The sequence below is a fragment of the Mesorhizobium sp. KR9-304 genome, assembly GCF_040049215.1.
Classification (GTDB): domain Bacteria; phylum Pseudomonadota; class Alphaproteobacteria; order Rhizobiales; family Rhizobiaceae; genus Mesorhizobium_K.
In genome coordinates, this window is record NZ_JBDZDN010000001.1 from 2333305 (window position 1) to 2387427 (window position 54123).

Consider the following 54123-nt stretch of genomic DNA (forward strand, 5'->3'; position numbering starts at 1 on the left):
CCGCCTTCGCCGCGTAAAGCGCAAGGTCTGCGTTGCGCAGCAGCGTGTTGACGTCGTCGCCGTCCTCAGGCGCCAGCGCGATGCCGACGCTGCAATCCACGTGCTCCTGCACGCCGTCGAGGTGGAACGGCTTTGCGAAGGCGTGCATCACCCTGTTGGCCAGCGCAGTCGTATCGGCCGCACCTTCCAGCATGAAGATCAGCGCGAACTCGTCGCCGCCCAGCCGCGCGACCATGTCCGACCGCCCGATCAGGAGTGTCAGCCGCTCGGCCACCTCGACCAGCAGCGCGTCGCCGGCCGGATGGCCCATACTGTCGTTGACATGCTTGAAGTGGTCGATGTCGATATACATCAGCGCGAAAGCGTTGGCGGCAGGCGCGTCGGAAAGAAGCGTCATGATGTGGTTGGTGAAGAAGCTGCGGTTCGGCAGGCCGGTCAGCGCATCATGCATCGCGATATGGGCGATGCGCTCCTCGTAGCTGCGCCGCTCGGTGACGTCCTGGGAGATGCCGACGAGGTAGCGAGAGGGGCTGCCGTCCATGGTCGGGATGGCGCGCTTCATCGTCCGGATGGTTCGCGTGCTGTTGTCGGAACGCTGGACGCCCTCCTCGAAGGCAAGAACGCCGGCGGTTTCCATGGCCTGCAGGTCCTGCTCGCGAAACTGCTGCGCCTGATCCGGCGTGAAGATGTGGCTGTCGGTCTTGCCGATGATGTAGGAAGGCTCGAAGCCGACGATCTCGCCGCAGGCGGCATTGTAGAGGATATAGCGGCCACCATCCTCCATGTCCTTGACGAATACGCCGACCGGCAGGCTGCTGACGATGCTGTCGAGCAGGGAACGCGTGTCGCTCGCCTGGCGATAGGCCCGGTTGACTTCGGTGCGGTCGGTGACGATCGCCAGGATCGCGTCGACGCCGTTGAAGCGCACGTTGCGGCCATAGGTCAGCACCTCCATCACCTCGCCATTGGCTTTGAGATGCTGCCAGCGCTCGGCGCGGCCGAGGTCAGACCGCGACTTGACGGCGGCGCGCATGCGGTCGCGTTCGCGTTCCGGCCGGATGTCCAGCACGGTCATGCTGGCGTAGTCCTCGCGGCTGTAGCCGTAGAGCTTCATCGCCGAGTCGTTCACCGTCAGAAAACCCAGCGTCTCGGGATCGTAGACCCACATCGGTGTCGGGTGGGTGACGAAGAGCGTCTTGAAATCTTCGTCCCCGGTAGCCTCGAGGCCCTCGATACCGCTTCCGGCGAGTTCGCTCTTTCCGATGTTCATCTATGCCGCCCGATGTCCCGCAAGGGGCTTTTCGCCCCACTGACCCCGGCGGCATCAGTCGCACAAAGTTCTAAAGAATCTAATACATTGATTTTGCATATAATTTAAGCGTGCTGCTGAGCAATTCGGCAGCCGGCTGTCTGCCTGAATTTTACGCTTAAGAAAGAGTTGCCCTCAAGCTGCGGCCGGCTGTGCCCATCTGGCGGCGATGAGCCGGTAGGGGATCAGCGCGAAGACGGCGATCGCGAGCTTCACCGTCAGATCGCCCGCCGCCCACGACATCCAGCGCGCCGTCTCGACCGGCAGGAGGCCAAGCAGGGGGGCGTTCTCCAGCGCGAACGCATCGTCAGGGCCGATGAAGGCGAAGGCGGCGGAGAAGGCGACGCTGAAGAAGATCGCTGTATCGAGCACCGATCCCGCCAGGGAGCCGAACACGGGCGCGCGCCACCACGAGCGCTGGCGCAGCCAGTTGAACACCGTTACATCGAGTAGTTGCGCCGTCAGGAAGGCGGCGCCCGACGCGATCGCAATGCGCACCAGCCGGTCGGCGGCGGTCTCGAATTCGATAAAACCGTATCTGAACAGCAGCGGCGGCATTAGGATCGAGCAGGCTACCGCCAGCATGAAGCCGACGAAGACGATCCGCCGCGCCACGGCCGGGCCATAGCGTCGGTTGGCGAGATCGGTCACCAGAAAGGCGAAGGGATAGGTGAACGCACCCCAGGTCAGGATGTCGGCGAGCGCAAGGCCGCCGATTTGGCCGTTCACCGGAAACTGGACAAGCACATTCGAGGCCACGACGATGAGCGCCATGGCCGCCACGAAGGGCGCATAGGAAGTCAGGCGAAACATTTTTTTATCCTGGGTGATGGAACCAGCTGGTGTCTTGATTTCGCAGGCGGCCTACCGCCCGCGAAGCGCTATCAGGCGGCCTGTTCGGCGGACTTCTTGGCGACCTGCTTCTTGAGAAGGCGGGCGCGCTGCGACAGTTCCGCAGCGTCAGCCTTGGCAAGGAACGCATCGAGGCCGCCGCGATGCTCGACCGAACGCAGCGCGTTCGCGGAGATACGCAGGCGAACGTTCTGGTTCAGCGCTTCCGAGATCAGCGTCACCTTGACGAGGTTCGGCAGGAACTTGCGCTTCGTCTTGTTGTTGGCGTGGCTGACATTGTTGCCGGACAAAACGGCCTTGCCGGTCAGTTCGCACGTGCGGGACATTTCGGTTTACCTTCAGTCTTCAACAGCCGCGACGTCGGCGCACCGGCACTATGGCGCGCAGTCGCTTCTAGCGGCCTCATGGAAAAGTCGGGGTTCCATAGTGGCATTTGCAGCTTGCGTCAAGCGCAGCGCCGCAGCCCCTGTTTCTCGATCCGACCACGAAATGGCCGGATTCCAGGGCAGTATCGCCCGCAGGAAACCCTTTCGGTCCCTGAACAGCGCCGAAGAACCGGCATTGGCCCCATGATGTTCCGAGCTTTCGCCATTGGCGCTGCCTTGATCCTCGCCACGATCATGCCGGGGTCGGCCGCCTATCGGGCGCCGCTCTATCGCGGCGAATATACGCTTTCCTTCCTCGGACTTCCCGTCGGGCGCGTCGAATTCGACAGTTATGTCGACCGCGAGGGCTATTCGATCCAGGGCGAGGCCTCGGCCTCGGGACTTGGCGTCTTTTTCTACGATACGACCGGCAAGCTCAGCGCCTCTGGGCGCTTCACCGACGGTGTCCAGGCGGATCGTTTTCGCGCCGAATACCGCTATGACGACAAGCCGACCCTGGTCGATATCCGCTTTGCCGACGGCAATGTCGTGGAGGTCGTCAACGAGCCGCCGCTGAAGAAACGGAGAAAGGATTGGGTGCCGATCGGCCCGGACGACCTGAAGTCCGCCGTCGATCCGATCGCCGCGACGCTGGTGAAGGCCGACAGGCTGGAGGATGTGTGCAAGGGCGGCGCCCGCATGTTCGACGGCGAATTGCGCGCCGACCTCGCGCTCTCCTATGTCAGCACGGGGAAGATGTCGGTCGAGGGTTTCGAGGGCCCGATCGTCACCTGCCGGCTGAAGTTCACTCCCGCCGCCGGCTACCGCAAGGGACGCCGCGCACTCGAATTCCTCAGGACCAAGAGCCGGATCATGGTGACATTTGCCCAGCTCGGCGAAACCGGCGTATACGCGCCGATCCATGCCACGATCGGCACGCAGATCGGCACGATCACGATCCGGGCGCGGCGGTTGGAAGCCTTGTAGGCGCCGGGGCAAGGAACTCCCGCGCCGGAGAATTTTGGATGGCGCGCGCAACACTGATCGGCTTCTCGGCTATCGCGATGTGGGCGCTGCTCGCGCTGCTCACCGACGCGTCCGGCAGGACGCCGCCCTTCCTGCTGTCGGCAATCACCTTCGCCGTCGGCACATGCGTCGGGCTCGCTGCGCGACTCTTCACGGCTGCGCCGGACCGGCCTGCAAAAATTCCATTCCAGGTATGGGTGATCGGCATAGGCGGGCTGTTCGGCTACCATTTTTTCTACTTTACGGCGCTGCGCAACGCACCGGCCGTGGAGGCGAGCCTCATCGCCTATCTCTGGCCGCTCCTGATCGTGCTCGGCTCGGCGCTGATGCCGGGCGAACGATTAAGGTGGCATCATATCGCCGGCGCGCTGCTGGGGCTCGCCGGCACGGCGCTGATCGTCACCAAGGGCGGCGGCGTCGCCTTCGAGAGCCGTTACGCCTTCGGTTACGCGATGGCGGGCGTCTGCGCCTTCCTGTGGTCGGCCTATTCGCTGCTGTCGCGGCGGTTCCCGGCCGTTCCGACCAGCGTCGTCACCTGGTTCTGCGCCGCGACTTCGGCGCTCTCGCTTCTCTGTCATCTGGCGCTTGAGGAAACCGTGCTCCCCGCCACCACGGGACAGTGGCTCGCCGTCCTCGGTCTCGGCCTGATGCCCGTGGGCGCTGCCTTCTATGCCTGGGATATCGGGGTCAAGCGCGGCAACATCCAGGTGCTGGGAGCGGCAAGCTACGCCGCGCCGTTGCTTTCGACCCTCATCCTGATCGCGGCAGGCTTTGCCGAACCGACGTGGCGCATCCTCGCCGCCTGCGTTCTGATCACGGCCGGCGCCGTGCTTGCCGCGAGGTCGATGCTGTTCGGCGGCAAGGCTGCGTCCGCTACGGCCGCTGACAACGCGCCGGCATAACCGGCGTCATCCGGAGATGCCCGGCTCCCACCCGGGCTCGGCCAGTTCAAACTGCGCGAAGTCGAAGCCTGGCGCCACGGTGCAGCCGACCAGCGTCCAGTCGCCGAGACTGCGCGCCGTCTGCCAGCAGTCGGCCGGCACCACCGCCTGCGGCCGTTCGCCGGCCGCCAGATCGCTGCCCAGCCGGAAGGAGACGATGCCGGCTTCCCCATCGGAGATGCGCAACTCAAGCGGCGCGCCGGCGTAAAAGTGCCAGACCTCGACGGCGTCCCTGACGCGATGCCAGGCCGACACTTCGCCTCGCTGCAGCAGGAAATAGATCGCGGTCGAATGGCCGCGACCGCCGACACCGTCACCCTCGTTGTCCCTGAACGTCTCGACGTACCATCCGCCTTCCGGATGGCGGACCAGCCCCAGCGCCGCGACAATCCCTGCGGCGTTCATCGGCTCAGAAATTGTCCTTGCGCTTGCGGATCTCGGCAAAGACCTCGGCATCGGTCGCCTTCTCCATGCCGAGGTTCCTGCGGATTGCCGGATCGTGCCAGCGGATGAACGGGTTCGTGGCGAGTTCCTCGGCAAGCGTGGTCGGCAATGTGGGCTTGTCGGTCGCGCGCAGCTTTTCCACCTTGGCCGCACGCTCCTTGAGCGCCGAGTTGGTCGGGTCGATGGTCAGCGCGAAGCGGGCGTTGGCAAGCGTGTATTCGTGGCCGCAGTAGAGCGTGGTGGCCGCCGGCAGTTCCAGCAGCTTCTGCAGCGAATGGAACATCACCGGCGCCGGCTTTTCCAGAAGCCTGCCGCAACCCATGGCGAACAGCGTGTCCGCCACGAAAGCCACGTGCGACTTCGGAAAATAGTAGCAGATGTGGCCGGCCGTATGGCCTGGCGTCTCGATCACCTCGACCGGCTGGCCGCCGAATTCGAACTTCGAGCCTTCCGACAGTTCCACGTCGATGCCGGGTATCTTGGCCGCTTCCGCCTTCGGCCCGACGATCTTCAGCCCGAACCTCTTCTTCAGCGCCAGATTGGCCTCGACATGATCGGCATGGTGGTGGGTGGTCATGATCATCGTCGGCGTCCAGCCGGTGCGCTTGATCGCAGCCAGGATGGCCGCCTCCTCGGGCGCGTCGATCAGCGCGGTTTCGCCGCTCTTCGGGTCGTGCACGAGGATGCCGAAATTGTCTGACCGGCACATGAACTGATCGATCTGCAATGCCATTCCAAATGCTCCGTTCCGCTCCGGTCAAGATAGGGCGGCGATCTTGCCCTGTCACCACAGGCGGCCGTGTTTTCGGCCTATTGAATCGGCTGCGACCTCCCTGCCGAAAACCGATTCCGGTTTTCGGGCCGATGCAGTAGGGTCCGCCGCATGAATTCGGACATAGTCGATCTCAGATCCTTCTATTCGTCGCTGCTCGGGCGGCTCGCCGAGCGCTCGATCACGATGGCGATCTCGTCGGTCTGGGCGAATCTGCCCAACGAACGGCTTGTGGGCCTCGGTTACACGCTGCCCTGGCTCGACCGTTTCGGCGCGGATGCCGACCGCGTCTTCGCCTTCATGCCGGCAACCCAGGGCGCAGTGACCTGGCCTGCCGCAGGTCCCTCGGCCACGGCGCTGGTGTTCGACGAGGAACTGCCGCTGGTCGATTCTTCGATCGACCGCATGCTGCTCGTACACTCGCTCGAACACGCCGAAAGCCCGCGCGAGACGCTGAAGGAAATATGGCGCGTGCTGTCGCCCGCCGGGCGCATCGTCATCGTCGTGCCCAACAGGCGCGGCATATGGGCGCGCTTCGAGCATACACCGTTCGGCACCGGCCGGCCCTTTTCGCGCGGCCAGCTCAACGAACTGCTCAGGGAGGCGAACTTCACGCCCTCCGCCTGGGCCGACGCGCTGTTCTTCCCGCCGTCGAAGCGGCGGTTCATGATGCGCTTCCATGGCGTGCTGGAGCGAACGGGCCGCCGTCTGTGGCCGATCTTCTCCGGTGTCATCGTCGTTGAGGCGCAGAAACGTCTCTACCAGGGCCTGCCGGTCGCCAAGCGCGCCTCGCGCCGCGTCTTCGTGCCGGTGCTGTCGCCGCAAGGGGCGGCCACACGGTCTTTGCCGCAATTGTAGGGCCGAACTGCAGGGCGCGGCCTAGCCGGCCGCCGCTTCTGCAGGACCGATCAGCTCAAGGTCGAAGGACGTCGTCTGGTAGACCTGGTTGATCCAGTTGCCGAACAAGAGATGAGCGTGGGAGCGCCAGCGATTGAGCGGTGGCCGGCTGGGGTCGTCCTCGGGATAGTATCCATGCGGTATCGCGATCGGCGAGCCCGCGGCCACGTCGCGATCGTATTCCTCCTTCAGCGAGGTCGAGTCGTATTCGATGTGGTTGAACATGTAGAGCCGGTTGCCGGTCCTTTCGGCAGCCAGGCCCGGACCGGTCACATCGGACTCCATCAGCAGTTCGAGGTCCGGCGCAGCGCGGACATCGCTGGACCTTACCTCCGTCCATCGCGACACCGGAATGGCGAAATCGTCCGAGAAGCCGGCCAGGTAGGGCGAGGTAGGGGCGTTGTTGCTGTGCCGGAAGACACCGAAGGCCTTCTTGTCCAGCGTGTATTTGGGAATGCGGTGGAAATGCCAGGCGGCCGCCATGGCTCCCCAGCATATGAAAAACGACGAGTGCACGTTGGTCGTCGTCCAGTCGAGTATCTGCTCAAGTTCCTTCCAGTAGGTGACCTCTTCGAAGGGCAGCAGCTCGATAGGAGCTCCCGTGACGATGAAGCCGTCGAACTTGCGCTCCGCGACCTCTTCCCAGGTCCGGTAAAAAGAGATCAGGTGTTCCTCGGACGTGTTCTTGGCCTTGTGGCCGCCAATGCGCACAAGGGTCAGCTCCACCTGGAGAGGAGAGGCGCCGATTAGCCGCGCGAATTGCGTTTCGGTCCTGATCTTGTTGGGCATCAGGTTCAACAGCCCGATCTGCAGCGGACGGATGTCCTGGCGCAACGCGGTGCGCTCATCCATCACCGATATGCCCTCGCGCACGAGGATTTCGTGGGCTGGCAACTGATCGGGTATCTTGATCGGCATCGCAAAACTCCAGACAAAAAAACCGGCCTTTGCTCGCGCAAAGCCGGTTACAGGATGCAAACGGCCCTTTAGCGAGTTTTTTAACGTGGCTGCAAGCCGACCGGCCAAATCACCACGGAACTTGAGCGTATCTATGCCTGCAGGTGCCGGTCGTCAACCGGGCGGAACCCGGGCCGCGCTGCGGTCTCGACATTCCCTGCCATGGCCTGTATTCCGCTGCCGTCCTCATCCCGAGGCCGTTTCCGGACCGTTTACATGACGAAAGCGACCGATCTCTCCCGTCCGCAGCCGCGCGCAGGCGTCATGGACATCGAGGCCTATGTGCCTGGTAAGAGCGGGGCGCATGGCGCCGTGAAGGTGCACAAGCTGTCGTCCAACGAGAATCCGCTCGGCTCATCGCCCAAGGTCATCGAGGCGGTGCGCGAGGTCGCGGGCAAGCTCGAATTCTATCCCGACGGCGCGGCGACTAGGCTGCGCGAGGCAATCGGCGAGGCGCATGGGCTGAACCCGGCCAACATCGTGTGCTCCAACGGCTCGGACGAGATCCTCGGCCTCCTGGCGCAGACCTATCTTTCGCCGGGCGACGAGGCGATCTTCACCGAGCATGGTTTCCTCGTCTACAAGATCTACATCCAGGCGGCCGGCGCCGTGCCGGTTTCGGTGAAGGAGACCGAGGAGCGCGCCGATGTCGACGCCATCCTCGCCGCCGTTTCTCCGCGCACGAAGATCGTCTTCCTGGCCAACCCCAACAACCCGACCGGCACCTATCTTCCGTTCGAGGAAATCCGCCGCCTGCATGCCGGCCTGCCCAGGCACGTTCTGCTCGTGATCGACGCTGCCTATGCGGAATATGTCCGCCGCAACGACTACGAGGCCGGAGTCGAGCTCGTCGGCAACTCGCAGAACGTCGTGATGACGCGCACTTTCTCCAAGATCCATGGCCTCGGCGGGATGCGCATCGGCTGGATGTACGGGCCGGCGCACATCGTCGACGCGATCAACCGCATGCGCGGACCGTTCAATGTCAACGCCGCCGCCATCGAGGCCGGCGTCGCCGCACTGAAGGACCGAGCCCATGTGGACCGCACCGTCGCGCACAATGACCACTGGCTACGCTGGCTGTCGGAAGAGCTGCCGAAGCTCGGCCTGCGCGTCACGCCGAGCGTCGGCAATTTCATCCTGATTCATTTCCCGACCGACGAGAAGCACTCGGCGGAGAAAGCCGACGCGTTCCTGTCGTCGCGCGGCTACATCCTCCGCCGCGTCGCGGCTTATGGTTTTCCCAATGCGCTGCGCATGACCGTCGGCACCGAGGAGGCGAACCGCGGCGTCGCCGCGGCGCTCGCCGAATTCCTGAAAAGCTGACGTCATGCCGGACCCCATTTTTGAGAAGATCACGCTCGTCGGCATCGGCCTGATCGGCTCGTCGCTGGCGCGCGTCGTGCGCCGCGAGAACCTTGCCGGCCATATCGCCATAGCCACGCGCAGCGCAAAGACACTGGCGCGCGCCAGGGAACTCGAACTCGGCGACAGCTACACGACCGATGCCGCGGAGGCGGTCAAGGGCGCCGACCTCGTCATCGTTTCGGTGCCGGTCGGCTCGTCCGGCGCGGTGGCTGCCGAGATCGCGCCGGCGCTGAAGCCGGGTGCCATCGTCACCGACGTGGGATCGACAAAGCGTTCCGTCATCGCGCAGATGTCGCCGCACATGCCTGCCGGCGTTCATTTCATTCCCGGCCATCCGCTTGCCGGCACCGAAAAATCCGGCCCGGACGCCGGTTTCGCCGACCTGTTCGAAAACCGCTGGTGCATCTTCACGCCGCTGCCGGGAACCGATCCCGCCGCGCTGGAGCGCTTGTCCGAATTCTGGCGGCGCTGCGGCTCCAACATCGACACGATGGACCCCGACCACCACGACAAGGTCCTCGCCATCGTCTCGCATTTGCCGCACATCATCGCCTACAACATCGTCGGCACCGCCAACGATCTTGAGGCCGTCACGCAGTCCGAGGTGATCAAATATTCCGCCTCGGGTTTCCGCGACTTCACGCGCCTCGCCGCTTCGGATCCGACCATGTGGCGCGACGTCTGCCTGCACAACAAGGACGCCATCCTCGAAATGCTGGCGCGGTTCTCCGAAGACCTCGCCTCGCTGCAGCGCGCGATCCGCTGGGGCGACGGCGACAAGCTGTTCGACCTCTTTACCCATACCCGCGCTGTGCGCCGCTCGATCATCGAGGCCGGCCAGGAAATCGACGCGCCCGACTTCGGCCGTCAGGCCGTGGAGCACCCGAAGAGCTAGCGGCGGCTCACAGCGGCGGAATGTCGCCCAGCTTGAAGAAGGCGATCTTCGCCGCGCCCCGTTCGATCACCAACGGCAGGGTAGGGTCGTTGCCCATGAAACTCAGTGCCGAGGATACGTTGCGGATCTCCCTGCGCTTCTCCGGGAAGGCTTCCGCAAGGGCCGCGGACAGTCCCTGCGGGTCGCGCACCGTCAGTTTCAGGTCGGCATCGATCAGCCCGTCGTCGCCTATGGAAAATGACCCGTTGACGGTGAAGCCGGAATCCGGCCCGACTGAGAGCGAGGCATTGCGGATCGTGCCGGAGCGGCCGCGCAGGTCTTCGAGGCTGATGCCGCGCAGGTCGACGCCGCCGTCGATGGTCAGGTCGGACTCGCCGGACAAGGCGGGCAGCTTGCGACCATCGGCCAGCGCCGGGTCGAGCGCCAGTCCCTCGAAGCTGCTGGCTAGATCGAGGTCCTGGCCGTTCGGCCGCATATGCGCCTCGAAGGCGCCGATGGTGGCGAGCGGCGCGCCGTTCGCGGTAGTCGCCGCGACACCGCCGCCTTCGACCGAGACACGTTCCGGCAGCGGCCTTGCCCACCGCACGCTTGCGCGCAATTTCTCCCAGTCGATCTTGAACGAGCCGTTGCGCGGCGTCGCGACCATCGCCGGCCCGTCAAGCTCCGCTACGAAGCGCAGCGGGTCGTAGACCTGGCCCGCGGTGCGCAGGTTTCCCGCGGTCAGTCCGACCGCTTCGGCCGCATCGGCGTAGGCGATGCGGTCGCAATAGACGCCGAGGCGGAACGGAAAGCCGCGCGCGATCGTGTTGTCGCATTCCACTGTGATGCCGTCCCGATTCGCCTCGGCGATCGCGGCCTTGGCCCGGGTCGCCAGACGGTCGGCCAAATAGAACCAGCCGGCGCTGTAGCCGCCGAACAGGACCGCCGCGAAGACGGCGAGCCACAGGATGCGCCGGCCGTAGTTCGGCGTCCTGTCTTCCGTCACCGTCATGGCTTCCCCCGTGTCCCGCGTCTGGCCCAATCCGAGAGGCCTCAACTTTCGAGAATCATGCTTTATTCGTCTGCTTGCGCCAGATTGCGGCGAAACGGACAGTGGCTCGGCGATATGGGCGATTTTTGGGTCTTTGGCTACGGTTCGCTGATGTGGCGCCCGGGTTTCGCACATATCGAGACCCGTCGGGCGCGGCTGCACGGCTTCCGTCGGTCACTCTGCGTGACATCGCATATCTATCGCGGCACGCCCGAAAGGCCCGGCCTTGTGCTGGGACTCGACCGCGGCGGGTCCTGCGTCGGCCTCGCCTTCCGCGTACCTTTCGAGCTTCGCGACGAGGTTCTCGCCTATCTGCGCGACCGCGAACTCGTCACCAGGGTCTATCTGGAGCGCGCGCTGCCGATCCGGCTCGAAAACAACGAAAACGCCATCGCCGTCACCTATGTCGTCGACCGGACGCACGAACAATATGCCGGCAGCCTCGATGAGGAGACCGCGGCGAAGATCGTCTCGGGTGCGGTCGGCCAGGCCGGTCCGAACGAGGAGTACGTGCTCAACACCATCGCGCATCTGAAGGCGCTGGGCATCCGCGACCACTGGCTGGAAGCGGTTGGCCGGCTCGTGACGTGACGGTTACGTCACGTTTCGGCGCGCGGTTTGTCAGCGCGTGATTTGAACTCGGCCGCCTTGGGGACTAGGTTGCCGCCGCCGGTCGAGAGCCGGCAGATTGACGGACTACGGAGAAGTGCCTTGCAGAAACGCCGCCTGGGTAGAACCGACCTCGACATCGCGCCGATCGTGCTCGGCGGCAACGTCTTCGGCTGGACCGCCGACGAGAAGACCTCGTTCGATATTCTCGACCGTTTCGCCGATGCGGGCCTCAACGCCGTCGACACCGCCGATTCCTATTCCCGATGGGCGCCGGGCAACAAGGGCGGCGAATCGGAGACCATCATCGGCAAGTGGATGAAGAGCAGGGGAAACCGCGACAAGGTGGTCGTCATCACCAAGGTGGGCTCGGACATGGGGCAGGGCAAGACGGATCTGTCGGCCACCTACATCGCGAAGGCCGTCGAGGATTCGCTGAAGCGCCTGAAGGTGGAGACGATCGACCTCTATCTCTCGCATTGGCCGGACGACACCGTGCCTTATGACGAGACGCTCGGCGCCTATCAGCGGCTGATCGAGCAGGGCAAGATCCGCTGGTGCGGTGCATCCAACCTCGACGCCGGCCAACTCGCGGCGGCGCTCAAGGTGGCGAGCCAGAAGAAGCTGCCACGCTACGAGGTGCTGCAGCCGGAATACAATCTCTACGACCGCTCCAGCTTCGACGGGCCGCTGCGTGATCTCTGCATGAAGGAAGAGATCGGCGTCATCACCTATTTCAGCCTCGCCAGAGGCTTCCTCTCGGGAAAATACCGCAGCGAGGCCGACCTCGGCAAAAGCCCGCGCGGCGGCAGCATCGGAAAATATCTCGACATCAGGGGAAAGCGCATCCTCGCCGCGCTTGACACCGTATCGGCGCGCCACGGTGTGAAGCAGGCCGAAGTGGCGCTTGCGTGGATCATCGCGCGGCCGGGCGTCACCGCGCCGATTTCAAGCGCCACCACGATCGAGCAGGCCGACAGCCTGATCCGCGCCGCGCAGCTTGAGCTCGCAGCCGCAGACATCGAGGAACTGGACCAGGCGAGCGCTTAATTCGCCGGCGGCTACAGCGCCCCCAGCTCCTTCAGCCTTTTCACCGCCGTCGGCGGCAGCGGCGGCGGGTTTTTGCCCCGCGCCGCTTCGACCAGCAGTTCGTCGCAGGCGGCCTCAGTCTCAGCAATCAGCCGGCGCATGAATTCTTCCTTGCCGAGTCCGGCCGGGATCGGCGGCAGGAAGCGCGCGTGAATGGTGCCTGGATAGCGCATGAATTTGCGCCGCGGCCACCACAGGCCCGCCACATGCGCCACCGGCACCACTGGCAGGTCGAGTTGCGCGTAGAGCTCGACAATGCCGTATTTGTAGGCCGGCTCGTCGCCAGGCGCACGCCTTGTGCCTTCAGGATAGATGATCAGTTGCCGGTCATGCGCCATCTCGCGCTTGGTGTCAGCCACCGCCTGCTTCAGCGCGATCGAGCGCTTGCCCCGGTTCACCGGTATCATCCGCATCTTCATGATGTACCAACCGAAGAACGGTATCCACTGCAACTCGCGCTTCAAAATGTAGAGCGGGTCGCGCAGGTATGGGAAGAATGCGATCGCGTCCCAAAAGGACTGGTGTTTGGGCGCCAGGATGAACGAGCCTTCCGGAAGGTTCTCGACCCCGGTGATGTCGCTCCTGGTGCCGGCGATTTTCTCCATCAACCAAAGGCTCGTCCAAGACCAGAATTTCGGCACGAACCAAGCGCGGTGGCGCGGCGACAGGAAGTAGTAGGGCGTCCAGAAGATCATCTGGATGATCAGGCTGACGTAGAAGGCGACGTTGAACGCCAGCGAACGGATGTAAAGCATGCGCGAGAACCTGCGAGGATGCGCATGCTGGTTACACCAGACGCACGCAAAGGAAAACCGTCGGCGAAGGAACGTTCAATCCTGTCGGATGGCTGAAGCGTTCATCACCGCGGCGCGGTCGGCGGTCGTCGGCAGCGCGCCTCGCGCCAGCGCCAGCAGATACTTGTTGTATTCGGTGAACAGCACCCGCAGCGCGTCCGGCCTGACCATCCAGCCGCCATTGTCGAGCTTGCTGTTGACGACAGGGTAGGGGGCAAGTTCCTCCCTGTCGAGGAGCCTTCCCATCTCCAGAAGGCTGCGCGGCATATGATAGTTGTTGGTGACGAGGATCACGCGGCCGTAGTCATGCGTCCGCACCCATTTGGCGCTTTCCTCGGCATTGCCGATCGTGTCGAGCGCGGCGCGGTCGATGTCGATGCAGCAGGAAAACAGCGCCTTGTCGCCGCCGGTCGCCGCCTGCAGGGTCGTACGGCTGGTCGAGTGGTGCACGCCGCTGATCAGCAGACGCTCGCCCTTGCCGGATTTGAGCAGGCCGACCGCCGCGTCGATCCGCGCCTGGCCGCCGGTCAAGACGATGATGGCGTCGGCTGCGGGCGGGTCTTTCGGCGTTGCCATCTGGCCGACATGGGTGGCGAAGAGTGCGAAGCCGCCGAGGAAGAGGATCGCGCAGCCAAGAACCGCCGTGACGACCGCACGCAGAAAAACTGGCAGCCGGCGTTTGCGCACGACAGCGTCAAAGCCGCGCCCAAGTCCCCCATCGGGCGCGTCGTCTAGATGATGTCCCTTCATCGCTGGCATGTGTAGCGCCGAATTGCGGCGATGTGTAGGAGCATCGCCGGGTTTCCTTGGAGCCACGGAACGAAAATAACCCGGTTTTCGGGTTAGTCCGAGGCTCGCCTTGGTCCGCAGTGGATCTGATCCGCCTGGCTAATCCGTCTGGCTAATCCGTCTGGCGGGTTTCGATGTCGGTCAAATAGGCTACGACCGTCATATGCGACGTCGCCGCGGTCAGCACGCCGACCAGAAGGACGATCAGCGCGACGCCGGCATAGCCGCTGGCGCCGATCGCGAAATTGCCGAACAAGGCAGTCGCCTGGTCGGCTTCCGGCGTCGCCAGGTTTCGCGCCGACCAGAAGGACACGACGACGAACACGACGATCGCCGCAATGCCGCCGGCGGCCGCGCCCTTCATGCCGGTGGAAAGGAAATGCCGCCGGAACTCCTTGGCGATGAAGCGCGCCTCGGCGCCGACGAAATGCAGCACCTCGATGATGTGGCCGTTGCCGGCCATAGCGCCGCGTGTGGCGAACACCACCGACAGCACGGTCGCCGTCAGCATCAGCGCCAGTGCGGCGATGCCGATCGTCACGGTCGTGCGCGCCATGGTCACCAGCCGGTCGACCCAGGTGCGGTGATCGTCGAGCGTGGCCTGCGGCACTTCCGCCGCGATCGCCGCGCGCAGCCGGCCGAAATTCGGCGGATAGGCCTCGTTGATGGTGACGATAACCAGGCGCGGCACCGGCAGCTCGTCTATGTTCAGCCCGGCGCCGAGCCAGGGCTCCAGCAGCCGCGCGGTGGCCTCGCGGTCGACGATGCGCGCGCCGGTGATCCCCGGAAAGCCGCTCGCCACTTCGGCCGCCTTCTCCAGTGCCGCCTCCATGTCGAGCCCTTCGGCCGGCTTGATCTGGATCGTCGCCTCGCGCGAGATCTGGCTCTCCCAGACGGCCGCCGTGTCGCGCACCAGCGTCACCGCGCCGAGCGTCAGGCAGGACAGGAAGGTCATGATGGCGATGACCGAGATCAGCGCGCGTCCGGCGACATTCTGCGCCGGAACGATGGGCGCCATGCGCCGCTGTGTACGCGGTAGGGCGGCTTCGCCGTCGGCGATGCCGTCTTCGGTGAAGCTCGCTCCGGGCACGATCTCAGTCATAGATGTCGAGCCTTCCGCCGGACAGGATCATGCGCCTGGCATCGACCTGCTCCATCAGGCCGAGGTCGTGAGTGGCGATCACCACCGCGGTGCCGAGCCGGTTGAGCTCGATGAAGAGCCTGAGCAGCCGGCGCGCTAGCGGCGGGTCGACATTGCCCGTCGGCTCGTCCGCGAGCAGGATCTCGGGTTGCTCGATGAGCGCCCGTGCGATCGCCGCGCGCTGCTTCTCGCCACCCGACAGCACCGGCGGCAGCACATGCATGCGTTCACCGAGCCCCACCCATTTCAGCAGCTCGGTTACGTCGTTCTTGTAGCTCGCCTCGTCGCGCCCGCGCACGCGCAGCGGCAGCGCGACGTTCTCGTAGGTGGTCATGTGGTCGAGCAGGCGAAAGTCCTGGAACACGACGCCGATGCGCCTTCGGATATAGGGCAGCTCACGCCGGCTGATGCGCGAACGGTCCTTGCCGAACACGGAGATCAGGCCGCGCGTCGGCTTCAGCGACAGGAACAGCAACCTGAGCAGCGAAGTCTTGCCGGCGCCCGATGGTCCGCTCAGGAACTGGAACGATCGCGCGGGGATTTCGAACGACAGGTCGCGCAGGATTTCCGCGCCCATCCCGTACCGCAGCCCGACATTTTCAAAGCGGATCAAATGCTGGAGACCTCGAATGCGGCTTCGCCAATTTCGGCACGGGCGAAACCGTTGGAGTTGCCGCCGACCATCGGTCCCGCATGGTTAATCGCCGGTTAATTTTGGCCTCTGGTCGTGAAACGTTAACCATTTCGGTCTACCTGCGGATGACGGGGCGAATGACACGGGTTCGAAAGGATGGTCGGCTCACATGGCTGACGGGTCGAGGCCACGCGCCGTTTCGGGCGAAATCATGACGGACCCGCCGGCCGACGCGCCTGACCGTCCGGCCCGTGAGGGCGCCGGCGCCGGCGATGTCATCGAGGCCGAATACATAAGCCTTCCCCCGGAGCGCCCGCCCTCCGAGCCGCAGCGCGCCGAATCGGACGCTCACGAAGCTCCCGTTTCCATCGGATCGGCTGCGCCGCCGCTCGGCGGCATGGAGATGCTGCGCCGAAAAGCCGCCGCCGCTCCACCGCAAAAGGTCGCGCGCGGCGGCCCGCTATTCTGGACACTGGGCATCGGGCTTGCCGCCGCTGCCTTTTGGGTTTCCGGCGGTCATGTGCTCGTTCGCAACGCTTCCATCATCGGCATCGAGACTCCCCGAAGCGCGCTGCGGATTTCCGGCGTGACGTCGCGTGTCGATGCGTCGGGTGCGCGGCCGGTGCTTTTCATCGACGGCGAGGCAGCCAATGACGGCACTGCAACCGAACACCTGCCGCCGCTCGATATCGCGGTCGCCGGCAATGACGGCCTCGTCACCTACTACAGGTTGGGGACAGCGGGCCGCCCGATGGCGCCTGGCGAAACATTCGCCTTTTCCAGCCGCCTCGATGTGCCTAAGAACGGAGTGAAGACCGTTTCGGTCACCTTCGCGGAATAGGAACGCGGAAAATGCCAGTCGTCAGGGGCAAGGAGATCGAGGTCCTGTTCTCGGCGTCGGCCATCGCCCGGCGCAATCTGGAGCTCGCCAAGGAGATCGCAGGCAAGGACTACACCGACCTCTTGGTCATCTCGATCCTCAAGGGCTCCTTCATCTTCGCTGCCGACCTCATCCGCGCCATGCATGATGTCGGCTTGTCGCCCGAGGTCGAGTTCATCTTCATCTCCAGCTACGGCGCCGGTACGACCAGCGGCGAGGTGAGGGTGCTGCGCGACATCGACAATGAGGTCGCCGGCCGCGACGTGCTGCTCATCGACGACATCCTGGAATCGGGAAAGACGCTGAAGTTCACGCGCGAGCTGATGCTGTCGCGGGGCGCAAAAAGCTGTTCGATCGCCGTGCTTCTCGACAAGCGCATGCGCCGCCAGACGACGCTCAATGCCGACTATGTCGGCTTCGACTGCCCGGACTATTTCGTCGTGGGCTACGGCATGGACGTGGCGCACGCCTTCCGCGAACTGCCTTTCGTCGGCATCGTCAAGGGCGATGCCTGAGCAGGCATCGGGACCAAAAGTAGAAAGCCGGTTTTTGGACTAATCCGATGCTCAGTCAAAAGTTCAGATCGTCCTTTTGTGCGTCCGAACGGACGCACGGCGATCTGATGACGCTCGAACTGCACGGCTATCGCTACAGCGTCTATCTGCGCATCGTCGCCATGACGCTCACCGAGAAGAACCTCGCCTGGACGCATGTCGAGGTTGATCCCTTCGCGGAAACGATCCCGCAGGCCTATCTCGCGCTCAATCCTTTCGGACGCGTGCCGACGCTCGTTCATGACGGTTTCGTGCTCTACGAAACGACGGCGATCACCCGCTATGTCGACGAGGCCTTCGCCGGCCTCGCGCTGCAGCCCGCCGATCCGCAGGACCGCGCGCGCATGAACCAGATGATCGCCGTCGCCGACTCCTACGGCTACTGGCCTATGGTCCGGCAGGTCTTCTCGCATCGCGTTTTCAGGCCCGCTCAAGGAACCGCAAGCGACGAGGCTGTGATCGCCGAAGGGCTGCGGAAGTCGAAGATGGTGTTTGCGGCGTTGGACGGACTGGCGTCGGGAGGCCAATTTCTCGCCGGTCCGTCGCTCTCGCTGGCCGACCTTCATTTCGGCGCGATGGTCGCGTATTTCACCGCGGCGGCAGAGGGCCGCGCGGAGCTATCGTGTCACCCCAAGCTGTCGGATTGGTGGGCGGCATTCTCGGGACGAGCGTCGCTCCTGCGAACGGAGCCGGGCCTGCCGTAGTCTTGCCGGAAGCCTATTTCATCTCCAGCAGCCGTTCCAGGTAGCTGCGCTCGAGTTCCGGGCTCAGCGCGTTGCCGAGCCGCTTGCGGATCGCTTCGAGAATCTGGCGGGCGCGCTGAACGTCGATCTCGTCGGGAACCGTCACCGAATCGCCGAAATCCGGACCGGTGGTGGCGCGCGGGCGGCCGAGCGGGTCGCGGTCGGCGTTCTGCTGGCGGCCGCCTTCCTGGCCGCCGCCATCCTCGCCCTGCATGGCCTGCATCATCTGGTTCATCATGTCCTGCGCGCCCTTTCGCAGGGCTTCCAGGGCGCGGCCCTGCTCGCCGACGGCGCGGTCGCCTTCGCCCTTGCCGAGCGAGCCTTCCGCCTCGCCCATCGCCTCGCCGGCTTCGCCAAACCCTTCGCCGGGCTGCATGCCCATGCCTTCGAGGCTCTTCGTCAGCGCTTCGAGGTCGCCCTGCAGCTGGCCCTGCCCCTCCTGCAGTTGCTTCATCGCCTCTGCAAATTCCTCGGGCGTCATCGGCTGGCCCTGGCCCGGTTGTTGGCCCTCCTGCTCGCCCGGTTGCTGGCCTTGCCCGTTCTCGCCCCGCTGCTCGCTGCGGTCCTGGCCGCGCTGCTGCTGGTCGCGCCGCATCTGGTCCATGCGGAACGTCTCGTTCATCATCTCCTGCTGGCGGCGCATGATTTCGCCGAGCTTGTCCATCTGCTGGCGCATCTCGGAGTTCTGCTGGCCGTTCTGGCCCTGCTGCTGGCGGCCCGCCTGCAGATTGTTCATCATCTGCTGCAACTGCGCCAGAAGGTCCTTGGCCTGGTCGCGGTTGCCCGATTTCGCCAGGTTCTCGATCTGGTCGAGCATCCTCTGCAGGTCGTTCTGGCGCAGCTCCTGCCCGTCTTGCGGCATCTGCTGGGCCATGTTCGGGTTCTGCATCGCGCGCTCGGCGAATTCGCGCAGGAACTCGTCCATGGCCTGGCGCAGCTCGGCCATCAACCGGTCGATTTCCTCGTCGGACGCGTTGTTGTCCAGCGCCTGCTGCAGCGCCTCCTGCGCCTGGCGCAGGCGCTTCTCGGCGGCCGAGAGGTCGCCGTCCTCGATCGAAAGCGCCATCTCCCACATGTAGTCGGCGACCGCGCGCAGTTCCTCGTCGGTGCGGGCCATGACCAGCTTGGTGCGCCCGGTCATGATGCCGAGATAGTGGGAGGGGTTGTCGAACGTGTCCTCTGGCCGCAGCGTGATCGCGTCGATCAGGTCGAGCGCGTCCCGCTTCCGGTTGGCGTCGAGCGAAAAGATCTTGCGGTGCTCCACCACCGCCCTGGCGAGCGGATTGGTGAAGATGCGCTCGGGCATGGCGAACGTCTTCGTTTCCGACGTCGCTTCCTGGCCGGCGGCGTCGGTCGCCTTCAGGGTCAGCTTGATTCGCGATCCCGCCCAGACATGTTCGGTCAGGTCTCGCGAGGTCTTGGCGGCAGGCCCCTTGGCGTCGCGTCGGGGCAGGGAGAGCTTCATCTCCGGCTTGCCATAAAGCGGATGCGCGTCGGCGGCCGGCGCGTCCTCCAGCGCGAAGTCGGCGATCGCCTCCGTCGCGCCATAGTCGTCCTCGACCTCGTAGGCGAGTTCCAGCGCGCCGTTCACCGCGCGCTTGGGATCTTCAGAGAAACGGATCGCCGGCGGGTGGTCGGCCGTCACGGCGAAGACCCATGTCGAAAGCTGGCGGTCGCCGGACTTCAGCGACAGCGTGCCGTCTGTCGTCAGCTTGCCGGCAAACTGCCGCGCACCCGTGGCTAAGGTGGCTGCTGGTGCGGGCACGGCGGCTGCCACTTCCGAACTTGTGGTGACGCCTTGCGGCTCGATGTCGCGCGTGTTGCCGGCAGCGTCCGTGAAGACCAGCGTCTCCTCGCCCGATCCGCCGGTCACGCGCAGCGACAGCTCGCTGTTTTCGGGCACGGTGAAGGAGGACGGCGGCGGCGGGGCCGCGGTCTCATTCGCCGCCTGGCCGCTTATCTCAGTGTTGTTGCTCGAGGTCAGGAAGACCGGCGCCTTGCCGGTATAGGCAGGCGGCGTCACCCAGGCGTCGATGCGCGGCGGGATCGTCTCCATCCAGCCATGCGCCCGGAACCCATCGCCGATCCGGCCGCCCAGCGGCCCGAACGAAAACGCGAACGCCGTCACCAGGAGCAGCATCGCCGTCGCGCGCAGTCCCCAGGGATCGCGCTCGGGAACGCGCGTGCGCGGCAGGTCGCCGCCGACACCTTCCAGGCTCGCGGCCATGCGGCGCTGATGTTCGCGCCACAGCGCCTCCGCAAAGGCGCCGCCCTGGGCGCCATTCTTCCCGGACGGCCGGTCGGTCTGTACCAGCACCGGTGTATGTGCGAGCTTGTTGGCGCGCTCGATGCGGCGGTCGATCTCGCCCGCCGTCGGGCGGCGGTAGAAGCGCAGCGGATAGAGGGCGGCAAGCGCGGCGATGCCGAGCGCGATCATTGCGGCGAGCCGGACCATGTCGGGCAGGGTGCGGAAGACACCGAGCCACGACAGGCTGAGGAACAGGCTGACGATCACCAGAAGGGGGAGGACGAGCGGCCAGCCGCGTTCGACGATGACAGTTGCGCGGACCGCCAGGCGCGCCCGCGCAAGTCTTGTCGTCAGACCTAGGTCAGTTCCTGCCGCATTGGTTTCCGTCATCGGCCCTTCCAGCCGCCGCGCGCATGCGCGGCTTCAGGAATCGAAGAATAGCAGCAAGTGCGGCAAAGGCGAGGCGGTTCGCCAAAACGTGATCGGGCTGTCACCAGACGATGTCGGAGCAGATCAGAGCCAGTCCGGCACCGAATCCAGTGCAATCAGCTCTTCATAGGTTCCGCGCGGACGCACCACGTGGAAGCGGTCGCCGTCAACCAGCACCTCCGGCACCAGAAGTCGGGAATTATAGGTGCCGGCCTGCACCGCGCCATAGGCGCCGGCCGTGCCCACCGCGATCAGGTCGCCGGACTTCAGCTTCGGCAGGTCGCGGTCCAGGCCGAGGAAATCGCCGGTCTCGCAGACCGGGCCGACGACATCGGCCGTCATGCGCGGCGCGTCCGCCGCGGGCTCGACGACAGGGCGGATGTCGTGGAAGGCGTCGTACAGCGTCGGCCGGATCAGGTCGTTCATCGCCGCGTCGACGATGAGGAAGTTCTTGGCGTCGCCTTCCTTTGCGTAGATCACCTGCGCCACCAATATCCCGGCATTGCCGACGATCAGCCGGCCCGGCTCGAACATCACCTTGAGGCCAAGCGGTGCGATCCGCTTCCTCACGATTTCCGCATAGGCGTCGGGCAGCGGCGGCGGGTCATTGTCGGTACGGTAGGGGACGCCGAGCCCGCCGCCGAGGTCGACATGCTCGATCCTATGGCCGTCGGCCTTCAGTGTCCCGACCAGTTCGGCCAGCAGCGCGAAGGCGTCGTCGAAGGGCTGCAGATCGGTGATCTGGCTGCCGATATGCATGTCGATGCCGGCGACCTCGATGCCCGGCAGCTCGGCGGCGCGCGCGTAGACCGCCCGCGCGCGCTGCCATTGTATGCCGAACTTGTTCTCGGCCAGCCCGGTCGAAATCTTCCTGTGCGTCCTGGCGTCGACATCGGGATTGATGCGCAGCGACACGCGCGCCTCCCGCCCGAGCGCGACGGCGCGCGCCGACAGCAGCTCCAGTTCGGGCTCCGACTCGACGTTGAAGCAGAGGATGCCGGCATCGAGCGCAAAGTCCATTTCCCGTGCCGTCTTGCCGACGCCGGAAAACAGGATCTTTTCCGCCGGAAAGCCCGCCGCGAGCGCCCGGCGCATCTCGCCTTCCGACACCACGTCGGCGCCGGCGCCGAGCTTGGCGAGCAGCTTGAGCACCGCCTGGTTGGAATTCGCCTTCAGCGCATAGCAGACCAGGCTGTCCATGCCGGCGAATGCCTTGGCGAACACGCGGTAGTGCCTGGTCAGCGTCGCCGTCGAATAGCAGTAGAAGGGCGTCCCGACGACCGCCGCGATCTCCGGAATGGCAACGTCCTCGGCGTGCAGCACGCCGCCCTGATAATGGAAATGGTTCATCTTGCAGGTTTGGGAACGGTCAGAGAAGCGGATCGAGCAGGAACGGCTTGTCCTTGTCCGGTTTCGCCGGCTCGGGCGGCAGCGGCTCGCCTGCCTTCTCGGCTTCCTTGCGCGCGTCGACCTGTGCCTGGTAGGGGGAATCGAGGCTCGACTTGCGTCCGCAGCCGCTCACCACCAGAGCAGCCAGCAACAGTGCGATCGCCGCGAAAATCCTGCCGCCGTTCATCGAGCCCATCCGTCCGCGTGAGCAATTCCAGGAAAAGTGGAAACCGGTTTTCCGTCCGGAATTGCGATGATCATAGAACCAAAAAAATCAGTCCGCCGCTTGTAGCGAAAATTTTCCGGCTTTGCACCCGGCAAATCAAGCCGGCCCCGAGGTCGCCTCAGGCTTTCGCCAGCCGCTTCTTCCAGGCCCGGATCTGCTTCTTGACTTCAGACGGCGCCGTGCCGCCAAAACTTACGCGGCTCTTCACGGAGTTCTGCACCGACAGCACAGAAAACACGTCCGCCGTGATGCCCGGATGGATCGCCTGCAGATCGGCAAGCGCCAACCTCTCCAGCCCGACCTTCCTGCGCTCGGCAAGCGCCACCGCGCGGCCGGTCACGTGATGCGCCTCGCGAAACGGCAGGCCGAGCGTGCGCACCAGCCAGTCGGCGAGGTCGGTCGCGGTGGAATAGCCGGCGCCCGCCGCCTGGCTCATCGCGGCGGCGTCAACCGTCATGTCGCCGACCATGCCGGTCATCGCCGCCAGCATCAGGTCGAGCGTCTCGGCCGCGTCGAACACCGCTTCCTTGTCCTCCTGCATATCCTTGGAATAGGTCAGCGGCAGGCCCTTCATGACGGTCAGAAGCGCGATCAGATGGCCGTTGACGCGGCCGGTCTTGGCCCGCACCAGCTCCGCCGCGTCGGGGTTCTTCTTCTGCGGCATGATCGAGGAGCCGGTCGAGAAGCTGTCCGACAGCTTCACGAAGCCGAATTGCGGTGTCGACCAGATCACGATCTCCTCGGCCAGCCGCGACAGATGCGTGGCGCAGATCGCTGCAACCGCCAGGAACTCCAGCGCGAAATCGCGATCAGACACCGAATCCAGCGAGTTGCGCGTAGGCTCGCGGAAGCCGAGCGCCTTCGCCGTCATCGCCCGGTCGATCGGGAAACCGGTGCCGGCGAGGGCCGCCGCGCCGAGCGGGCTCTCGTCCATCCGCTCGACCGCGTCCCTGACCCGCGACAGGTCGCGCGAGAACATCTCGACATAGGCCATGCAATGATGGCCGAAGGTCACCGGCTGCGCCGCCTGCATGTGGGTGAAGCCCGGCATCACGGTTGCGGCGTGTTCTTCCGCCCGTTCCAGGAAGGCCGCGATCAGCCCCTTCAGCGCCTCGGCGACGCGCAGGCATTCGTTCTTCACCCAGAGCCGGAAGTCGACCGCCACCTGGTCGTTTCGCGAGCGCGCCGTATGCAGCCGCCCGGCCGCCGGGCCGATTAGTTCGGCAAGCCGCGCCTCGACATTCATGTGGATGTCCTCGAGCTTCTCGGAGAAGACGAATTTCCCGCCCTCGATCTCGGCGAGGATGTCCTTCAGCCCTTTGGCAATCTTCTTCTGGTCGGCTTTGCTGATGATGCCCTGCTCCGCCAGCATCTCACAATGCGCGATCGAGCCGCGAATGTCCTGCGCATAGAGTTTTTTGTCGAAGGAGATCGAGGCGTTGATCGCCTGCATGATCGCGGCCGGACCCGAGGCAAAACGTCCGCCCCACATCTGGTTGCCCGGCGTGTTCTCCCTCATGTTACTTCTCTTGTCGTCGCTCATCGTGGTAACCGGGCGCCTGAGTTGAAGGTCTTGCTTGCATGGCAGTAGAGAAAAAATCGATGTTCCCGGCGCTGCGCTTGATCCTTCTGGCGGCGGTGGCGGGCGCGCTTGCCGGCGCGGTCGCGGTATATGTCACCAGCCGCCCCGCTGGCAACCAGCAGGCGCCTGCCGCGTCGGTTAGCGAGACCGATGTCGCTGCCTGCGCGGCCAAGGCCGACACGGCGAAAAGCGTTGCCGCTTCCGCCACAGGCGAGGTCGCCGCCATGCTATCAGCCGATCCGCCGCAATCGCTGAAGTCGCTCGCCTTCAACGACCCCGAGGGCAGGCCGATGACGCTCGCCGACCGCGCCGGCAAGACCGTGCTCCTCAATCTCTGGGCGACCTGGTGTTTTCCCTGCCGCGAGGAGATGCCGGCGCTCAACGCGCTGCAGAAGGAGCTGGGCGGCGACCGATTCGAGGTGATCGCCGTCAACGTCGACGCCGGCGACGACGCCAAGCCGAAGAAATTCCTCTCCGAGACCCGCATCGACACGCTCGGCTACTACCGCGACAACACGCTCGCCCTCTTCAACGAGTTGAAGAAGCGCGGCCTGGCGCTCGGCCTTCCGGTGACGCTGCTGATCGACGCGGAAGGCTGCCTGCTAGCCCATATGAACGGCCCGGCGGATTGGTCGGGCGAGGACGCGAAACGCCTGATCGCGGCGGCCGGCGGCGGTGCCTGAACCGATTGCGGTGAAACGCGGATGCGCTAGGTTCAGAGCATGTCACGGCTTTCCAAGCGCCTTCCAGCCCCCCTCAGGGACTCATTGCGAGCCCGGCGCGAAGACGCTCGTTTCGCCCTAGCCAGACTTTGGCGTTCGGCATGCGTGCGCACCATCTTCATCGGTGTCACAGGCAGCCACGGCAAGACGACGACCGAGTTGCTTCTCGCGAGCATATTGCAGAAAAGCGGCCCGACCTACTCTCGTCCCTGGTTCAATACCCCGGTGAACGTCGCCAAGAGCGTGTTGAAGGCGCGGCCGTGGCGTCATCGCTATATGGTTCAGGAAGTCAGCGGCCACTATCCCGGCGCGATCGCCAGGAGTGTCGCTGTCCTGCGACCCCATGTCGGCATCGTGACGGCCGTCGGCGGCGATCACCGCAAGTCGTTCGGTGGATCGCTCGACGCAATTGCCGCGGAGAAGGCGGGTTTGGTAAAACACCTCCCGCGCAAGGGCCTTGCAGTACTCAACGCAGACGACCCGTATGTCGCGAAAATGGCGTCCATCAGTCCCTGCCGGGTGGTTCGGTTCGGCGCGGCGGCGGAGGCAGAACTCCGGCTGATAGAGGCTAGCTCCGTCTGGCCCAAGCGGCTTTCAATGAGGGTCCAGTACCGGGGAGAGCAGTTCGACGTCAGCACGAAATTCGTTGGCGAGCACTGGTCGGTTGCCGCGCTGCCGGCGCTGTTGGCGGCGCTGGAGCTTGGTATTCCGCGAGCCGTCTGTCTGGAGGCCATCGCGCGCGCGGCTCCCGACTATGGTCGGATGTCCGTGCATCCGACGAGGAACGGAGGATGGTATGTTTTGGACGCCAAATCGTCGTTCTTCGGCATTCAGGAGTGCCTCGGATTTCTGCGAAACGCCGATGTTACGCGCCGTACCGTACTATTCGGTACCATTGCCGATCATCCCGGAGCCAGCCGACCGCACTATGAGAAGGCAGCGCGGATGGCGCTGTCGGTGGCCGATCGGGTGATTTTCGTAGGCCGGAATGCCGAGCGTGTGCGCAGGCTTGCCGAGAGAGAATTCGCGGGACGGCTGTTTCACTATGAACATTCTGTCGACGCTCTCCGACATCTGGAGAGCGATCCGGTCCATGGCGAGATAATCTACGTCAAGGCTTCAAAGGCGGACAGGCTCATGCAGGCGCTGGTACCTCTGCGGTCACGGCATCGATAGTATAGCTAGTCACCGGCGGCCCGCTTGGCAGAAGGAACTGGATGTCTCACCTTTCGAACTATCTGAAGTTGCAAGGGATCAGACCGCCGCGGACCTGGGTTCGCACACGCGAATTCAGAGCGAAGATCTGGCGCCGCCTGTTTCCAGGGACGACCTTCGTTGCCGCGACCGGCAGCTTCGGCAAGACCACGGCCACTCAGTTGCTGGCGCGCATGCTGCGAACCCAGGGCAGAACCTATTTTCGCACCGATTTCAACGAACCTCACAATATCTGGGACAATTTGCTGCGCGCTAAACCATGGCGCATTCGGTACTTCGTGCAGGAAGTCAGCGGCCACAAACCCGGCTCGGTCTCCCGTTGCGTCGCGGCCCTGCGCCCTTCGATTGGCATCGTGACCGCGATCAGCGGGGATCATCGCAAGGCGTTCGGCGGTTCCGAAGCCACTGCCCTTGAGAAGTCTGCGCTGGTCCGTTCGCTGCCGGGCAGCGGATTGGCGGTTCTCAACGCGGACGATCCGTTGGTCGCCGCCATGGCGGCCGGCAGCCCCTGCCGGGTCGTCCGGTTCGGGAGCAATGCGGATGCGGACCTCCGACTCATCGGCGCACGATCCCGATGGCCGGAAAGACTCACTGTGGAAGTCGAATACAAGGGCGAGCGGTTCGAGGTGAAGACCCAGCTTGTCGGGGAGCACTGGGCCGTCTCGGTTATGGCTGCCCTGCTCACGGCGTTGGAAATGGGCGTGTCCAGATCGGATTGTCTCTCGGCTCTTGAAGATGCGCGGCCGGCTTACAACAGGATGTCGGTTCACCGGACACCGCAGGGCGGCTGGTGTGTTCTGGATGCCTACAAATCCTCCTACTACGGCATCGAAGTGTGCCTGCAATTTCTTGCGCAATCATCCGCGCCCAGGAAAACAGTCCTCTTCGGGACGGTTTCGGATTATACAGGGTCAAGCAAGTCGCATTACTACAACGTTGCCCGGATGGCGCTGGCGGTTGCCGATCGTGTCATCTTCACCGGCCGCAACGCCGAGCGCGTGCGCCGGCTGGCCACCGGTGAATTCGCCGGGCGACTGTTTACCGCCGAACGGCCGGCCGACGCATTGCGCATGATCGAGGAGAATGCCGTTCCCGATGAACTCATCTACGTAAAGGCGACAAGAGTTGACAAGCTGGCGCAGTTGCTGGCGCCCCGGCGCGAAAGCATCTCCGAGACGTCTATTCTACGTTCCTCGTGATATATTTGCCGCAGTTCGCGAATTCCCCAGTTTTCCGGTGTATCTCGGGCTTGACAGTATTCCCTGCCGTAACGCTTATTTTCCCGATTGCGTTAGGAGGCGAGCGAATGAAATTTCCATATGAAAAGCCCCTGTTGGTCCGCCGCGAAGTCCTGTCTCGGATAGTGGCTGCGGTGGGAAGCCCAGGCGACGGTCAGGGACAAGGACAGGGCCAGGGACAAGGACAGGGCCAGGGACAGGGACAGGGACAGGGACAGGGCAACGGGCCTGCTCCCGTCTAGGTTTCAGCGCCCGCTTTTGTCATCTGGACATCACCGTGAAAAGCCCGCCACTCGCGGGCTTTTCTGTTTCCATGCCTCGCCCCTGTCCCCGTCAGCGCACGATCGCCAGATCGTCGACGGCTATCTGCCAATAGTGCTTGGAGGCGAAGCGGATTCGCGTGACGTCCCGAAGCATAGGCGCGTAGTGCACCGGCGCAAGCGCCGACACCGCGATCTCGTCTCTCGCAAGCAGCCTGTCCGCCTGCCAGCTTTCGACGATGCAGATCTCACCTTCGGACCGCAGCCAGGCCGATGACAGCATAACCGAATGGAAGCCGAAGGGCGTGTCGCTCCAAAGCTCCGCCGGGTGGCCGCTACTGGTGTAGCACATGTGGTCACCCGACGTGTTGCCGTTGACATAGCCCTCGTTGCCGCCCTGGAAGTCCCGCGAGATCGCGTTGAGGTTGAACCAGTTCAAGCCGGCATAGCCGGATGGAATCTTGCGCAGCCCGCGCGGCGTCACGTCGTTGAAATCGATCGTCTCCAGCGCCGCGTCTTCGGCGATCGCCTGCCGGTCTGGCGAAAGCATACCGAGGTCGGTCGGATAGGTCGAAAGCGCCAAGCTTCTGCCGAGGCCGGGTCCATCCACCGTCAGGGTGTCAGCGCCGTCCGGCACGCTTACCTTGAACGGGCTGTTCGGCTTCAGGCTCTCTTGTGTCAGCCTCTCGCCCGCTTTCGTGAAGGTCAGCGTCGCCGCTTCGGAGGCAGTCTGGCCGCGCACAAGGCGCACCGGCGCAATGCCGACCGGCTTCACCATTTCGGCCGATCCTATGCCAGCCGGCGATCCTTCGATGAGATCGAACGGCATCGTCTGGATTTCGCCGCCGCTGGTCGACACCCATCCCGGCGGGATAGACACTGCGAATTGGTAGCGTCCAGGCGATCGTATCTGCGCCTTTCGCGCCCTGACCGACATGGTGAAATTGGCAAAGCCGTTGCCGTTCGTTCTGGAGGAAAGCAGGTGGCCGTTCGAGCCGCTGAGGCGCACCATGATGCCACCCATCGGACGGTCCCCGAGGCCATAACGTCCGTCGCGGTCGACATCCAGATAAACGAACGAGGAGTAGTTCAGGCTGCCGGCCGAGCGGCGTTTGGTGTTCGGGGCGGCATAGTCCCTCGAGGGATCGCCCGGCTGCAGCGAGGCTTTCTTGCGGCGCCGGCGCTTGAGGTAGAAGTATACGCCGGCCCCAATCGCTGCGGCGACCAGCACTGCGCTCAAGAACAGGTTTGCCACCACCAGATATTGCATCCGCCGCCTCGCAAATGGCCTAACAACGATTCTTTCGTGCCATGCCGAGCGGGCCGGCGCAATGCGCCGGGCAACAGGCGGGAATGCGGTGCGCACAGCCGGGTAAATGCCGACGTTTTGGCTCTCCGGGCATCGATCGTACGGGACGGATAGCCACAGCCTTCCCGCCGCCTGATGCCGGGAGATTCAGAACTGAGGCTGGACCGGCGAAGCCACCGGGCGGGTCGTAGGCGCGGCGGCGGCTACCTGGTCGGCACCGGATGCTCGCCGCGGTAGTCGTAGAAACCGCGGCCGGTCTTGCGGCCGAGCCAGCCGGCCTCGACATATTTCACCAGCAGCGGGCAGGGGCGGTATTTCGAGTCCGACAGTCCGTCATGCAGCACCTGCATGATCGACAGGCAGGTGTCGAGGCCGATGAAGTCGGCAAGCTGCAGCGGTCCCATCGGGTGGTTGGCGCCAAGCTTCATGGCCGTGTCGATCGCGTCGACCGTGCCGACGCCCTCGTAGAGCGTGTAGATCGCTTCGTTTATCATCGGCAGCAGGATACGGTTGACGATAAAGGCCGGGAAATCCTCCGATACGGTGATCGTCTTGTCGAGCTTCGCCGCGAAAGCCTTCGCCGCCTCGAAGGTGGCGTCGTCAGTTGCTATGCCGCGCACCAGTTCGACAAGCTTCATCACCGGTACCGGGTTCATGAAATGCACGCCCATGAAGCGCTCCGGCCGGTCCGTCGCCGCCGCCAGCCGCGTGATAGAGATCGACGAGGTGTTCGTGGCGAGTATCGCCTGCGGATTGAGCTGCGGGCAGAGCTGCGCATAGATCTTGCGCTTGACGCTCTCGTCCTCGGTCGCCGCCTCGATGACGAGGTCCGCGCCGGCGAGGCCGCTCATCTCCGTCGCGCCGGAGATCCGCGCGAGCGCTTCCTGCCGGGCGTCCTCGGTGAGTTTTCCGGACGCGACCATGCGGGCCATGTTGCCGCTGACGGTGGCGATTCCCTTTTCGATGCGGTCGGCCGCGATGTCGTAGATCACCACCTTGTAGCCGGCGATCGCGGCCACCTGCGCGATGCCGCCACCCATCTGCCCGGCGCCGATGATGCCCACAGTCTCGATAGCCATTTTGCTGATCCCGTCGCTGGGCTTGTCCGCGCCCATTTTTGTGCAGTGCACATCGTGCTGCAAACTAAAGGGCCGGGGCAGCTTCGTCCACCCCGGCCCTTCCAGTTTAATACAATGGTTCCGAAGGCGTCAAAGCGCCTTTTCGAGCTCGGGCAGGATGGTGAAGAGGTCGCCGACGAGGCCGTAGTCGGCGACCTGGAAGATCGGCGCCTCCTCGTCCTTGTTGATGGCGACGATGACTTTCGAATCCTTCATGCCGGCGAGGTGCTGGATCGCGCCGGAGATGCCGACGGCGATGTAGAGGTCGGGCGCCACCACCTTGCCGGTCTGGCCGACCTGCCAGTCGTTCGGCGCGTAGCCGGCGTCGACTGCAGCGCGCGATGCGCCGACGGCCGCACCGAGCTTGTCGGCGACCGGCAGGATGACTTCCTGGAACTTCTCCGAGGAGCCGAGCGCGCGGCCGCCCGAAATGATGATCCTCGCCGAGGTGAGTTCGGGGCGCTCGCCGCCCGACAGGCGGTTCTCGACGAAGGAGGACAGGCCGGGGTTGGCCGCGGCGGCGACGGTCTCGACCGGAGCCACGCCGCCTTCGGGCGCGGCCTGGAAGGAGGCGGTGCGCACGGTGATGACTCGTCTGGCATCGGTCGACTGCACCGTCTGTATGGCGTTGCCGGCATAGATCGGCCGCTTGAACGTGTCGGGCGAGACCACCTCGACGATCTCCGACAGTTGCATCACGTCGAGCAGCGCGGCGACACGCGGCATCACGTTCTTGCCGCTGGTGGTGGCCGGCGCGATGATCGTGTCGTAGCCGCCGGCCAGCGAAACGATGGTTGCCGCCAAGGGTTCGGCCAGCCGATTTTCCAGCTCGGCGGCCTCGGCGAGCAGCACCTTGCGCACGCCGCCAAGCTTGGCTGCGGCCTCCGCGGCAGGTTTGGCGCCGTTGCCGGCGACCAGCACGTCGATATCGGCGCCGATCTTCAGCGCGGCCGACAGCGTCTTCGCCGTCTGGTCGGACAGGCTCTGGTTGTCGTGTTCGGCGATGAGGAGAATTGCCATTTTTTGTTCCTTCAAATTCCTTGTGTCCGTGATCCTGATCCCGAAAGTCTGCAACTTTCGGGGGTCACGGACTTACAGAACGCCGGCTTCGTTACGCAGCTTGTCGACCAGTTCAGCGACGCTCTTCACCTTGACGCCCGCCTTGCGGCCGCCGGGCTCTTCCGTCTTGATCACCTTGAGGCGCGGCTTCACGTCGGCGCCGAAATCGGCAGGCGACTTCTCGTCGAGCGGCTTCTTCTTGGCCTTCATGATGTTGGGCAGCGAAGCATAGCGCGGCTGGTTGAGGCGCAGGTCGGTGGTCACGATCGCCGGCAGCTTGACCTCGACCACCTGCAGGCCGCCGTCGACCTCGCGCGTCACCTTCGCCTTGTCGCCGTCGATCTCGACCTTGGAGGCGAACGTCGCCTGGCTCCAGCCGAGCAGCGCCGACAGCATCTGGCCGGTCTGGTTGGCGTCGTCGTCGATCGCCTGCTTGCCGAGGATCACCAAGCCCGGCTTCTCGGCATCGACCACGCCCTTCAGCACCTTGGCGACGCCGAGCGGCTCGACCAGCTCATCGACCTTGACTAGGATCGCGCGGTCTGCACCCATGGCGAGCGCCGTTCTCAGTGTCTCTGCGGCCTGCGCCGGACCGATCGACACCACGACGATCTCATCCGCCTTGCCGGCCTCCTTCAGCCGGATTGCCTCCTCGACGCCGATCTCGTCGAACGGGTTCATCGACATCTTCACATTGGCGAGCTCGACGCCCGAACCGTCCGCCCGCACCCGGATCTTGACGTTGTAGTCGACCACCCGCTTCACGGGCACAAGCACTTTCATGGTTTACAGCCTCTCCGTAGATTTTCCGGCGTAGCAGCCCCGCGCCCGGCTCGGTTGTCGATAGCCGACACCCCTGGCTTCAAAACAGACCCGTCACGGCGATTTTCGGGACCAAACGCCCTTGAAAAGCGGGCGGACCCTAGTTTGGGCTTCCGAGCGCGTCAATATCGCCGGATGCGTCAAATCGGTTCAATAAGAACGCTATTGCCGGCCCCAGCGTGGCGCGGGTTCGACCCCGACGGGCCGCACCGCGCTCGGTTGCTCGACCACCACCGCACGGGGCGTGACGATCTCGCGGTCGAACAGCGGCACGTCGCGGCTGCGCAGGATCAGCACCAGCACCGCGCCGGCAAGGATGCCGCCGACATGGCAGGCGAAGGACACCTGGTCGTCGCCGGCGATCGCGAACATGGCGAACTGGAACAGGATCCACAGCATGAGCGTGATGTAGGCCGGGATGCGCAGCGGGATGCGGCCGAAGGCGAGGATCCAGATTTTTACGCGGGGGTGCAGGATGAGATAGGCTGCAACCACGCCGGCGATGGCGCCCGACGCGCCGATCAGCGGTACTTGCGATTCCGGTGCTACCAGCCCGTGCAAAAGCGCGCCGGCGACGGCGCAGAGCAGGTAGAAGATCAGGAATTTGGTGTGCCCCAGCGCGTCTTCGACATTGTCGCCGAATACCCACAGGAACAGCATGTTTCCGCCCAGATGGAACAGATCGCCGTGCAGGAAGGCATAGGAAATGTAGGTCAGGTCTTCCGGAACCACGGCCAGTTCCGGCGGCAGCTCGACATAGTCGAAGACGACGGAGGGGATGTAGCCCAGCCCGTAGACCGCCGCGAGGGCAAACTGCTCCGCGCCGAATGCGGTGAAGAAGTAGATAAGGACGTTGACGGCGATCAGCCCGATCGTGACGTATTGCAGCTTGATGCGTTTCAGGCTGTTTGCGTCGTGGAGCGGGATGAACATCTCTTTCTTCTCGCTCCCCAATCCGTCTCAGCCGGCTATCGGTTCTGGCCCGGAACCCATAGCACGTCGGAGTTTCCGTTGTCATTGACCACCCGTCCCGCGACGAACAGGAAGTCCGAGACGCGGTTGATGTACCGGATGCCCTCGCGGTTGACGTGCTCGCCGGGGCTTTGCGCCAGCGCGACCATCATGCGCTCCGCGCGCCGCGTGACGGTGCGCGCAAGGTGGAGCGCAGCGGCGGCCGGCGAGCCGCCCGGCAGGATGAAGGATTTCAGCGGCCGCAGACCCTTGTTGAGACTGTCGATGTCCGCCTCGATGCGGGCGGTCTGCGCGGCGATGATGCGCAGCGGCTCGTAGTCGAGCTTCTTGCCTGTGTCGGGCACGCACAGATCCGCGCCTAGGTCGAAGAGGTCGTTCTGGATGCGGCCGAGCATCGCGTCGAGTTGGGGGCTGGCTTCGGCGGTGTGGAGCCTCGCCAGGCCGATGCAGGCGTTGGCCTCGTCCACGGTCCCATAGGCCTCGACCCTGAGATCGGACTTCAGCCGGCGCTCGCCGCTGCCCAGGCCGGTTGTGCCGTCGTCGCCGGTGCGGGTATAGATCTTGTTGAGCTTCACCATAGCGAACGGCCCTAGAACCGGCCTGCGACATAGGCGCCGAGCAGGATCAGCACCAGCGCGATGAACTGCAAGAGCACGCGCATCTGCATCAGCTTGTTCGACGTGTTGCCGGAGCCGCCGCGCAGCATATTGGCAAGGCCGCGGATAAGCACGATCACCACCGCGGCCATGACGAGGATGGCCAATATGTTGAAGACGGTCGCCATCGGCTGTTCCTGTCGATTGAGCTTAAGAGCGCGCCGCGAGAATGCGGTAGAACATCGCCGGCGGCAGAAAGCGCTTCATCAGAGCGCCTATCCTTGCAGGCAAAGTCACCACATAATGCGGCCTCGGCCTTGTGGAAAGCAGGGCGTGACGCAATACCGCGTAGACCGCTTCCGGCCCGGGCTTCATGCGCGACACGTTTCCGCCGGCGTTCAGCCGGTCGAGCTGCGCCTGGTAGGCGACACGATGGGCGGAGTTCTCATGGTCCACATTCTTGAGAAACCAGGCGAGCGCATTGGTCGCGATCTTCGACTTTATCGGCCCCGGCTCGATCAGCGATACGTGGATGTTCGTATCGAGAAGTTCCGAGCGCAGGCAGAGCATCAGGCCCTCCAGCGCGTGTTTTGAAGCCGCATATGGCCCGCGAAACTTGAACGGAGCCAGTCCCATGATGGAGGAGCAGTGCACGATGCGGCCGTGACCCTGCGCGCGCATCACCGGAACGATCCGCGTCGTAAGGTCGTGCCAGCCGAAGAAATTCGCCTCGAACTGCTCGCGAAGGGCCGCGACCGAGATGTCCTCGACCGCGCCGGGTTGCGAATAGCCGCCGTTGTTGAACAGCGCGTCCAGGCCGCCGCCGGTCCGCGCCAGCACGTCCTGGACCAGCTTGGCGATCGAATCCGGTTCTCGGTAGTCGAGGTAGAAGGCCTCGATCCCGTCCGCCTCAAGAGCGGCGATGTCCTCCAGCTTGCGCGCGGTGGCGAAAACCCGCCAGCCCTCGGCTTTCAATGCGCGCGCGCAATAGGCGCCGATGCCCGACGATGTGCCGGTTACGATGATCGTGCGCAACTCGTTCATTCCGCCGGCCGTTGCCGTCCCAGGTTCAGTATCCGACTTGCCATTTGTTGCAATCCCTTCCCATATTCGCAGCGGCGAAACAATCGACGGCATCAATGGAGGACAGCGAGTGTTTCTGGTTCAAACGACCGCGGAAGCACTCTGAATGCGCAAGATCGTCGCGCTGAAGCGCATCCTCTACGACGCGCTCGGCCACTTCAACTACGATGACGGCTGGTCCATGGCGAGCCATCTGGCGATCACGGCGCTGATGGCGCTGTTCCCTTTCCTGATCTTCGCAACCACGCTCGCCAGCTTCCTCGGCGCCCAGGCGTTCGCCGAGACGGCGGTGCATCTGGTCTTCGACACGTGGCCCGAACAGATCGCCGCGCCGATCTCGCGCGAGGTCGTCAACGTGCTCACCGTGCAGCGCAGCGACCTGTTGACCTACGGCGTGCTGCTCGCTGCCTTCTTCGCCTCCAACGGCATCGAATCCCTGCGCACGGCGCTCAATCGCGCCTATCGCGTGGTCGAGACCCGCTCCTTCATCTTCCGGCGTATCCAGAGCCTCGCCTTCGTGTTCATCGCCACGATCGGCTTCCTTGCCATCAGCGTCCTGCTCGTTTTCGCCCCGCTCATCATGCGGCTGGCATTGGCGAATTTCGAGTGGCTGCAACCCTATCTTGGGACGATCACGCTGTGGCGCTTCGTCATCGCCTCGACCGTCATCGTGCTCGGCCTGGTCGCCGTCCACATCTGGCTGCCGGCGGGCAAGCGCCGCTTCGTCGATATCGTGCCCGGCATCCTCTTCACCCTGATCGCCTGGCTTGCCGGATCGACCATCTTCGCCGCCTATCTCGATCACTTCTCGTCCTACGTGACCACATATGCCGGCCTGGCCTCGATCATGATCGCCGTGGTCTTCCTCTACATCGTGTCGGCGATCTTCATCCTCGGGGGTGAGTTCAACGCCGCGATCAGCCGCTATTTCGAGGCACGCGCCAGGGTGCCCAGTTAGGGTGCCAAGCTAGCGTGCCGGACTGAGCTATGCCGCGGTCCCCGGCGCCGGGTTGCGGACGGTCGCCAGCGCCACGCCGAAGGTCGCGATGGCCATGCCGCCAATCTGGACCAGCGTCAGTTCCTCGCCGAAGAGCGCCCAGGCGATCAGGGCCGTGACCGCCGGGACCAAGTAGAAGAGCGAAGCGACCTTCGACATCTCGCCGTCGCGGATCATCACCATCAGAAGCACGATGGCGCCGATCGACAGCACCAGCACCAGCCAGGCCATGGCGAAGACCAACTCGCCGGTCAGCGTGAAACTGCGCGTCTCGAAGGCGAGCGAGAGCAGGATCATGACCAGCGCGCCGCCGGCATATTGCCAGCAGGTGCCGGTGATCAGGTCGCTGCCGGTCAGGAAACGCTTCTGCCAGATGGTGCCTGCACTCATGCCGGCGACCGCGACGAAGGAGGCGGCGAGGGTTTCCCAGGAGACGCCGCCGTGGATCTCGCCGAGCTTCGGGGCAAGCACGATGACGACGCCGGCGAAACCCGCCGCAAGCCCTGCCCAGTGGCGTGGCAAGATGCGTTCGCCAAGCAGGCTGCCGGCGAGGATTGCCGTGATCAGCGGCTGTAGTCCCACGATCAGAGCCGACAGTCCCGCCGGCATGCCGCGATGGATCGCCCAGAACACGCCGCCGAGATAGACGCCGTGCATCAACACCCCGGCCCCCATGGAATGGAGCATGTCCGACCTTCGGGCCCGCTGCGCGCCAAGCATCCCCGCCGCCGCGGCCAGGATGATGAAGGCCAGCAGGAAGCGCGCGGCGAGGAAGCTGAACGGCTCCGCCCAGGGCATTGCGTAGCGCGCGCCGATGAAGCCGGTCGCCCAGAGAAGCACGAAGAGCGCGGGTATCAGCCGCCTGGCGGAGATCATTCTTGACGCCGAACTGGAGGACCGTGGACCGGTTCGCTCTAATGCCGATTATTCGGTCAAGCAAAGCGAAACGATTGATCCATATAATCAACGCGATTGAACCCGGAGCATATCCCGGGTCCAGGGTTGCGATGCGTGCCGCGGGTTTACCGGAAGGGGGCGGACATGATCTGGAACCTCGAGCCAGGTTGGCTGATGATGGCGGTGGCGAGCGTCGCCGTCCTCGCCCTGTTTTTCGGGTCGGCGCTCGACGCCATCATGCGCGAGGACGGGTTTGGCCCGCTCGGCAACATGATCCTGTTCACCTTCGGGTTTTTCATGGCGATCATCATCGCCAACACCTACGGCATCAATCTGCGCGACCTGAAGATGGCGATGGCCTATGGCCTCGGAGGCGCCTTTGCCACGGTCAGCGTGCTGGCCGTGCTCAAGGCCGGCATCGCCAAGATCTGAGTTTCAGAGACCGACCATCCGCTTTACGTCGTCCGGCGTCCGTCCGCTCGACCTCAAGGCGTCGATGCCGCTGTCGCGCAAGCTCTTGGAAAGCTTGCGCCCGTCGGACCCGAGGATCAGCCGGTGATGGAAATAGACCGGCTCGGATAGCCCAAGCAGCATCTGCAGCAGCCGGTGGACGCCGGTAGCCTGAAACAGATCCAGCCCGCGCACGACGTGGGTGACGCCCTGCAACGCGTCGTCGGCGACCACCGAGAGATGGTAGCTCGTCGCCACGTCCCTGCGCGCCAGCACGACGTCGCCCCATTGATCGGGCCTCGCGTCGACCACCCTCGTGGAGGTCATGTCCGCGTCGGCAAATTCGATCCAGGTCAACGGCGCGCGCAGCGCCGCGGCCGCGGCCGCCATGTCGAGCCGCCATGCGAACGGCTCGCCTGCGGCCATCCTGCGCCTGCGCTCGGCCGTGCCGAGCGTCTTGTCCAGGCCAGGATAGAGCGGCACCCCGTCGGGATCGCGGGGCCATGCCCTCCCGCGTTCTTCCGTCTGCGTTATGTGGGCACGCGTTTCGCCACGGCTCATGAAAGCCGGATAGACGAGTTCCGCTTCGACCAGTCGGTCGAGCAGCCTTGCATATTGTTCAAAATGCTCGGACTGGCGGCGCACCGGCTTTTCCCAGGCGATGCCGAGCCATTCGAGATCGCGATAGATACCGGCCTCGAATTCCGGCGTGCAGCGCGCCGTGTCGATGTCCTCGATGCGCAGCAGCAGCCTGCCGCCGGCCTTTTCGGCCATTTGCGCGTTGAGCAGCGCCGAATAGGCGTGGCCGAGGTGCAACTCGCCATTCGGGCTCGGCGCGAAACGGAAGACGGGCTGTGTCATTGCTGTCAGGAGTGGCGCCGGTTTCGGATTGTTGCGGCCATGGCCCGATTGCTATCTATCCGTCCCGAACTCCACAAGGGACGCGATCGGCCCTCTATGCAGCGCATCTCCACAATCGACGACCTCACGACCGGGCTCGATGCGCTGTGCGTCATCGATCCCCGGCTTGAGAACGTGCGCGCCACCGCCGGCGATGTGCCGCTGCGCCGGACCGAACCCGGGTTCAGGAGCCTCGTCTCGATTGTCATCTCGCAGCAGGTTTCCCGCGCCAGCGCCGACGCGATCTTCGGCCGGCTGATAAATCTCGCCGATCCGCTGACGCCGGAAGTCCTGCTCACGGCCGGCGACGAACTGTTCCGCGAAGCCGGTCTGTCGCGGCCGAAGCAACGCGCCGTGCTTGCCGTGTCGCGGGCCGTGCTGGATGGCCTCGATCTCTCGCGCCTTTGCGACCTCGACGTCGAGGCTGCGATCAGCGCGATGACCGCCGTGCCGGGCATCGGGCTCTGGACCGCGCAAGTCTATCTGCTGTCGGCCGCGGGCCATCCCGACATCTTCCCCGCGCGGGACGTCGCGCTGCAGTCGGCGGTCGGCCACGCGCTCGCCATCGATCCCAGGCCGGGCGAGAAAGCGCTCATCAAAATCGCCGAATCATGGTCGCCTTACCGGGGGGTAGCGTCGCGGCTGTTCTGGGCCTATTATCGGCAAACAAGAGGAAGGGAGGGCGCGCCGCCTTCATAAATCCTGCGAAAACGGCGAGATTCGTGAAGTTTTTCCGACCCGTTGGGCAAACGGGCCGCTTCACATTCCTGTCACCTCCTGCTTACAATATCCTGGCGTATCGCATTGAGGTCCAAGGAGGGTATCGCAAGTGACGATCGCGGTGTCCCCCGACGGGCTGCCTGCGCTGGTGTTGAACGCCGACTACCGGCCGCTCAGCTATTATCCGTTGTCGCTCTGGTCATGGCAGGACGTCATCAAGGCGGTGTTCCTCGATCGGGTGAACATCGTCGCCGAATACGAGCACCAGGTCTCCTCACCCACCTTCTCGATGCGGCTGCCCTCCGTCGTCAGCCTGAAGAGCTATGTGAAGCCTTCGCGCCACCCGGCCTTCACCCGGTTCAACGTGTTCCTGCGCGACCGCTTCCAGTGCCAGTATTGCGGCACGCCTGAGGATCTCACCTTCGATCATGTCACCCCCCGCCACAGAGGCGGCGCGACGACATGGGAGAACGTGGTCGCCGCCTGCTCGCCCTGCAATCTCAGGAAGGGCGGCATGATGCCGGCGCAGGCCAAGATGTGGCCGCTGCAGAAACCCTACCAGCCGACGGTGCATGATCTGCACAACAACGGCCGGATGTTCCCGCCCAACTATCTGCACGAGAGCTGGATGGACTATCTCTACTGGGATGTCGAACTGGAGCCGTAGGACGCGCGGGCATGCGCGAGGGTTCGCATCTACCGCTTCGACGCCAACCGCTCGTCAAACTGGGCTTTCTCAACTATTATTTGCAGGGAAAGTGGGTCTGATTCGCCGCAATCGCCCGGATCGAAAAGCACTAGAAAGTAGTGTATGTGGCTTGAGCCCTTTTCGGAGATAAAGGAGACGGCACATTCCCGGTGCATATCTTCATCACTGATAATTCTGTAACAATAAGTCTTCTGATAGGGCTTTCCCAATTTCTTTAACAAATCTGGATATCTATTTTCAATCCAGGATTCGGAGTACATTCTTTCATCAAAATTCGCGCAGGCATAAGCCGACGTGCAGTTCTGCCATATGAGAAACGCGCCGACCCAAACCTTCCATCGCATAACTTAGCCCCGTACCCTGGCCAACGCGCCTCGGAACGCCACCACGCCCAGGATCAGGCTGGCAATCGCGTTCCAGCCGGCAAAGGACAGGCCGAGCACGCGCAATGCCGCCTTGTCGCAGGACGGCGGCACGAAGGCATCGATGGCGTCGAGCACGCCCTTGCCGCCGGTGTCCGTGGGCCCCGCCACCGCGCCGCAATCGGTCGGGCCTGCCCACCAGCCCCATTCGACGCCGGAATGGCGTACCGCGAGGAACAGGCTCCAGGCCATCAGCAGGCCGCCGGCCAGCAGCAGGATGCGCGTGATGACCGGCGGCCAGCGCAAGGTCGCGGACACCGCCGCCAGCGCCATGACAGGCACGCCGGTGTAGTAGGGGATGCGTTGCTCAAGGCAGAGCTTGCAGGGGATGTAGTGGCCGATGTGCTCGAAGCCGAGCGCTGCGCCGACCACCGCCGCCATGGCGAAAGTCAGGAACATCGCGGTGTTGCGCTGCAGGCTGCTGGTCGGTTCGGCGATGGCAATCATGTATTTTTCCGGTGCGGCGGCCGGCCCCTTGCCGGCGGCGCGCTCAGTGCAGGTATCTGACGAGCAAGTACAGCAAAATAAGGACGGCCGCAGCCACCGCGGCGATCAGCCCCAACCGCTCCTCGACGAACTTTCGGATAGGCTCTCCGTAGCGGCGCAGCAGCCAGGCGAGGAAGAAGAAGCGCGCGCCGCGCGCGATGATCGCCGACAGGATGAACAGCCAGATGTTTACACCGATGACGCCCGACAGGATCGTCACCACCTTGATCGGCGGCAGATGGGCGATGCCCGACGTCACCAGCATCAGGACGATGAAGCCGTAGCCCGAGGAAACCCTGAGCGCCTCGAAGTCGTCGAGCTTGCCGTAGAATTCGAGCACGGGTTTTGCCAGGGCTTCGTAGGCATAGTACCCAAGCAGCCAGCCGGCGATGCCGCCGAGCACCGAGGCCGCCGTCGCGACCAGCGCATAGCGGTAGGCGCGGTCGGGCCGCGCCAGCGCCATCGGCAGGAACAGCACGTCGGCCGGGACGAGGAAGATCGAACTTTCGATGAAGGCGATGAAGGCCAGCCAATATTCGGCGGATTTTCGGGCGGCGAGCGACAGCGTCCAGTCGTATAGTCTTCGAAGCATCCGGCGTTTCCGTGCGGCCCGCCCGTGTTTAGGAAGATTTTGCGCGGTGCACAATGCCGGAAGGCTCAGCAGCCGCCTGTGCGTCCCTGATCATGTCGAATTGCGCGCAAAAGCCGCAGCCGGCAACGGGGTTCGGCCCGTGCTGCCGTCGTCATGGTCCATTGCGGAGGGCGAAGAACTTCAACATCTGGCGTTTTCGTTTCAGGTGCAATATAGGAGCGCGGAGCTACCCGCGAGGCCCACGGCACGACGGGTCTGCGTCGTGCGGGCGTGGCGGAACTGGTAGACGCAGCGGACTCAAAATCCGCCGTCCTTACGGATATGTCGGTTCGAGTCCGACCGCCCGCACCATTCGCCCAGGCGCGCGCCACGATCGGATCTTGGCCGTGCCATCAGTATCTCGGCCGCCCCGCCAATGCCCCGATTTTCGAAGCGAGCGATCGCCGGCATTCTGCCGGGCGTGGGCGGCTTCAGGCAGGCGCGTGGGACTGCTCTCGCGCGTAGCGGCTCGGCGGCAGGCCCACATACCGGCTGAAGGCGGTGCTGAAGGCACTAGCCGAACCGTACCCCACCCGTTCGGCGACGTTGGCGAGTGCGACGTCTTGCCGACGCAGCAGATCCTTTGCGAGCGCCATGCGCCAGGCGAGGATGTATTCCATCGGCGGCAGACCGACGGCGCGGGTGAAGTGGTCGAAGAAGGCCGAGCGGGAAAGCGCCGCCTTCTTGGCGAGCTCAGCCACAGTCCAAGGACGGGCGGGATCTCCGTGAATCTGCCGCATGGCCTCGGCCAGCCGTTCGTCTGCCAGGCCGCGCAGCAATCCCCGGGGCGCGTCCTTGCTCGGGGTCGAGCGCAGCGCTTCGATGATCAGAATCTCGACGAGCCGGGTCAGGATCAGGTCGCGGCCCGGCCGCCGATCGGCGGTTTCCTCGCCTACGAGGCGCACCAGCGTGGCCAGGCGCTCGGCGCCGCGCACATGCAGCATGCCCGGCAGCAAGGCCACCATCAGAGCCGCATCGGGGGAATCGAAGACGAAATAGCCGCCGAGCTGGCGCACATCGGGGGGGCCGTCCTGCCTGCCGTGGCGGATTTCCTCAGTCGGCGCCGGTGTCACCTTCGGGTCGATGAATTTCGGTGGCGCGGGTTCGAAGCTCGACATGGTGAAGCCCGGGGTGGCCGGAAGCAGCACGAAATCGCCGGCCTCCAGCGTCACGCCGTCATGGCCGTCGACATCGAGGCGGCAGCTTCCCTCGATCACGGTGCAGAAGCTCGGCTCGCCGAAGTCGGAATAGCGCACTGCCCAGTTGCCGGCGGCGCTGATCCCTTTCGAGAATACCGTGCGAGGCTTCAACAAGCGGACGATGTCCGTCAGAGGATCGATCATATTCGGACGATAGCAAATGAAAGGCGGATTGCCAATTATAGAAAGTCCGAAGGTGTGGCGGTATGGAGCGTCATAGCAAGCGAAAGGAAGCCGCCATGAACACCATACTTATCACCGGAGCCTCTTCCGGCTACGGCCTCGAAACCGCCAGGCATTTCCATGCCAAGGGCTGGACCGTTGTCGCCGCCATGCGCACGCCGCGCGAGGATGTGCTGCCCAAATCCGACCGCATCCGCATCGTGCCGCTCGACGTCACCGACGCCGACAGCATCAAGGCCGCCGTCGAGGCCGCCGGTCCGATAGACGTGCTGGTCAACAATGCCGGCATCGGAATGTTCGGCGCCTTCGAGGCGACGCCGATCGATACGGCGCGCGAGATATTCGAGACCAACACCTTTGGCGTTATGGCCATGACGCAAGCCGTCATCCCGCAGTTCCGCGACCGCCGCGCCGGCACGCTGATCAACGTGACGTCCAGCACGGTTCTCGCGCCGATGCCGCTGGTCGCCATCTATACCGCCAGCAAAACGGCCATCGACGGCTTCACCGGATCGCTCGCACACGAACTCAATCACTTCGGCATCCGCGTAAAGATGGTCCAGCCGGGCTACGGTCCGACGACGGCCTTTTCCAGGAACGCGGGATCGCTGGTGGAGCGCTTCATCCCGGAGGCTTATGCCGACTACGCCAACGGCATCTTCGCCATGATGACGCAGCCAGGCGCGCACACCCTGCCGGCGGACGTCGCTGAAATCGTCTGGCAGGCCGCCCACGACAAGTCCGACACGATCAGCTTCCCCGCCGGCCCCGACGCGGTGGCGTTGAGCCATGCCAAGGCGGCTCTGGCAGCATGAGCCACCGACGCCGGTCTTGCTGTCGGTCGCTCCATTTTGTAACAGCGTGAGTCGAGGTGCTGGTTCGCTCCTGGCTTGGGGCAGCACATACGCGGAGGACGACATCGCGGAGGAGCGGAGACCGTTGTCCATGCTCGAACGGCGCGACGACTATGCGTCCCTCTATCGCGATTTCCGCTGGACCGTCCCCGGACGCTTCAACATCGGCGTGGCCGTGGCCGACCGCTGGGCGGCCGAAGATCCCGGCAGGACGGCGCTGTTCGACTACCGTGCCGATGGCGCGCCCGACCGGCTGAGCTTTTCGGAACTCGCCAGCAAGTCGAATGCCTTTGCCAATGCCTTGCGTTCGCGGGGCATCCGTCGCGGAGATCGGGTCGCGCTGCTTTTGCCGCAGAGCTTCGAGACCGTCATCGCGCACCTCGCCATCTACAAGCTCGGCGCGATCGCCGTGCCGCTGGCCCTGCTTTTCGGCGTCGAGGCGCTGGAGTACCGTCTGCAAACGGCCGGCGTGAAGCTCGCCGTAACCAATCCGGCGGGCGCGCTGAAGCTCTCGCGGATCTCAGGACGCCTGCCCGGTCTCGACGGGATCGTTGTCGTGGGTGGCGATGGCCCTCACGATTTTGGGCGACTGGTCGCGGAGCATCCCGTCGACTTCGCCGCGGAAGCCACAGGCCCGGACGATCCGGCTCTGATGATCTTCACCTCCGGCACGACCGGTCCGCCGAAGGGAGCGCTGCTGCCGCACAGGGTGCTGCTCGGGCACCTGCCGGGCGTGCAGATGGCCTATGAATTCCTGCCGCGGGCTGGCGACCTGATGTGGACGCCGGCCGACTGGGCCTGGGCAGGCGGGCTGCTCAACGCGCTGTTGCCGTCGCTCTATCTCGGCGTGCCTGTTGTTGCTGCCCGCTTCGAGAAGTTCGATCCCGAAACGGCGCTCGTGCTGGTCGAGAAGATGCGGGTGAAAAACGCCTTCATCCCGCCCACCGCCTTGCGCATGCTGAAATCAGTGCCGGACATTCCCCGTCGCTTCCGCCTCGAACTGCGCGCGGTCTGCTCGGCAGGCGAATCGCTCGGCCGCGAGACCTATGAATGGGCGAAAGCGGCGCTCGGCGTCACCCCGAACGAATTCTATGGCCAGACCGAATGCAACCTCGTGCTTGGTTCCTGCGCCTCGATCGGCGTCAGCCGCGCCGGTGCGATCGGCAAGGTCGTTCCCGGCCACAGCGTCGCTATCATCGACGGCGACGGCCGGCGGGTGAGGCCCGGCGAGGTCGGCCAGATCGCGGTGGCGCGGCCGGATCCGGTGATGTTCCTGGAATACTGGCAGAACCCCGACGCCACGGCGAAAAAATTCATCGGCGACTGGATGACGACCGGCGACCAGGGCATCGAGGACGAGGACGGCTACGTCCAGTTCTTCGGCCGCGACGACGACGTCATCACCTCTTCCGGTTTCCGCATCGGGCCGGGCGAGATCGAGGATTGCCTGACCGGGCATCCGGCGGTGGCGCTTGCCGCGGCGGTCGGCAAGCCCGACCTGCTGCGAACCGAGATCGTCAAGGCCTATGTGGTGCTGAAGGACGGCGTTGCGGGCAGCCCCGAGCTTGCCGCCGAGATCAGCCGATGGGTGCGCGAGCGGCTCTCGGCGCATGAATATCCGCGCGAAGTGGAGTTCGTCGATTCCATGCCGCTGACGACGACGGGCAAGGTCATCCGCCGCATCTTCCGCGACCGGGCGAGACATGAGGCGGCATCGCTCACCGGTTCCGTCAGCGGCGTTTGAGCAGGCTGCGCACGCGGTTGCGGACCAGGCGGGCGAAGTTGCGCGTCTCCTGATAGAGATGAAGCTGCGAGGCGGCCTGCCGCGTGATGCGGTCGGCGGAAGGCGTCATGCCGATGACCAGCGTGCCGATCGGCTTCCTCTCGCTCCACAGGCGCGACATGACCGGATGGTCGGGCACCGCGCAGGAATCGGTGAGCTCGATGTTGGGATCGTCGAGATGCTGCTTGGTGACCTCGATCATCAGAAGCGTGCCGGGCGAGAAGGCCGCGTAGCTCTCGTCATAGGCCGTCTTCCAGGTGTAGGCGACGCCGGCTTCCACGAAGACGATCAGGCTGGCGATCAGCCTGCCGCCCAGCGTCAGCGAGTGGATGCGGCAGAGGTCGTGCTCGGCAAGCCCGTGCACCGCCTCGCGGGCGAAGGCGGCGCGGTAGCGGTCGACGGCCATGGCGGTACGCTCGCGGCCCTTCCAGCCGGCGGCTTCGAGCGACAGGAAGCCCTCGATCGCGTGGCGGATTTCCTCGGGTCCGCGGGCGACGCTGTGGACGAGTTCGCCCTGGTCGGCGAGCCGGCGCTTCAGCCGGCGGAACTCGCGGTAGTGGTGGGATCGCAGCGACGCCTTGAGATAGTCCTCGCCGTCGAGCCTGCTTTCCAGAAAGGCGCGCTCGAAACGGCGCGTGGTGACCAGCGGCAGGCCGCGCGATTCGGCGACGCTGCCGAGCATCGAGGCCACGGCGCCGTCGAGCCTGACGTCCGGCAGCACGAGCACCTTGGGCAGCTTCAGGTGCGAGCGCGACAGCATGGCGAAAAAATCCTCGATCACGCCGACCGGATCGTCGCGGTCGATGAGAGGCGTGCCGAGCGGGCCGAAGGGGCTCGCCCAGGTCCGCATGATCGAGACGCCGAGCGGCATAGGCGGCCGTTCGACCGAAAACGGCACCAGAAGCCGCAGGCGGTTCTTGTGTTCGTCGCCGTCGCGGATGACGGCGAGGCGCACCTCTCTGTCTTCCAGTCTCGGCATGGCCGGTGCCAGGAAATGCGGGTTGAAGAAGATGTTCGGCTCGATGGTGCGGGCGCACAGATAGTCGAGTTCGTCGACCAGGTCGAAACCGGCCGATGCCGGGTAGATGGCCAGCCGGCGCAGCGGCCGGTTGCCCTCGAGCAGCTCGATATGGGCGGGCTCGAGCCGCTTGCCCGCCAGGCCCGCCAGCCCGGCGATCATGGTGCCGGCCGGGCCGCCGCTCGTTTCCTCCAGAAGCGGAACCGCGGCCATCAGCGTGGGCTCCCTGCCGGTGCGAAGATCGCCATGACGACGCCAAGCCTTATCCAGACGGTGAAGGAAAGGGCCGCCGCTTCGAACAGCATCGAGGCGGTGGTGGCGATTGCCGCGCCCCACAGGCCGAAGGCCGGGATCAACAGCACGCTGAGCCCGATGTTGAGCACCAGCGTCATGGCGTAGACCATGGCGCAGATGTTCTGGTTGCCGGTCATGGTGAGCAGGCTCTCGCAGGGGCCGACCGCCGCGCGGGCGACGACGCCGACGACCAGCAGGAAGAGCAGCGGGTAGCCGGCGTCGAAACCGGGGCCGAACAGCCACAATATCGGCTCGCCGAGCGCCAGCACGACAATCGCCATCGCAAGCGACGGCCAGAAGGTCCACGACACCGTGTCGCGCGCGAAGGCAGCGAGCTTGCCGGGGTCGCCGTGCATGTAGGCGGCGTAGCGCTGCGCGACGCCGGCCTTGACCGCGAAATAGACGAAATGCACCAGCGCCAGCGTCTTCACCGTGGCGAAATAGACCGCGACGTCGTCCGGCTCCATGAAGAAACCGACCATCAGTACGTCGGCATTGGTGAGCAGGAAGAAGAAGCTCTCGACCAGGAAAATCGGCAGCGAGACGACGAACCATTCGCGGAAATGCATCGTGCGCGGCCCGGCCGGCAGTTTTCGGTCGAGGCGGGTCGTGACGCCGGCGAACTGCCAGAGGGTTGTGAGGTAGGTCGCCACGATCGCCACGATCAGCGCGGCCTTGGCATCCGGCCGGTAGCCCGCGGCAAGGGCGGCGGCCATCAGGACGAGGATCAGGACCGGGCGCACCAGATAGGTCGGCGACAGCGCGAACACGGCCCAGGAGTTGGCGCGCGACAGGCCCTGCAGCACGTCCGACAGCGCGATCATCGGCAGGCAGACGAAGCCGAGCACGAAGGGCACGACGTAGTAGCTCTCGATATGAGGCGCCAGCAGGACGACGCAGAGGCCGCCAACGGCCGCGATGGCGGTGGAGGCGACCAGCACGAACAGCCTCGAGGCGATCAGTATGCCGCGCAGTTCGGCGAGCATGCCCTTTTCGCGGTATTCCGGGACGAAGCGGATGACCGAGGTGTGGAAGCCCAGGCACGACACGTTGCCGGCGATCACCATCGTGACCCAGACCAGCACGAAGATGCCGTATTCGAAGCTGCCCATCCAGCGGGCGAGAAACACCTGGCTGATGAAGGCAATCGCGGCGCTGACGATGCGGATTATGAAGGCGATGACCGACATGCGGCCTGCCTCGCCGCGCTCGTCGGCGCTGAACAGCACGGCGTCGATGCGGCCGAGCAACGGCCGCGCGCGCAGCGCCAGGCGCTCCGGCAGGAGCCTGTCGGCGGTCGTTGCCGCGGAAAAGCGCACGCACTCACTCCGTTTCGTCGGGAGCCGCACCCTAGAGAAGAGTGTTTAAGAAACGGTTGGGTGAATGACGCCCGCGCCCATCCTCACCCCCACTAAGCGGGGAGAGGCGCGCCAAGCCAAGCTTGCGAAGGCGAGTTCTTGAATGCCAGCTTCGACCGCAGCGGTCATTCCGATCGCGGGCGGCATGACGAGTACAAACTGTCGCCTCGACTCCCAAATCCGCCGCATTCGTCACGCGTCGCAACGTAGTCGATGTTTCCGCGGTTTATGCCGATGTCCTTGAGCAGGGAGTCCGGCAACGCGTGCAACAGGCGGCGGTCGCGGCGAACGGCCAGCGCACGTAGCACACCGGCCAGCATGGACGCAGCAAAGCTCCTCAGCCCGGGCGGTGACGCTTCGCTCCCGGCCTTCGGGTGCTCAAAACTCGTATCGGTCATGGTAAATCCAGTTCGGCTTGCACGGCCGAAATGCGGCGCCCGCCCGGCGCCGCCTCCTCGGCTACTGCGCCGCTTTGGTGGCAAAAGCGCAGGAGACGTCGGGATTCATGTCGGCGAAGGGCCCTGCAGGGTTCACCTTCCAGGCCCAGACATGCAACTCGTAGAATGGCCCGAGCCCATAGCGATTGGGCGCGCTGGTGAAACTGAACAGCTGCCCTTCGAGCGAGGCCGGGCCTTTCGATGTGATGTATTCCACCGCCACCAGCGCCAGCGAGCCGTCCGGCATCGGCTCGTACATCACAGCCTCAGGGCGGGCGAGGTCGATCACGTCGTCGCCGACATAGGCGGCGTTGACGTAGTGGATACCCATGGCGCCGTTGCCATTTGCGTTGCTGGCACAGGGGATCGGCGTGTAACCTTCAGCGGTCGCCACCGAAACGTGCTGGAACCGGCTGTTTGCGGCGCGCACCTTGTCGGCTAAAGGATTGCTGCCGGTCTCAATGCCGCCATGCGCGAGCGCGGTCGCGACGCCGGTCGAGAGCGCGAGGCTCGCGGCAAAGCCGATGCTGCGGATGTTGATCTTCATGCCTGTCTCCATTGATCTGTTGCCTGTGGACGGGCGCACCCTCAGGAGCCGCGTGCCGTCGACGGGCCGATCACCGCCGCTACTTCGGTCACCGAATTGATCGGAAAGCCGCCATCGTGTGCGTGCTTTCGTATGGTTTCGGCGCTTTCCGCTTCGTGTACGCAGTAGAATTTGTCTCCGGCCACGTAGCTGGTGATCCAGGTATAGGGCTCGCCGAGGCCGGCCACGGCTGCATTGGATTTTGCCGAGATTTCGCTGAGCTCGCTGGCGCTCAGCTTGTCGGCTCCGGGTATGTCCCGTTCGATCATGTAAGTGGGCATAGTCACGCTCCTTATTGTTGAACTACGCTTCACCATTGCCGTCAGGCGTTGTACGGCGTGTGGAAGGCGCCACGGCCGTGACGAATTCCGGTCACACGCTCCGTCACACGCTCATTGCGCAAGGCGGCCGCACGAACGCCGGAAAGGGCAATCGATGGCCATCAGGATCAAGCTTCTCGGTGACCCCGCCATTTTCGACGGCGACGGGGTGAGCCAGACGGTGCGCGGTTATCAGGCCTGGGCGCTGCTGGCGCGCGTAGTGCTCGCGCAGACGCCGCTCGACCGGCGCAGCCTCGCCGCCGAACTGTTTCCTGAGACGGTCGACCCGCTCGGCTCGTTGCGCTGGTGCTTGGCGTCTCTGCGCAAGGCGCTCAACTGTTCGGACTGCCTGTCGGGCGATCCAATTGAAGCCAATTTTCCTGACGATGTTGAGGTCGATGTCGTCAGGCTCCACCGTGACGAATTCGAAATCGGGCAGGCCGGCCGGCTGCTCGGCGGCATCGAACCCCGCTGCAGCTCCGAATTCTCGAGCTGGCTTCTCGTCGAGCGCGAGCGCATAGCGGGCCTCGTCGAAGCCCGCACAAGGCAGGAGACGATGCGCGCCATTTCCGTCGAGGATTACGACCGCGCCATCCGCCTCGCCGAACTCGGTGTCCGCAGCGACGCCTTCAACGAGGGCGCTCATGTGCTTCTGGTGAAGAGCCTGGCGCTGGCCGGGCGTTATGATGCCGCACTCGCCCATGTCGAGGCGACCGAGCGCGTCTTCCTCGCCGAGCTTGGCGAGAAGCCGTCGCCGGCGCTCAGAAGTGCCGCGCGCCGCACCATTTCCTCGCCGCCGGGAGGCATATCTCCGGAAGCCTTCGTGAACTCGCTGATGCAGTCGGGCCTTGCCGCACTGTCGGCCGGCGCTGCCGATGCCGGCATCGATTGCCTGCGCCGCGCCGTCAACGATGCGGAAGGGGTGAAGGACAGGCATCTGCAGGCGAGGGCCATGCTCGAACTCGGCACGGCGCTTGTCCACTCGGTCAGGGGCTATGACGACGAAGGCGCGATCCTGCTGCGCCAGTCCACCGAACTCGCCCGGCAGTCGGGCAGCGCCAGCATCGCCGCGGCGGGTTTTCGCGAACTCGGCTATGTCGAGGCGCTGGCTGGGCGCCGTCCGGCTGCGGCGGCCTATCTGTCGGAGGCGGTCAGCCTCGCAGTCGATGATGACGGCCTCGCAGGAATCCACGGGGTTATCGGCTTCAACCTCGTCGACTGGGGCCATGTCGGCGAGGGCCTCGAGCATTTCGCGGTCTCGCTCGATCACGCCCGCACCGCCGGCAATCGCCGCCGCGAGATCTGGTCGCTCGGCCTCGGCGCTTGGGGGCTGCTGGCGGCAGACCGGCTGGGCGAGGCCGATGCCTGGCTCGAAACCTGCCTTGTGCTGAGCGAGGAACAGCGCTGGATTGCCTTCCGGCCGTGGCCGGTGGCGCTGCTTGGCGAATCCAGGCTGCGTCAGCGACGGGATCCTGCGGCGCTGCGAGGCGAATTGGAAGTAGCCTTCGCCATGGCGTGCCAGCTTGCCGATCCCTGCTGGGAAGCCGCCGTCGCCCGCGCGATGGCGCTGACCTATGCCGCGGCGGACGACCTCTCGCTTGCCATGGACTGGCTCGCCGAAGCGCGCCGGCGCTGCGCCCGCGACACCGACGCCTATGCCGCGCTTCAGGTCGAGATCCTGGCCAGCCAGGTCGATATCAGCATCAGGCAGGACAAGCCGGAACTGGCAGACGCCATCGCCCGCGAATGGTTGTCGCTGGCCGCGCGTACCCATATGAACGCGCATGTCGCGCGCGCAGCCGGGTTCATCGGCCGTCAGCAATACGAAATGGCCGACGTTTCTCGCGAAGGGTGATCATGCCATATCGATTTCTGGACATTGCGGGCACACCCGGCGTCAAAGCCGCCCAGGCCGAAAACGGCAGCGGCGAATTCTGGGCCGATTTTAAGGGCAACCGCGATTTCACACGCCTGACCGAAGCCGAACGGCACTTCATCGCGCAACGGGACAGTTTCTATATGGCTACGACGTCCGAAAGCGGCTGGCCCTATGTGCAGCACCGCGGCGGCCCGCCTGGCTTCCTGCGCGCACTCGACGACACAACGCTCGCCTTCGCCGATTTCCGCGGCAATCGTCAGTATATCAGCGTCGGCAATCTGGCGGCCAACGACCGTGCCGCGCTGATCCTGATGGACTACCCCGGCCGCCGCCGCCTGAAGATTTACGCGCACATCGAGTCAAAGAGCCTCGCCGACGAACCCGAACTGGCTGCAAGACTCGAAACGCCGGGCTATGGCACAAAGCCCGAGCGCGCTCTCGTCCTGCGTCTCGAAGCCTTTGACTGGAACTGCCCGCAGCACATCACGCCGCGCTTCACCGAATTGGAACTGGCGGGAGCACTCGACCCGGTGCGCCGGCGCATCGCAGCGCTGGAAATCGAGAACGCAGCGCTGCGGGAGGAACTGATGGCGAAGGACTGGAAACCGTAACGCCCGCCGCCACACCGCCCGCTTTTGGCGCGAAGCCGCCAAGGCGGTGTGCCGCCCAGCCCTACACAAACGCCCCATGACAATGCTTGTATTTCTTGCCGGAGCCGCAGGGGCAGGCTTCGTTGCGGCCGACCTTGCCCCAGGTGGCGGGGTTCTGCGGGTCGCGCTGTTCGGGCGCCACGGTGCGGCTGTCGGCCAGCACCGAGACGGAGGCGCCGCCGAAGTCAGCCTCGGCGAAGTCGTCCTCGCCGGTGGTGCCGTCGATATGGTGGCCGAAAGTCTCGGGCGCCTGGGGTGGCGGCGCCTCGGCCGCCTCGCGCACCAGTTCGACGCGCATCAGCTGCGCGGTGACGGCCTGGCGCAGATTGCCCAGCATCGCCTGGAACAGCTCGAAGGCCTCGCCCTTGTATTCGTTCAGCGGGTCGCGCTGGGCGTAGCCGCGGAAGCCGACCACCGAACGCAGATGGTCGAGGTTGACCAGATGCTCGCGCCACAGATGGTCGACCGTCTGTAGCATGATCGAGCGCTCGACATAGGTCATGACTTCCGGGCCGAAGCGGCCGGCGCGCTCGGCGGCGGCGGCGTCGGCGGCCTTGGTGATGCGCTCGGTGATCTCTTCCTCGGCGATGCCTTCTTCCTTGGCCCATTCGTCGACGGGCAGGTCGAGATTGAGGCTCTGGCGCACGCCCTCCTTGAGGCCGGCGGCGTCCCACTGCTCGGCATAGGCGTTCTCGGGGATATGCTTGGCGACGAGATCGGCGATCACGTCCTCGCGCATCTCGGCGACGGTCTCGCTGAGGTTCTCGCCGTCCATCAGCGAGATGCGCTGCTCGAACACCACCTTGCGCTGGTCGTTGGCCACGTCGTCGTATTTCAGGAGGTTCTTGCGGATGTCGAAGTTGCGCGCCTCGACCTTCTTCTGCGCCTTCTCCAGCGCCTTGTTGATCCACGGATGGATGATCGCCTCGTCTTCCTTGAGGCCGAGCTTTTGCAGCATGCCGTCCATGCGCTCGGAGCCGAAGATGCGCATCAGGTCGTCCTGCAGCGACAGGAAGAATTTCGAGCGGCCGGGGTCGCCCTGGCGGCCGGAACGGCCGCGAAGCTGGTTGTCGATGCGGCGGCTCTCGTGGCGCTCGGTGGCCAGTACATAGAGGCCGCCCGCGGCGATCGCCTTTTCCTTGAGACGCTGCACGTCGGCGCGGATGGCGGCTTCCTTGGCGTCGCGCTCGGGGCCTTCAGGCATGTCGGCGAGCTCGTCGGCGATGCGCATGTCGGCATTGCCGCCGAGCTGGATGTCGGTGCCGCGTCCGGCCATGTTGGTGGCGATGGTGATGGCGCTCGGCTTGCCGGCCTGGGCGACGATCGCCGCCTCGCGCTCGTGGTGGCGGGCGTTCAGCACCTCGAAGTCCTTGAAGCCCTCCTTGCGCAGGCGCTCGGCAAGCTGCTCCGACTTCTCGATCGAGGTGGTGCCGACCAGGATCGGCTGGCCCTTCTCGCGGGCCTCCTTGATGTCGCGGACGATCGCCTTGTATTTCTCCTCGACGGTCCGGTAGACCTCGTCGTCCTCGTCGATGCGCTTGACCGGCAGGTTGGTCGGCACCTCGGTCACCTCGAGGCCGTAGATGTTGGCGAATTCCTCGGCCTCGGTCAGCGCCGTGCCGGTCATGCCGGACAGCTTCTTGTACATGCGGAAGTAGTTCTGGAAGGTTACGGAGGCGAGCGTCTGGTTCTCCGGCTGGATCGCCACATGCTCCTTGGCTTCCAGCGCCTGGTGCAGGCCTTCCGAATAGCGCCGGCCGGGCATCATGCGGCCGGTGAACTCGTCGATGATGACGATCTCGCCGTTGCGGACGATGTAGTCCTTGTCCTTCTGGAACAGGCGGTGCGCCTTCAGAGCGTTGTTGACGTGATGGACGATGGCGACGTTCTCGACGTCGTAGAGCGACTCGCCCTTGAGGTGGCCGGCGTCGCGCAGCAGGTTCTCCAGCTTCTCGGTGCCTTCCTCGGTGAAGATCGCGGTGCGCTGCTTCTCGTCGATCTCGTAGTCGGGGGCATCGAGCTTCAGGATGAAGGCGTCGATGGTGTTGTACATTTCCGACCTGTCCTCGAGCGGGCCGGAAATGATCAGCGGCGTGCGGGCCTCGTCGACCAGGATCGAGTCCACCTCGTCGACGATCGCGTAATTGTGACCGCGCTGCACCATCGAGGGGCGGTCGTATTTCATGTTGTCGCGAAGATAGTCGAAGCCGAGCTCGTTGTTGGTGGCGTAGGTGACGTCGGTGGCGTAGGCGGCGCGGCGTTGGTCGTCGGAAAGGCCGTGCACGATGACGCCGACGGAAAGCCCGAGGAACTTGTAGACGCGGCCCATCCATTCGGCGTCGCGTCCGGCGAGATAGTCGTTGACGGTGACGACGTGCACGCCCTTGCCGGCGAGCGCGTTGAGGTAGACCGGCAGCGTCGCCACCAGCGTCTTGCCTTCGCCGGTGCGCATTTCGGCGATGCCGCCATTGTGCAGCACCATGCCGCCGACGAGTTGGACGTCGAAGGGGCGCATGCCGAGCACGCGGCGCGCCGCCTCGCGAACGGTGGCGAAGGCCGGAACCAAGAGGTCGTCGAGGGTCGCGCCATTGGCGAGGTCGGTGCGGAACTGCCCGGTGCGCGCGGCGAGCTCGGCGTCGGACAGCGCGCGCAGCTCGTTCTCCATCGCGTTGATCGCCTCGACGCGGGGCCGCGTCGCCTTGATGCGGCGATCGTTGGAGGAGCCGAATATCTTGCGGGCAAGAACGCCGAGACTGACCATCAAATGGTCCTTTCAACCGTAGTTTTCCGGCGGGCGCCGGTCGAATCCGCGCAACCCGGGAGGCGAAGCAGATTCATAAACAGCAAAAAGCGCCCGGAAACGGTTCTGGACGCAAAGACGTTGGACAGATAAGAGGGGCCTCAACCGATGTCAACGCGCGCATCGGCGCTATGTTGCGCTGAATTCCGCCACAATCCGGCGCGCTTCAACCCGCCTTAAATCCCCGATCGGA

At 64.7% G+C, this 54123-nt stretch carries 55 protein-coding genes, 1 tRNA gene and 1 riboswitch (1 of these 57 only partly in view); of the genes, 22 read left to right on the forward strand and 34 right to left on the reverse strand.

Annotation, left to right across the window (positions count from 1 at the left end; genetic code table 11):
* The 3 genes from ABLE71_RS11130 to rpmB form a co-directional block, all read right to left on the reverse strand.
* On the reverse strand, positions 1-1270 hold the 5' portion of the coding sequence (locus ABLE71_RS11130) for an EAL domain-containing protein (RefSeq protein WP_348783403.1). 851 nt of this gene lie to the left of the window's left edge; only the first 1270 of its 2121 coding nucleotides appear in the window; the start codon lies at positions 1268-1270; the stop codon falls past the left edge of the window.
* 174 nt (positions 1271-1444) lie between these two features.
* Positions 1445-2122, reverse strand: coding sequence for a queuosine precursor transporter (locus tag ABLE71_RS11135; protein ID WP_348783404.1), 678 nt, complete (start codon positions 2120-2122; stop codon positions 1445-1447).
* A 71-nt stretch (positions 2123-2193) separates the two neighbouring features.
* Positions 2194-2487: a 50S ribosomal protein L28 gene (gene rpmB, locus ABLE71_RS11140; RefSeq protein WP_348783405.1), complete on the reverse strand. Its 294-nt coding sequence runs from the start codon at positions 2485-2487 to the stop codon at positions 2194-2196.
* A gap of 243 nt (positions 2488-2730) precedes the next feature.
* Here rpmB and ABLE71_RS11145 point away from each other — a divergent pair, with 243 nt between their 5' ends.
* Positions 2731-3513 (forward strand): DUF3108 domain-containing protein, encoded by a 783-nt coding sequence (locus tag ABLE71_RS11145; protein ID WP_348783406.1) that lies wholly within the window; start codon positions 2731-2733, stop codon positions 3511-3513.
* A gap of 38 nt (positions 3514-3551) precedes the next feature.
* Positions 3552-4454: an EamA family transporter gene (locus ABLE71_RS11150; RefSeq protein WP_348783407.1), complete on the forward strand. Its 903-nt coding sequence runs from the start codon at positions 3552-3554 to the stop codon at positions 4452-4454.
* Positions 4455-4460: 6 nt separating this feature from the next.
* Here the strand turns inward: ABLE71_RS11150 and ABLE71_RS11155 are convergent, their stop codons facing one another.
* On the reverse strand, positions 4461-4898 hold the full coding sequence (locus ABLE71_RS11155) for a cupin domain-containing protein (protein WP_348783408.1): 438 nt from the start codon (positions 4896-4898) through the stop codon (positions 4461-4463).
* Between the two features lie 4 nt (positions 4899-4902).
* Positions 4903-5670: a hydroxyacylglutathione hydrolase gene (gene gloB / locus ABLE71_RS11160; RefSeq protein ID WP_348783409.1), complete on the reverse strand. Its 768-nt coding sequence runs from the start codon at positions 5668-5670 to the stop codon at positions 4903-4905.
* Between the two features lie 150 nt (positions 5671-5820).
* Here gloB and ABLE71_RS11165 point away from each other — a divergent pair, with 150 nt between their 5' ends.
* Positions 5821-6567, forward strand: a complete 747-nt coding sequence (locus tag ABLE71_RS11165) for a class I SAM-dependent methyltransferase (RefSeq protein WP_348783410.1) — start codon at positions 5821-5823, stop codon at positions 6565-6567.
* Between the two features lie 21 nt (positions 6568-6588).
* On the opposite strand, the gene metA is transcribed toward ABLE71_RS11165, so the two are convergent.
* Entirely contained in the window at positions 6589-7524 is a 936-nt protein-coding gene (gene metA, locus ABLE71_RS11170; protein ID WP_348783411.1) for a homoserine O-succinyltransferase, read from the reverse strand.
* Positions 7525-7572: 48 nt separating this feature from the next.
* Positions 7573-7650, reverse strand: a riboswitch (SAM riboswitch).
* A gap of 129 nt (positions 7651-7779) precedes the next feature.
* On the opposite strand from metA, the gene hisC reads away from it, so the two are divergent.
* Together hisC and ABLE71_RS11180 are read left to right on the forward strand one after the other, a co-directional pair.
* Positions 7780-8889, forward strand: a complete 1110-nt coding sequence (gene hisC, locus ABLE71_RS11175) for a histidinol-phosphate transaminase (RefSeq protein WP_348783412.1) — start codon at positions 7780-7782, stop codon at positions 8887-8889.
* A 4-nt stretch (positions 8890-8893) separates the two neighbouring features.
* Complete coding sequence (locus ABLE71_RS11180) at positions 8894-9826, forward strand: prephenate/arogenate dehydrogenase family protein (protein WP_348783413.1); 933 nt, start codon at positions 8894-8896, stop codon at positions 9824-9826.
* A 7-nt stretch (positions 9827-9833) separates the two neighbouring features.
* Here the strand turns inward: ABLE71_RS11180 and ABLE71_RS11185 are convergent, their stop codons facing one another.
* Positions 9834-10817 (reverse strand): DUF2125 domain-containing protein, encoded by a 984-nt coding sequence (locus tag ABLE71_RS11185; protein ID WP_348783414.1) that lies wholly within the window; start codon positions 10815-10817, stop codon positions 9834-9836.
* A 114-nt stretch (positions 10818-10931) separates the two neighbouring features.
* Here ABLE71_RS11185 and ABLE71_RS11190 point away from each other — a divergent pair, with 114 nt between their 5' ends.
* Both ABLE71_RS11190 and ABLE71_RS11195 read left to right on the forward strand, forming a co-directional pair.
* The gene (locus ABLE71_RS11190) at positions 10932-11447 is read left to right on the forward strand and encodes a gamma-glutamylcyclotransferase (protein WP_348783415.1); all 516 of its coding nucleotides are present in this window, start codon (positions 10932-10934) and stop codon (positions 11445-11447) included.
* Positions 11448-11567: 120 nt separating this feature from the next.
* Complete coding sequence (locus ABLE71_RS11195; protein WP_348783416.1) at positions 11568-12515, forward strand: aldo/keto reductase; 948 nt, start codon at positions 11568-11570, stop codon at positions 12513-12515.
* An 11-nt stretch (positions 12516-12526) separates the two neighbouring features.
* On the opposite strand, the gene ABLE71_RS11200 is transcribed toward ABLE71_RS11195, so the two are convergent.
* The 4 genes from ABLE71_RS11200 to ftsE all read right to left on the reverse strand — a co-directional run bounded on the left by ABLE71_RS11200 (position 12527) and on the right by ftsE (position 15891).
* Positions 12527-13309 carry a 1-acyl-sn-glycerol-3-phosphate acyltransferase gene (locus tag ABLE71_RS11200; protein ID WP_348783417.1) on the reverse strand — a complete coding sequence of 261 codons (783 nt, stop codon included), beginning with the start codon at positions 13307-13309 and terminating at the stop codon, positions 12527-12529.
* A 75-nt stretch (positions 13310-13384) separates the two neighbouring features.
* A complete protein-coding gene (locus tag ABLE71_RS11205) occupies positions 13385-14107 on the reverse strand; it encodes a YdcF family protein (RefSeq protein WP_348783418.1) in 723 nt (240 codons plus the stop codon).
* A gap of 142 nt (positions 14108-14249) precedes the next feature.
* Positions 14250-15239 carry an ABC transporter permease gene (locus tag ABLE71_RS11210; RefSeq protein WP_348783419.1) on the reverse strand — a complete coding sequence of 330 codons (990 nt, stop codon included), beginning with the start codon at positions 15237-15239 and terminating at the stop codon, positions 14250-14252.
* Positions 15232-15891, reverse strand: a complete 660-nt coding sequence (gene ftsE, locus ABLE71_RS11215) for a cell division ATP-binding protein FtsE (RefSeq protein WP_348783420.1) — start codon at positions 15889-15891, stop codon at positions 15232-15234. Before ftsE ends, ABLE71_RS11210 begins: the two co-directional genes overlap by 8 nt.
* Positions 15892-16081: 190 nt before the next feature.
* Here ftsE and ABLE71_RS11220 point away from each other — a divergent pair, with 190 nt between their 5' ends.
* The 3 genes from ABLE71_RS11220 (at position 16082) to ABLE71_RS11230 (ending at position 18050) form a co-directional block, all read left to right on the forward strand.
* Positions 16082-16753, forward strand: a complete 672-nt coding sequence (locus tag ABLE71_RS11220) for a hypothetical protein (RefSeq protein WP_348783421.1) — start codon at positions 16082-16084, stop codon at positions 16751-16753.
* An 11-nt stretch (positions 16754-16764) separates the two neighbouring features.
* Positions 16765-17307: a hypoxanthine phosphoribosyltransferase gene (hpt, locus tag ABLE71_RS11225; protein WP_348783422.1), complete on the forward strand. Its 543-nt coding sequence runs from the start codon at positions 16765-16767 to the stop codon at positions 17305-17307.
* Between the two features lie 107 nt (positions 17308-17414).
* Positions 17415-18050 carry a glutathione S-transferase family protein gene (locus ABLE71_RS11230; protein ID WP_348783423.1) on the forward strand — a complete coding sequence of 212 codons (636 nt, stop codon included), beginning with the start codon at positions 17415-17417 and terminating at the stop codon, positions 18048-18050.
* 13 nt (positions 18051-18063) lie between these two features.
* On the opposite strand, the gene ABLE71_RS11235 is transcribed toward ABLE71_RS11230, so the two are convergent.
* The 4 genes from ABLE71_RS11235 to argH form a co-directional block, all read right to left on the reverse strand.
* Entirely contained in the window at positions 18064-20727 is a 2664-nt protein-coding gene (locus tag ABLE71_RS11235; RefSeq protein ID WP_348783424.1) for a TIGR02302 family protein, read from the reverse strand.
* A gap of 123 nt (positions 20728-20850) precedes the next feature.
* Positions 20851-22116 carry a diaminopimelate decarboxylase gene (gene lysA, locus ABLE71_RS11240; RefSeq protein WP_348783425.1) on the reverse strand — a complete coding sequence of 422 codons (1266 nt, stop codon included), beginning with the start codon at positions 22114-22116 and terminating at the stop codon, positions 20851-20853.
* Between the two features lie 19 nt (positions 22117-22135).
* Positions 22136-22342, reverse strand: coding sequence for a lipoprotein (locus tag ABLE71_RS11245; RefSeq protein ID WP_348783426.1), 207 nt, complete (start codon positions 22340-22342; stop codon positions 22136-22138).
* Between the two features lie 157 nt (positions 22343-22499).
* On the reverse strand, positions 22500-23900 hold the full coding sequence (argH, locus tag ABLE71_RS11250; RefSeq protein ID WP_348783427.1) for an argininosuccinate lyase: 1401 nt from the start codon (positions 23898-23900) through the stop codon (positions 22500-22502).
* Positions 23901-23962: 62 nt separating this feature from the next.
* Between argH and ABLE71_RS11255 the strand changes: the two genes are divergently transcribed.
* From ABLE71_RS11255 to ABLE71_RS11265, 3 genes are all read left to right on the forward strand, one after another.
* A complete protein-coding gene (locus tag ABLE71_RS11255) occupies positions 23963-24646 on the forward strand; it encodes a TlpA disulfide reductase family protein (RefSeq protein ID WP_348783428.1) in 684 nt (227 codons plus the stop codon).
* A gap of 144 nt (positions 24647-24790) precedes the next feature.
* Positions 24791-25861 carry a Mur ligase family protein gene (locus ABLE71_RS11260; RefSeq protein WP_348783429.1) on the forward strand — a complete coding sequence of 357 codons (1071 nt, stop codon included), beginning with the start codon at positions 24791-24793 and terminating at the stop codon, positions 25859-25861.
* A 41-nt stretch (positions 25862-25902) separates the two neighbouring features.
* On the forward strand, positions 25903-27099 hold the full coding sequence (locus ABLE71_RS11265) for a Mur ligase family protein (RefSeq protein ID WP_348783430.1): 1197 nt from the start codon (positions 25903-25905) through the stop codon (positions 27097-27099).
* Between the two features lie 372 nt (positions 27100-27471).
* Here the strand turns inward: ABLE71_RS11265 and ABLE71_RS11270 are convergent, their stop codons facing one another.
* From ABLE71_RS11270 to ABLE71_RS11305, 8 genes are all read right to left on the reverse strand, one after another.
* A complete protein-coding gene (locus ABLE71_RS11270; protein WP_348783431.1) occupies positions 27472-28668 on the reverse strand; it encodes a hypothetical protein in 1197 nt (398 codons plus the stop codon).
* 242 nt (positions 28669-28910) lie between these two features.
* Entirely contained in the window at positions 28911-29786 is an 876-nt protein-coding gene (locus ABLE71_RS11275) for a 3-hydroxybutyryl-CoA dehydrogenase (RefSeq protein ID WP_348783432.1), read from the reverse strand.
* 129 nt (positions 29787-29915) lie between these two features.
* Entirely contained in the window at positions 29916-30845 is a 930-nt protein-coding gene (locus ABLE71_RS11280; protein WP_348783433.1) for an electron transfer flavoprotein subunit alpha/FixB family protein, read from the reverse strand.
* Between the two features lie 72 nt (positions 30846-30917).
* Positions 30918-31667 (reverse strand): electron transfer flavoprotein subunit beta/FixA family protein, encoded by a 750-nt coding sequence (locus ABLE71_RS11285; RefSeq protein WP_348783434.1) that lies wholly within the window; start codon positions 31665-31667, stop codon positions 30918-30920.
* A gap of 201 nt (positions 31668-31868) precedes the next feature.
* Positions 31869-32639 carry a rhomboid family intramembrane serine protease gene (locus ABLE71_RS11290; RefSeq protein WP_348783435.1) on the reverse strand — a complete coding sequence of 257 codons (771 nt, stop codon included), beginning with the start codon at positions 32637-32639 and terminating at the stop codon, positions 31869-31871.
* 35 nt (positions 32640-32674) lie between these two features.
* Complete coding sequence (locus ABLE71_RS11295) at positions 32675-33256, reverse strand: cob(I)yrinic acid a,c-diamide adenosyltransferase (protein ID WP_348783436.1); 582 nt, start codon at positions 33254-33256, stop codon at positions 32675-32677.
* Between the two features lie 11 nt (positions 33257-33267).
* A complete protein-coding gene (locus ABLE71_RS11300; RefSeq protein WP_348783437.1) occupies positions 33268-33462 on the reverse strand; it encodes a twin transmembrane helix small protein in 195 nt (64 codons plus the stop codon).
* A 22-nt stretch (positions 33463-33484) separates the two neighbouring features.
* Positions 33485-34318, reverse strand: a complete 834-nt coding sequence (locus ABLE71_RS11305) for an SDR family oxidoreductase (RefSeq protein WP_348783438.1) — start codon at positions 34316-34318, stop codon at positions 33485-33487.
* A gap of 145 nt (positions 34319-34463) precedes the next feature.
* On the opposite strand from ABLE71_RS11305, the gene ABLE71_RS11310 reads away from it, so the two are divergent.
* Positions 34464-35315 carry a YihY/virulence factor BrkB family protein gene (locus tag ABLE71_RS11310; protein ID WP_348783439.1) on the forward strand — a complete coding sequence of 284 codons (852 nt, stop codon included), beginning with the start codon at positions 34464-34466 and terminating at the stop codon, positions 35313-35315.
* A 27-nt stretch (positions 35316-35342) separates the two neighbouring features.
* On the opposite strand, the gene ABLE71_RS11315 is transcribed toward ABLE71_RS11310, so the two are convergent.
* A complete protein-coding gene (locus tag ABLE71_RS11315; RefSeq protein WP_348783440.1) occupies positions 35343-36230 on the reverse strand; it encodes a DMT family transporter in 888 nt (295 codons plus the stop codon).
* A 165-nt stretch (positions 36231-36395) separates the two neighbouring features.
* Here ABLE71_RS11315 and ABLE71_RS11320 point away from each other — a divergent pair, with 165 nt between their 5' ends.
* Entirely contained in the window at positions 36396-36683 is a 288-nt protein-coding gene (locus ABLE71_RS11320) for a hypothetical protein (protein ID WP_348783441.1), read from the forward strand.
* A gap of 3 nt (positions 36684-36686) precedes the next feature.
* On the opposite strand, the gene gluQRS is transcribed toward ABLE71_RS11320, so the two are convergent.
* Positions 36687-37562: a tRNA glutamyl-Q(34) synthetase GluQRS gene (gluQRS, locus tag ABLE71_RS11325; RefSeq protein ID WP_348783442.1), complete on the reverse strand. Its 876-nt coding sequence runs from the start codon at positions 37560-37562 to the stop codon at positions 36687-36689.
* Between the two features lie 96 nt (positions 37563-37658).
* On the opposite strand from gluQRS, the gene ABLE71_RS11330 reads away from it, so the two are divergent.
* Together ABLE71_RS11330 and ABLE71_RS11335 are read left to right on the forward strand one after the other, a co-directional pair.
* Positions 37659-38300 (forward strand): DNA-3-methyladenine glycosylase, encoded by a 642-nt coding sequence (locus ABLE71_RS11330; RefSeq protein ID WP_348783717.1) that lies wholly within the window; start codon positions 37659-37661, stop codon positions 38298-38300.
* A 130-nt stretch (positions 38301-38430) separates the two neighbouring features.
* The gene (locus ABLE71_RS11335; RefSeq protein ID WP_348783443.1) at positions 38431-38988 is read left to right on the forward strand and encodes an HNH endonuclease; all 558 of its coding nucleotides are present in this window, start codon (positions 38431-38433) and stop codon (positions 38986-38988) included.
* A 389-nt stretch (positions 38989-39377) separates the two neighbouring features.
* Here the strand turns inward: ABLE71_RS11335 and ABLE71_RS11340 are convergent, their stop codons facing one another.
* Both ABLE71_RS11340 and ABLE71_RS11345 read right to left on the reverse strand, forming a co-directional pair.
* Positions 39378-39899, reverse strand: a complete 522-nt coding sequence (locus ABLE71_RS11340) for a disulfide bond formation protein B (RefSeq protein WP_348783444.1) — start codon at positions 39897-39899, stop codon at positions 39378-39380.
* A 43-nt stretch (positions 39900-39942) separates the two neighbouring features.
* Positions 39943-40530, reverse strand: coding sequence for a YqaA family protein (locus ABLE71_RS11345; protein ID WP_348783445.1), 588 nt, complete (start codon positions 40528-40530; stop codon positions 39943-39945).
* 264 nt (positions 40531-40794) lie between these two features.
* Between ABLE71_RS11345 and ABLE71_RS11350 the strand changes: the two genes are divergently transcribed.
* A tRNA-Leu gene (locus ABLE71_RS11350) sits at positions 40795-40881 on the forward strand.
* 119 nt (positions 40882-41000) lie between these two features.
* On the opposite strand, the gene ABLE71_RS11355 is transcribed toward ABLE71_RS11350, so the two are convergent.
* Positions 41001-41882, reverse strand: a complete 882-nt coding sequence (locus tag ABLE71_RS11355; RefSeq protein ID WP_348783446.1) for an AraC family transcriptional regulator — start codon at positions 41880-41882, stop codon at positions 41001-41003.
* 125 nt (positions 41883-42007) lie between these two features.
* On the opposite strand from ABLE71_RS11355, the gene ABLE71_RS11360 reads away from it, so the two are divergent.
* Positions 42008-42766, forward strand: coding sequence for an SDR family oxidoreductase (locus tag ABLE71_RS11360; protein ID WP_348783447.1), 759 nt, complete (start codon positions 42008-42010; stop codon positions 42764-42766).
* A 130-nt stretch (positions 42767-42896) separates the two neighbouring features.
* A complete protein-coding gene (locus ABLE71_RS11365) occupies positions 42897-44549 on the forward strand; it encodes an AMP-binding protein (protein ID WP_348783448.1) in 1653 nt (550 codons plus the stop codon).
* On the opposite strand, the gene ABLE71_RS11370 is transcribed toward ABLE71_RS11365, so the two are convergent.
* The 5 genes from ABLE71_RS11370 to ABLE71_RS11390 all read right to left on the reverse strand — a co-directional run bounded on the left by ABLE71_RS11370 (position 44536) and on the right by ABLE71_RS11390 (position 48562).
* On the reverse strand, positions 44536-45819 hold the full coding sequence (locus ABLE71_RS11370; RefSeq protein WP_348783449.1) for a GNAT family N-acetyltransferase: 1284 nt from the start codon (positions 45817-45819) through the stop codon (positions 44536-44538). The two genes, ABLE71_RS11365 and ABLE71_RS11370, sit on opposite strands and share 14 nt — an antisense overlap.
* The gene (locus ABLE71_RS11375; protein WP_348783450.1) at positions 45819-47219 is read right to left on the reverse strand and encodes a lipopolysaccharide biosynthesis protein; all 1401 of its coding nucleotides are present in this window, start codon (positions 47217-47219) and stop codon (positions 45819-45821) included. Before ABLE71_RS11375 ends, ABLE71_RS11370 begins: the two co-directional genes overlap by 1 nt.
* A 164-nt stretch (positions 47220-47383) precedes the next feature.
* Positions 47384-47656 (reverse strand): DUF1127 domain-containing protein, encoded by a 273-nt coding sequence (locus ABLE71_RS11380; RefSeq protein ID WP_348783451.1) that lies wholly within the window; start codon positions 47654-47656, stop codon positions 47384-47386.
* A 61-nt stretch (positions 47657-47717) separates the two neighbouring features.
* Positions 47718-48242 (reverse strand): hypothetical protein, encoded by a 525-nt coding sequence (locus tag ABLE71_RS11385; protein ID WP_348783452.1) that lies wholly within the window; start codon positions 48240-48242, stop codon positions 47718-47720.
* A gap of 41 nt (positions 48243-48283) precedes the next feature.
* Complete coding sequence (locus ABLE71_RS11390; protein ID WP_348783453.1) at positions 48284-48562, reverse strand: DUF4242 domain-containing protein; 279 nt, start codon at positions 48560-48562, stop codon at positions 48284-48286.
* A 154-nt stretch (positions 48563-48716) separates the two neighbouring features.
* Here ABLE71_RS11390 and ABLE71_RS11395 point away from each other — a divergent pair, with 154 nt between their 5' ends.
* Together ABLE71_RS11395 and ABLE71_RS11400 are read left to right on the forward strand one after the other, a co-directional pair.
* Positions 48717-50456: a BTAD domain-containing putative transcriptional regulator gene (locus ABLE71_RS11395; protein WP_348783454.1), complete on the forward strand. Its 1740-nt coding sequence runs from the start codon at positions 48717-48719 to the stop codon at positions 50454-50456.
* A gap of 2 nt (positions 50457-50458) precedes the next feature.
* Positions 50459-51091, forward strand: coding sequence for a pyridoxamine 5'-phosphate oxidase family protein (locus ABLE71_RS11400; RefSeq protein WP_348783455.1), 633 nt, complete (start codon positions 50459-50461; stop codon positions 51089-51091).
* 61 nt (positions 51092-51152) lie between these two features.
* Here the strand turns inward: ABLE71_RS11400 and secA are convergent, their stop codons facing one another.
* The gene (secA, locus tag ABLE71_RS11405; RefSeq protein WP_348783456.1) at positions 51153-53891 is read right to left on the reverse strand and encodes a preprotein translocase subunit SecA; all 2739 of its coding nucleotides are present in this window, start codon (positions 53889-53891) and stop codon (positions 51153-51155) included.
* Positions 53892-54123 lie beyond the last annotated feature (232 nt).

What these genes read in the sequence shown, in the direction of transcription:
- gluQRS (WP_348783442.1), bottom strand. Translation starts at nt 37,562, where the DNA reads ATGACACAGCCCGTCTTCCGTTTCGCGCCGAGCCCGAATGGCGAGTTG.
- ABLE71_RS11165 (WP_348783410.1), top strand. Translation starts at nt 5,821, where the DNA reads ATGAATTCGGACATAGTCGATCTCAGATCCTTCTATTCGTCGCTGCTC.
- ABLE71_RS11245 (WP_348783426.1), bottom strand. Translation starts at nt 22,342, where the DNA reads ATGAACGGCGGCAGGATTTTCGCGGCGATCGCACTGTTGCTGGCTGCT.
- ABLE71_RS11395 (WP_348783454.1), top strand. Translation starts at nt 48,717, where the DNA reads ATGGCCATCAGGATCAAGCTTCTCGGTGACCCCGCCATTTTCGACGGC.
- ABLE71_RS11210 (WP_348783419.1), bottom strand. Translation starts at nt 15,239, where the DNA reads ATGACTGAGATCGTGCCCGGAGCGAGCTTCACCGAAGACGGCATCGCC.
- ABLE71_RS11290 (WP_348783435.1), bottom strand. Translation starts at nt 32,639, where the DNA reads ATGTTCATCCCGCTCCACGACGCAAACAGCCTGAAACGCATCAAGCTG.
- ABLE71_RS11150 (WP_348783407.1), top strand. Translation starts at nt 3,552, where the DNA reads ATGGCGCGCGCAACACTGATCGGCTTCTCGGCTATCGCGATGTGGGCG.
- ABLE71_RS11315 (WP_348783440.1), bottom strand. Translation starts at nt 36,230, where the DNA reads ATGATCTCCGCCAGGCGGCTGATACCCGCGCTCTTCGTGCTTCTCTGG.
- ABLE71_RS11135 (WP_348783404.1), bottom strand. Translation starts at nt 2,122, where the DNA reads ATGTTTCGCCTGACTTCCTATGCGCCCTTCGTGGCGGCCATGGCGCTC.
- lysA (WP_348783425.1), bottom strand. Translation starts at nt 22,116, where the DNA reads ATGAACCATTTCCATTATCAGGGCGGCGTGCTGCACGCCGAGGACGTT.
- ABLE71_RS11380 (WP_348783451.1), bottom strand. Translation starts at nt 47,656, where the DNA reads ATGACCGATACGAGTTTTGAGCACCCGAAGGCCGGGAGCGAAGCGTCA.
- ABLE71_RS11345 (WP_348783445.1), bottom strand. Translation starts at nt 40,530, where the DNA reads ATGCTTCGAAGACTATACGACTGGACGCTGTCGCTCGCCGCCCGAAAA.
- ABLE71_RS11190 (WP_348783415.1), top strand. Translation starts at nt 10,932, where the DNA reads ATGGGCGATTTTTGGGTCTTTGGCTACGGTTCGCTGATGTGGCGCCCG.
- argH (WP_348783427.1), bottom strand. Translation starts at nt 23,900, where the DNA reads ATGAGGGAGAACACGCCGGGCAACCAGATGTGGGGCGGACGTTTTGCC.
- secA (WP_348783456.1), bottom strand. Translation starts at nt 53,891, where the DNA reads ATGGTCAGTCTCGGCGTTCTTGCCCGCAAGATATTCGGCTCCTCCAAC.
- ABLE71_RS11370 (WP_348783449.1), bottom strand. Translation starts at nt 45,819, where the DNA reads ATGGCCGCGGTTCCGCTTCTGGAGGAAACGAGCGGCGGCCCGGCCGGC.
- ABLE71_RS11300 (WP_348783437.1), bottom strand. Translation starts at nt 33,462, where the DNA reads ATGGCGACCGTCTTCAACATATTGGCCATCCTCGTCATGGCCGCGGTG.
- ABLE71_RS11205 (WP_348783418.1), bottom strand. Translation starts at nt 14,107, where the DNA reads ATGCCAGCGATGAAGGGACATCATCTAGACGACGCGCCCGATGGGGGA.
- ABLE71_RS11230 (WP_348783423.1), top strand. Translation starts at nt 17,415, where the DNA reads ATGACGCTCGAACTGCACGGCTATCGCTACAGCGTCTATCTGCGCATC.
- ABLE71_RS11255 (WP_348783428.1), top strand. Translation starts at nt 23,963, where the DNA reads ATGGCAGTAGAGAAAAAATCGATGTTCCCGGCGCTGCGCTTGATCCTT.
- ABLE71_RS11310 (WP_348783439.1), top strand. Translation starts at nt 34,464, where the DNA reads ATGCGCAAGATCGTCGCGCTGAAGCGCATCCTCTACGACGCGCTCGGC.
- ABLE71_RS11280 (WP_348783433.1), bottom strand. Translation starts at nt 30,845, where the DNA reads ATGGCAATTCTCCTCATCGCCGAACACGACAACCAGAGCCTGTCCGAC.
- ABLE71_RS11330 (WP_348783717.1), top strand. Translation starts at nt 37,659, where the DNA reads ATGCAGCGCATCTCCACAATCGACGACCTCACGACCGGGCTCGATGCG.
- hisC (WP_348783412.1), top strand. Translation starts at nt 7,780, where the DNA reads ATGACGAAAGCGACCGATCTCTCCCGTCCGCAGCCGCGCGCAGGCGTC.
- ABLE71_RS11340 (WP_348783444.1), bottom strand. Translation starts at nt 39,899, where the DNA reads ATGATTGCCATCGCCGAACCGACCAGCAGCCTGCAGCGCAACACCGCG.
- ABLE71_RS11220 (WP_348783421.1), top strand. Translation starts at nt 16,082, where the DNA reads ATGGCTGACGGGTCGAGGCCACGCGCCGTTTCGGGCGAAATCATGACG.
- ABLE71_RS11185 (WP_348783414.1), bottom strand. Translation starts at nt 10,817, where the DNA reads ATGACGGTGACGGAAGACAGGACGCCGAACTACGGCCGGCGCATCCTG.
- ABLE71_RS11180 (WP_348783413.1), top strand. Translation starts at nt 8,894, where the DNA reads ATGCCGGACCCCATTTTTGAGAAGATCACGCTCGTCGGCATCGGCCTG.
- ABLE71_RS11235 (WP_348783424.1), bottom strand. Translation starts at nt 20,727, where the DNA reads ATGACGGAAACCAATGCGGCAGGAACTGACCTAGGTCTGACGACAAGA.
- ABLE71_RS11305 (WP_348783438.1), bottom strand. Translation starts at nt 34,318, where the DNA reads ATGAACGAGTTGCGCACGATCATCGTAACCGGCACATCGTCGGGCATC.
- ABLE71_RS11295 (WP_348783436.1), bottom strand. Translation starts at nt 33,256, where the DNA reads ATGGTGAAGCTCAACAAGATCTATACCCGCACCGGCGACGACGGCACA.
- hpt (WP_348783422.1), top strand. Translation starts at nt 16,765, where the DNA reads ATGCCAGTCGTCAGGGGCAAGGAGATCGAGGTCCTGTTCTCGGCGTCG.
- ABLE71_RS11390 (WP_348783453.1), bottom strand. Translation starts at nt 48,562, where the DNA reads ATGCCCACTTACATGATCGAACGGGACATACCCGGAGCCGACAAGCTG.
- ABLE71_RS11200 (WP_348783417.1), bottom strand. Translation starts at nt 13,309, where the DNA reads ATGCTTTACATCCGTTCGCTGGCGTTCAACGTCGCCTTCTACGTCAGC.
- gloB (WP_348783409.1), bottom strand. Translation starts at nt 5,670, where the DNA reads ATGGCATTGCAGATCGATCAGTTCATGTGCCGGTCAGACAATTTCGGC.
- ABLE71_RS11270 (WP_348783431.1), bottom strand. Translation starts at nt 28,668, where the DNA reads ATGCAATATCTGGTGGTGGCAAACCTGTTCTTGAGCGCAGTGCTGGTC.
- metA (WP_348783411.1), bottom strand. Translation starts at nt 7,524, where the DNA reads ATGCCGATCAAGATACCCGATCAGTTGCCAGCCCACGAAATCCTCGTG.
- ABLE71_RS11275 (WP_348783432.1), bottom strand. Translation starts at nt 29,786, where the DNA reads ATGGCTATCGAGACTGTGGGCATCATCGGCGCCGGGCAGATGGGTGGC.
- ABLE71_RS11400 (WP_348783455.1), top strand. Translation starts at nt 50,459, where the DNA reads ATGCCATATCGATTTCTGGACATTGCGGGCACACCCGGCGTCAAAGCC.
- ABLE71_RS11145 (WP_348783406.1), top strand. Translation starts at nt 2,731, where the DNA reads ATGATGTTCCGAGCTTTCGCCATTGGCGCTGCCTTGATCCTCGCCACG.
- ABLE71_RS11360 (WP_348783447.1), top strand. Translation starts at nt 42,008, where the DNA reads ATGAACACCATACTTATCACCGGAGCCTCTTCCGGCTACGGCCTCGAA.
- ABLE71_RS11265 (WP_348783430.1), top strand. Translation starts at nt 25,903, where the DNA reads ATGTCTCACCTTTCGAACTATCTGAAGTTGCAAGGGATCAGACCGCCG.
- ABLE71_RS11385 (WP_348783452.1), bottom strand. Translation starts at nt 48,242, where the DNA reads ATGAAGATCAACATCCGCAGCATCGGCTTTGCCGCGAGCCTCGCGCTC.
- ABLE71_RS11155 (WP_348783408.1), bottom strand. Translation starts at nt 4,898, where the DNA reads ATGAACGCCGCAGGGATTGTCGCGGCGCTGGGGCTGGTCCGCCATCCG.
- ABLE71_RS11365 (WP_348783448.1), top strand. Translation starts at nt 42,897, where the DNA reads ATGCTCGAACGGCGCGACGACTATGCGTCCCTCTATCGCGATTTCCGC.
- ABLE71_RS11285 (WP_348783434.1), bottom strand. Translation starts at nt 31,667, where the DNA reads ATGAAAGTGCTTGTGCCCGTGAAGCGGGTGGTCGACTACAACGTCAAG.
- rpmB (WP_348783405.1), bottom strand. Translation starts at nt 2,487, where the DNA reads ATGTCCCGCACGTGCGAACTGACCGGCAAGGCCGTTTTGTCCGGCAAC.
- ABLE71_RS11320 (WP_348783441.1), top strand. Translation starts at nt 36,396, where the DNA reads ATGATCTGGAACCTCGAGCCAGGTTGGCTGATGATGGCGGTGGCGAGC.